Here is a 57671-nt window from a genome sequence, read left to right as displayed (position 1 = left end):
AGTTTTACTATGAGTTAGCTGCTTTTGTGTTGAGTTAAAATACTAGATCTTATCTACTCACTGAAAACTAATTATCTATTTTTTAGTAACGACCGCTGTGTTTTTTCTTCTATGCTTTGGTTCAATTCCTCATGATGCATTTGGTTAGCATGTTTGACATCAGCTTTATCAGCTTCATCACTTTCAATATTCGTCGCTAATACAATATATTTCGGACGTTGTTTAACTTCATAATAGATGCGCCCTATATACTCCCCAATAATGCCAATTGATATTAATTGGATACCTCCTAATAATAAGATGGCTGCAATCGTTGAGAAATAACCTGGTGTTTCGATACCATTTAAAACAATACCTGCGAAGACAAATAGAATATATAATACACTCACAAAAGAAATAAACAGCCCTAAATAAATCATGGCACGCAATGGCTTATTATTAAACGAAATCAAGCCATCAATTCCATAATTGAGTAACTTACTGAAAGACCACTTAGATTCACCGTCTTCACGCTCTACATTGTCATAAGTGAAGACTTTAGTATTATAACCAATCCATTCATATAAACCTTTAGAGAAACGGTTATATTCTTCCAATGAAGCCATGGAGTTAACTGCGCGTTGGCTTAACAAACGAAAATCGCCAATACCATCTTCTAATTTGATATCCTCAACAAAGTAGTTGATCATTTTATAATAACAGCGCGTGAGTAACTTACGTGATTCCTTTTCACCCTCTCTGTTACGCTTAGCAACTACTTGATCATAACCATCCATATAACCGTCAACCATTTGAGGGATAAGCTCTGGTGGATGTTGCAAATCTGCATCAATCATAATGACTGCATCACAAGATTTACTATGTTGAAAACCTGCTATCATCGCAGATTCTTTACCAAAATTTCTACTAAAAGAAATAAATTTTACATGATTATCTTTTTGTGCGGCATCTTGAATATAATTGATTGTTGCATCTTTACTTCCATCATCGACAAATAAAATATCATATTCATAATCATGACGTATACTGTCATTTAATAACACTTCAGTTAATCGTTGATATGTTTTTAGTATAACTTCACCTTCATTATAACAAGGTACTATAACTCTAATATTCATCTCATCAACACCTTCATTCCATTTACTTCTCTTCCACTTTATCAATAATAAATCGCATGATTCCATAACAAACAATTAAATTTACACAATCTTAATGCCTAGTTAATAAAGTGCTTATAAATTACTTGTTATTTAATTTAATTGCTAATAACGGGGATAATTAAGCAATTAGTATCTGCTTAAAATACTATTTTAAGTAGTGGGATATATACTTTTCTTTAAAATATAATTTGTAACTTTATATTACCAAGTATTCTTAAATAAATGAACTAAAAACCTTTATATCACACTTCCAAGTAATGTATGATGCGACATTAAGTTAACGTAATGTACCTATTTTAACTGAATCAGGATCATGACCTTGGCGATCATTGCGATTTAATGCGTCAATTTCCGCAATATCAGTAACTTCTAAATTAAAATCAAAAATATTGAAATTTTCTTCAATACGTTCAGGTGTTTTAGATTTTGGGATAATCAATCTATTGTGGGCTAAATGCCAACGCAAAACAACTTGTGCTGGGGTTTTATTATAACGTTTCGCTATCTCTACAATAACTGGATCATCCAATAACCCTCTATTACGCATTAGTGGCATCCATGCAGTAACAGCAATGTCGTTGTCATCACAAAAATCTTGTAATTGTTGTTGATTAAAATACGGGTGCACTTCTACTTGATTCACTGCTGGCACAATGTCAGTTGCATCCATTAATTTCTCCAAATGTTCTTTAGTAAAATTACAAACACCAATGGCACGTACCTTACCTTCTTCATATAATTGCTCTAAAGCTTTATAGCTCTCTATAAATAAATCATCTTCAGCACATGGCCAATGAATTAAATATAAGTCCAAATAATCTGTACCTAATCGTTCTAATGATTGATTAAATTGTTTTAACGTACTTTCAAAACCTTGATAATCATTCCATAGTTTCGATGTAATAAATAAGGAATCTCTTGCTATTTCTGACTGCTTTAATACGCGTCCTAACGCTACTTCATTGTCATACAGGTAAGCAGTGTCAAATGCACGATAACCAACTTCTAAGGCACTTTCAATTGCTGTTGCCATTTCATTGTCAGTAATTTTATATACACCTAGTCCAATTTTAGGCATTGGGTAACCATTGTTTAAATAATAAACATCATTCTCCATTGTATAACTCCTCTCATGGTTATGTTGCTATATTAATAGTGTTAATAATTCTCTATTGCCTTTTTTTTAAAATTTTAACCATCTTCTATAAATTACAAATAAAAAAACGTTTATTAAATCACTTAAATATGTGATTTAATAAACGTTAACTATTAATCGTCGGTTTCTTCTTCTAATTCTTCAGGTGTTTTTCGCTCTTGATTATATTCTATTTTTAAAATTACAGAAATAATTTGATGATTTTCAATTTCTGAGATAATCCATCGATCATATTCAGTATCGACATAATCATTTTGTTGCAAGTTAGTATTGTGTGCTTGTAGCCAACCGCCTATTGTATCTATATCTTCCGAATCTTCAAATTCAATATCGAACTGTTCGTTTAAATCATCTAGTAATACGCGGCCATTGATTTGGTAAGTTTCGTCATTTTTCTTCACAATATCGTTAACTTCATCATCATCAAATTCGTCGCGAATTTCACCCACAATTTCTTCCAAGATATCTTCCATTGTTAAAATACCAGCAGTTCCACCATATTCATCAATAATCAAACTAATATGCACATGTTCTCTTTGCATACGAACCAATGCATCACTAATGCGTGTTGTTTCCGAAATCATAGGCAGTTCATGTACAAAGTCACTTGCGTTTATTGCTTTTCCTGATGCGTATTCGGTTAATAACTCTTTAACATTAATAAAGCCTTTAACGTGGTCTTTATCACCATCTTCAGTTATTGGATAACGTGTAAATTGATGTTCTTTTAATGTTTCTAACAATTCATCCAAATTAAATGGTTCATTTAGCGTTACCATCTGTGTACGTGGAACCATAATATCTTTAGCGTGTCTTTCATCAAAAGAAAAAATATTTTGCATATATGCTAATTCAGTCTGGTTAATTTCACCACCATTATAAGAATTATTAATGATGATTTTAATTTCATCTTCTGACATAGCATCATTGTTCGCATCTGGATCTACACCAAACATACGAATAATGACACGAGCTGAACCATTCATTAACCAAATTAATGGTTTCATGATAACGCCAAAATAATATAATGGGCGTGCATAAATTAATGCAATTTTTTCAGTGTGTTGGATTGCTAATGTTTTTGGAGCTAACTCCCCTAATACTACGTGTAAATAAGTAACAATAATAAATGCTACGATAAATGAAATTGTCGTCGTCAATGCTTCCGGTAATTGCATTAGTTCGAATAACGGATGTAACAATTTATCAAAAGTAGGTTCACCTAACCAACCAAGTCCTAATGAAGTTACCGTGATACCAAGTTGACAAGCTGATAAATAATAATCTAGTTTTTCAATCATTTTTTTAACAACTTTAGCGCCACCATTACCTTTTGATGCAAGTTGTTCTATTCGAGTGGCTCTTACTTTCACCAATGCAAACTCCGAACCTACGAAGACTGTAGTTAATGCGATTAGTAGAAAGAATATAATTAAGTTCATTATGGGTACTGTTTCCAATTAATTCCCTATTTCTAGGGATTCACCTCCAAATTTTACGTGCCACAATAGGTGGCCGTGTATGTTAAATATAGTTGTAATGCATTCTTAGATAACTTTAGATCCTTCCCATTGTGACACCTCCCTAAAAATTGACGTATAGTCTACATTTTATCACAAGGTAAGTGTCAATTGTAATCATGAGCTTAGAATTCAATATATTTTCAATTTAAGTTTATTCATATTCAATCTAACATTGTAAGTTACTTATTAAATTCGTGGACGGTACCTTTTTTAATAGTTGTAAGCACTTCGATGTTAGAATTTACAATAACTAAATCTGCGTCCTTGCCATGTTGAATACTACCTTTACGGTGTGCAAGATTTAAAGCTAGCGCTTGATTTAAACTCGTAACACGCCATAATTCATTTAATGTACGCTGTGTGAATGACATTAAATTTTTGAGTCCTTCATTCATTTTTAAAATACTTCCTGCCAACGCTCCTGAAGCTAAACGTGCTTCTGAACCTCGGACGATGACATCTTGACCACCGAGATCATAAGTTCCGTCAGGCATTCCTTTAGCTCGCATCGCGTCAGTAATAAGATAAAAACGCTCTATTCCTTTTTGTCTAAGCGCAATATTCACAGCTGCAGGGTGTGCATGAATACCATCTACAATGAGTTCAGTACGCAACTGATCATTAGTCCAAGCAGCCCCAAACAGCCCCGGTTGACGATGTTCAAACGGCGTCCCTGCATTATAAAGATGTGTCACATGTCGTGCTCCTAGTTGTTGTGCCTCATTGACTTCATCAAATGTCGCAGTCGTATGTCCAATAGAGAAGATAATATCATCATGTAATGCACTAAGTGTGTCACTTGCACCTGCAACTTCTGGAGCAAAAGTAATAATCTTTATATTTTGTTGTGCTAGTTGTTGAAAATATTTAATTTTGTCGATTGATGGTCGTTGTACATATTTAGGATTTTGTGCTCCCACTTTATCTTCTGAAATAAATGGCCCTTCTAAATGGATACCTACAATCTCTGCAGCACTGTTATCGTCTTGATTATCGATATATTGTGCAATAACTTTCAAAGCCTGAGTCACGTTGTCATCAGACTGAGTCATAGTCGTAGCTAGAAAGCTTGTTGTGCCTTCTGCTAATAACGAAGTTGCTAAATGTGTTAAACCTTTTGCAGATGCATCCATTGCGTCTTCTCCATATCCACCATGAATATGAATATCAATAAAACCTGGTAATATATGATTAAATTGGGCATCAATAGTCGGTAGTTGTCCTTGATAGTCCCCTTTACTTACATGCTTAATTTTGCCGTGTGCTACTTCAATATGTCCGTGTTCAATAACACCAGTCTCTGTATAAATTGTCCCATTTGTAATAACGTAATTTTCCAACATTCAAACCTTCTTTATTTGTTTATTATTGTTTTTTCACTATCACTTATATTCTACATGAAATCGTTCACCGTGAATAATATATACATTTATTAAAGCATAAAAAAGAAGTAGGTTAAAAATCAAGAATAACTTACCTGATTTCCCTACTTCTTTAATTTCTTACTTAACTTATTTATATAACAGAGCTACTTCGAACAAAATAGTTTAATAGCTTACGTCTGCCAATTAGTCATTTGTCTCTTGTAAAGCATTTAATTCATTTTCAGTTGGTTTTGCTTTCAACAAGCCATACATTATTGCCCCTATAAGCGCACCTATAATTAGAGCTATTAATGATTGCACTACATGACCAAAGTCTGTAGCTAACATAACAATAATACCTCCATGAGGCGCTTGAATTGCTGATCCTAGACCAAGTGAAATGGCTCCTGCAACACCAGAACCTACCATCATTGAAGGTATTACACGTAGCGGATCTGCAGCTGCAAATGGGATTGCACCTTCAGTAATAAAAGATAAGCCCATAATATAGTTAGGCGCAATAGAAGCTTTTTGTTCTTTCGTAAATTTCTTTCTAAATAAGAGCATAGCTGTTGCGATAGCCATAGGAGGTACCATTCCACCAATCATAGCTGCAGTTATTGGAGCAGTATTACCTTCTGTTAATGCAGCAGTTGCAAATACATATGCTGCTTTATTGAATGGTCCACCCATATCAATGGCCATCATTGCACCAATAACTAAACCAAGTAATACAATATTCGCTCCTGAAAGACTGTTTAATCCATTTAACAATAAGTTATTCAATCCAGATGCAGGTGGATTAATAACATAAATCATTAGTAATCCTGTAGCTGTCACTGAAAGTAATGGATAAATTAATGTCGGTTTCAAACCTTCTAATGCTTGTGGTAAACCACTTACTAATTTTTTCACACCTTGTGTTAAATAACCTGCTAAGAAACCTGCTAAAATACCACCGATAAACCCTGAATCACCAGAAATAGCAAGCATACCACCTACTAAACCAGCCGCAAAACCAGGTTTATCAGCAATACTACGTGCAATATAACCAGATAAAATAGGGATAATTAAGGCAAAAGCACTGTTTTTACCTATATTCCATAATTGTTCTGCAAAAGCGTTATGATCTCCACTTTTCGGGTCAAATGAATTCGCACCAAATAGGAATACAATTGCCATCAAAATACCACCAGAAATAACTAATGGCAACATATTAGAAACACCATTCATTAAGTGTTTATAAATTGTTTTCCCAACGCCTTGCTTTTCAGTTGATTTCTCTGTTGATTGTTGACTGTTAGTATTTTTAGCCACAAATGGTTGGCGTGAATCATCTTGTGCCATATTAATCAATTCTTCTGGTCGTTTTATACCATCTGCTACAGGTACTTCAACTACATTTTTGCCTGCAAAACGATCTGTTTCAACATGAACATCGGCTGCTACAATAATACCAGTAGCTTTGTTAATATCTTCATCTGTTAAATGATTCTTGATACCTCCAGAACCATTCGTTTCTACTTTCATTTTCACACCCATTTGGTTCGCTTGCTTTTTCAGAGCATCGCGTGCCATATAAGTATGTGCTATACCTGTAGGACAAGCTGTTACTGCCAAAATATATGGAGTATCTTCAGCCACTTCCTCATCGGTAGTTGTTGCAGCACTATCATTCTCTTCTTCATCTTCTACAGCTTCATCATCAGCTTTATTAATAATTGCTTGTACTTCTTCGGGTGTTTCAGCAGCTAATAAATCTGCTCGAACTTGTTCATCCATTAAAATACCAGACAATTTAGCTAAAGCATCCAAATGTGTTTGCGCGCCACCTTCTGGTGCTGCAATCATAAAGAAGAGATGTGCCGGTTGCATATCTAAACTTTGGTAGTCTATACCTGCTTTAGATTTACCAAAAGCGATTGCTGGTGTCTCAACAGCCGCAACCTTTGCGTGCGGAATAGCTATCCCTTCACCAATTCCTGTTGTACTTTGACCTTCACGTTGATGAATAGCTTCTTTATATGCTTCGACATCATTCAATTTACCTGCTTGATTTAATTGGTTTACTAGTTCATCGATAACCCCATTTTTATTTGTTGCTTCGACATCCATCGCTATTGTATCTAATGTTAATAACTCGGTGATTCTCATAATTATTCACTCCCATCTATCTTACTAATGACGACTTGTTGCTTAATATCTAATATTGCTTGTTGTTGTGCTAAATCCTCAGTAAATGCTGTTGCAGTACCTGCTGAAACTGCTTGTTTAAATGCCGATTCAATAGCCAATCCTTGATTTAATCCTGCAACCATACCTGCTACTGTGCTGTCTCCCGAGCCAACAGTATTAATAACATTACCGTTTGGTACAGTTGCTTTTAAACTTTGTGACTTATCAATGTATATAGCTCCTGCACCACCAAGTGAAATGATTACTGATTGTGCCCCACGCGCTAAAATTTCTTTACCATATTTCACTACTTCTTCATCTGAATTAATCGTAGTATTAAACATCACTTCTAATTCATCTTTGTTCGGTTTAATGAATAATGGTTCATAAGATAACACTGACTCCACCAAATCTTTTTCAGCGTCCACCACTAATTGTGCTCCTGTTTTTCGTGTCAATGCAGCGATTTGTTGATATGCATCTGCAGGAACACTTTTAGGTATACTACCTGCTACTACAACTATATCTTGCGGTGTAGTTTGTCCTATTTTAGTCAGTAAATCTTGAAATTGTTGTTGCGTAATATTGGGACCAGGCGCATTAATTTCTGTCTCAGTACCTGTTTTTAATTTCACGTTAATACGTGTATCATCAGCAATTTCAACAAAGTCTGTAGCAATGTTTTGCTGATGTAAGGTATTTGTAATAAAGGCACCAGGAAACCCACCAACAAATCCTAGAGCTGTTGATTGCACATCTAGTGTTTTCAATACTCTAGATACATTAATACCTTTACCTCCCGCAAATTTATAAGTCGCTGATGTCCGATTCAATTGATTAAGATTAAAATCATCAGCAAACATTATGTAATCAATGGAAGGATTGAATGTCACTGTATAAATCATCTTGTGCCTCCTAAAATTCGGTAATGTTGTGAAAACATTTCGTATGTTTCTAATTGTAAAACTGCATGTGAGGTTAAAATTGTTGCCTCATTTACCATTGGAACATGTGCAAAGTACACTTTATGGAATTTCGAAGTATCGGCCACAATAAATGTATTCAAGGCATAATTCATAGCTTCTCGTTTGATCAAACCTTCTTGCTCATCTGGTGTTGTCAGTCCATACTTTAAATCAATACCATTCATGCCTATAAAAGCTTTGTCAAAACGGTAACGTTGTAAAGACGCTAACGCATTAGGACCTACTGTGGCAAAAGTGGTAGGTTTCACCTCACCACCTAGTGTCAATGTCTTAATTCCATGTTTTAATAATTCTTCTATATGTGTTAACCCATTAGTCACCACTGTTATATCAGACGCTTCAATGTAAGGAATCATTTCGAGCGTTGTCGATCCAGCATCTAAAAACACGCAATCGTTATCTTGAATGAAAGTAGCAGCAAATCTGCCAATTTCTTGTTTTTCTTCCAAATTTTGTCGTCTTTTGTCTGTTAAATTCGGCTCTAATACAACGGATTGATTCAGTTTTGCTCCTCCATGAACCCTTGTTAATTTACCAATAGCTTGGAGTTTTGATAAATCTCGGCGGATTGTAGATGTACTACAACCAATTCTTTCGACTAATTCTTGTAATGACAAAAACTCTCGTTTAGAAAGTTCACGTAAAATTAATTCATGACGCTTTTCTGTAATCATCGTTTCACCTCATCTTCGCTATATTATAATGTATACGGTTTCTTAAATCAATCATTTTTTATCATTTTCATTCAAAAACAATCAAATTTAACTTTAATTTTGAACGTTTTCAGTCATATGTGCCGTTTACGAATGTTATTAACTAAAAAAGAGGCGATACAATCAACCTATATCGTTGATTGTATCGTCTCTTTTGTAATTAAGTCTGACATTGTAAGTAATGTCACTTTTCTAGAATTACGATGTAGCACATTTTCAATTTTCAAGCTCTAAAGTTTTTAAAAATGCCTTTAAATCATCTTGCATTGATGCATCTTTTAACGCGAATTCGATTGTCGTTTTGACAAAACCTAGTTTTTCACCAACATCGTAACGATCACCCTCAAAATCATAAGCATAAACTTGTGTATCTTTGTTTAAACGCTCAATCGCATCCGTCAATTGTATTTCACCACCGGCACCTTCACCTTGAGTTTCTAAATAACTAAAGATATCAGCTGTTAAGACATAACGTCCCATTATAGCTAAATTGGAAGGTGCTGAGCCAGCTTTCGGCTTTTCAACGAATTGTTCAACTTCATATCTACGTTGTTGTTGCGCGCATGGTTTTACAATACCATAACGATGTGTTTCATCTTCTGGCACTTCTTGAACTCCAATAACAGAATTACCTGTAGCATCATAAATATCCATCAATTGTTTTATTGCTGGTGTATCAGATTCAACAATATCATCACCTAATAAGACTGCGAAGGGTTCATCACCAATAAATTGACGTGCGGAGTATATGGCATGACCAAGTCCTTTTTGTTCTTTTTGTCTTACATAGAAAATATTAGCAAGTTCAGTTGAATATTTAACTTTCTCTAACAATTCATTTTTTCCTTTTGATTCTAATATCATCTCTAGTTCTTTTTGATTATCAAAATGATCTTCTATTGCACGTTTATGTTTACCGGTAACAATAATAATATCTTCAATGCCGGCACGTGCCGCTTCTTCAACTATGTATTGGATTGTTGGTTTATCTAATATAGGTAACATTTCTTTAGGCATTGCTTTAGTTGCAGGCAAAAATCGAGTGCCTAGACCTGCTGCTGGTATAATTGCTTTCTTTATCTGTTTCACAACGTTCATCCTTTTCATCAAAGTACTCATTTACATCTATTATTATAATAATGATAACCTGCTTTAGTTATTTATAAACAAAACAAAAAAATTCACATAAGTCGTTAACACAACTTATGTGAATCATAACATTTTTATTTTGTTTATACTATTTTAGCGCTGGTTGTGTAATAATTTTTCCAGACTTAGTAATTACTAGTTTCAGCTCTTTTTTAGTTTGTACATCAACAAAAACATATAGCATTCCTTGTTTAGCTTCTTTAACTTTTTCTAATCGTGGTGTTTGGGTAAAATGATCTGTTGCATATTTTTGCGCGATGACCTCAGATTCTTGTGCTGACACATTTGGTTTTCGAGCTTCATCTTGTGGCACTGGTTTATATGCATCATCAAATATTACAGCATTTTCATGCTTATCAACTGTTACTCTATAAAAACTATGTGGTTTCTTAGCATTTTTGAATGTAAAAATATAATAATACGCCCCCTGACAAGTGTTGTCGATAGCGTAATCATTGTATTCGTTTTGTGAGTTATTATTATTATTCACTTTTTCTTGAGCAGCTTTTAATGCTACATTAAACGACGGCAAGTTAGCTTGTGCCACTTTTTTATTACTAGCATCATGAGAACTTTCTTCGGCAATAGGTACATAATCTTTAGCATTATAGGGTTTTTCTTCAGCTTTGTCACCTGTAATTGCAGCCTTCGCAGAATGGTTTTCATCTGTATTTATCAATGTTTTACCTTTCGCTACATTATCAAATGTTGAAAAGTTCGAAATCGTTTCGTGAACTTTTACTAACGCTTGTTGGTTAGTAGCTATAAAAAGAAGGAACGCTAGAAAACAGGCAAGCATAACAGCTACAATGCTTAATATTAAATTTTTCATAAACGCTCCTTTCTTTAGTATGTTTTATTTATATTTATATTAGCATAAAATGATATTTAAAAAGTTATATAGAATGCAACTTAAAATAAATGTAATCTCTGTAACAATATTAATAAATTCACTGGCTATGATTAACATCTTTGTCACATAGTAGTTATAATGGCCAATATTCTGATAATTCACAGCACAGCTATCTACATCAAAAAAACACTGTAGCGATTTGCTACAGTGTTTTTACTATATAATTTGCTAACAGTTAAGAATGCATCCCTTATCTGTTAGTTCCTTTTATAATATTACTTTTCTAACTAGCTTTCCTATTACGTCTAACTCTCAATACTCTTTCTATTCGAATTACAATAATGCCTATAATCATAACTAAAACAGCCATGTAAATTGGAAATTCAAAATTAATATCATACAAAGTTCCTGCAACTAATGGACCGATAAAGTTCCCCATACTAGTAAATGTGGAGTTCAATCCTCCAGCGAAACCTTGCCGATCACCTGCAATGTTTGAAAAATAATTAGTTATGGCAGGTCGTATCATATCAAAACCAATAAACACTACAAAGCTGACTACCATAATTGCCCAATAACTATTTGTTAGTGTTAGCGCAGCTAATATAATTGCTGAATAAATGAGTGCATATGTGATAAAAGTTAACTCACTAAAGTATTTCATAAATTTATCGAAGAAAAAGACTTGGAATACTGCACCAAATATCCCACCACCAGTAATAGCTATTGAAATATCTAAAGGCGAATAATGTGCTTTATCTGCAGTATATAATGGGAATAACGTTTCAAAAGATGAAAGCCCAAATGCCAATACTAGAGTAAGAATTATCGGTGTTAAGAACACTTTCCAATTAATTTTCGACAACAGCTCCGGCTGATATTTTGTAAAACCATCTGTGGTTGCTTTTTTCGGATTGTGAATAAATACTATAGAAAGTATTAAAGCTACTAAACCGCTCACACCTGCTACATAAAACGGTAAGCGATGTGAAAATTCTGCCAAAAATCCACCAATACCTGGACCTAAAATAAAACCTGAATTGATAATCGCAGACATGTAACCAAAGTTTTTCGCTTTATCTGAAGAAGGTGAGATATCCGCAATCATACCTGTAACACCTGGCATTACCATACCAGCACTAAATCCACCTAACACTCTTGAAATAATAAGCAACTCAAATGTATGACTTACTGCAAATAAAAACTCAGAAATTGCAAATAAGAATAACCCAATACAAATTATAAGTTTCTTTCCTAACTTATCTGCTAATGTACCACCAAAAGGTGAAATAATCATTTGTGCTAACGCGAATACAGCGACTAAAATACCTAAGTCACTACCTTTTAAACCTAGATCTTTTAAATATACAGGTAAAACAGGGACTACTAAACCTATACCTAAGAAAACTAAAAAGATATTAAAATATAAAACATAAAACTGTCTATTCATTATTCACCCTCCTTTTTTCATATGAAATGCAACTCACTTTTTATTGTATCCAAATTCAACTCAATATTACATAATATTACAATATTTTATTACATCTAACATAACTAATACAATAGTTAATTTAAACTTTAAAACATAAAATTACAATTGATAGTTATCTATATGTATAATAGTAATGAAATCATTTTTATGGAGGGTCAATATGGTATATCAAGTTGATGGAAATACAATCGTTTTAATTTTAGAACAAGGCGAAGATATCATCTCAGCCGTTACAGATGTTGCACGTGAACAAAATGGTAAATTTGGTACAGTTAGCGGTATTGGAGCTTGCGAAGGGGTCGAATTAAATTTTTACAATTTAGACACGAAAACATATGAAAAACAAACATTTAACGAACCATTAGAACTAATTAGTTTATTAGGTAATATTTCTCACATCGATGATACACCTTTTGCACATTTACATGCTACTTTTGGTACGAACCAATACCAAACTTTAAGTGGTCACCTGTCAAAAGCAATTGTATCTGCAACTGCTGAAATTGTGATCACGATGACTAATTTAGATATTAACCGTAAACATAATGATAACATTGGATTAAATCTATTAGATGCATAATAACTCAGTTAATTAGGTGACTTGATTTCCATACAGTTACAACCAACTACGTAGTGAAATCGGTCACCTTACTTATGCATTTTCATTAACACAAGTACTAATATATTATAATACTTCAAAATGTACCTCTTTGTTTTTTTATTGATTCCACGTCGTAAAACTAGTATTATTGAATCTCGTATTTATAAATTAGTTAATTACTTTAAATATATAATATAGAAATTTGAGTTCAGCTCAAATAAAAGAAAGGTGGTACTATGAAATCCCGCTATATTGCCCGCATTGCTTTTATTGCACTGTTGACGATTTCTTTGTTTAGTAATGATGTTTATAGTTTTATGACGTTAAATTTAATATTAGCTTATATTCCACTTGAATTATGCTATTTGCTGAACTTATTTAAACCTAAAAAAGTTTTCGAATGGCCATTATTCATTATATTTAGTCTAATCTTTATTTTTATGGTTCCTAATACCTTTTATATGGTCACTGACTTAATTCATTTAAATCAATTCCGCTTTAATTTTTACGCTGGTTTAACTATTATTGAATGGATTTATTTTACGTATTTGTTAGCTGGAGTTGCTTTAGCTACTTATTGTTTAACGCTCATCTATATCGAAATCAATCACTTCACTCAATATCGATGGTTAAATAACACAATCATTGTATTAATGATGTTTTTAAATGGTCTAGGTGTATATATGGGGCGCTTTTTAAGATTTCATTCTGTTTATTTAATTAACGAGCCTCTAAGTGTGTTACAAGATGTCGCACAAGCAATAAACCCAAGCACACTTGCTTTTATTGTACTCATGATGGTATTGCAATTACTTATCATTGTGTTTATGAAAGGAGTACGATTAGCGAAATGACATTGAATATAATTATCTTAATCGCTGTTATTGTGGTGCTACAATTAATTATTGGGCATTTACTACATGATGTTGGTTTTTCATTACTTCACAGCATTATTTTGATGTTAATTCCATTAGGTATCGGCTTGTTTGCCTTACAATTATGGTATTATGAACACCGTTATTCTAAATGGGCTGTACCATTTAACGTTAAATTAAGATTAAAATATATGTATATTCTAACTTTCTTTGAATATGTAGCTTTATACGTATGCATTGTTGTTATCACATAACTAAGATATTACATTATCTCGACTGTTATAATTTAATAAAAAATTCTGGTACATTTGAGTACTAAGTGTAAACACAAGTATATACAGTACAATATTAAACAAGGCTGGTGCATATCAATGCACCAGCCTCGTTTATGTCATATTTAAAATTGTTGTAATGCTGCTTTAACGTCTGTTACTGCTTTTGCAGACGTATCTAATTGAGCTTGTTCATCTGCTGACAGTGATAAAGTGACAATTTTTTCTATACCTTGTGCACCCAAAATTGTTGGTACACCTAAACATATATCATGATAGCCGTATTCACCTTTTAATAAAGCAATACTAGGCAACAATCTTTTTTGATCTTTAATAATAGCTTCTAACATACTATAAATTGCAGCTGCAGGTGCGTAATATGCTGAGCCAGTGCCCAATAATCCCACAATTTCTGCTCCGCCTTTACGCGTACGCTCAACAATCGCTTCGATCTTGTCTTGTGCCAGCAACTCAGCTAGTGGCACACCATTCACATTTGTCGAACGCACTAATGGCACCATGTCATCTCCATGTCCACCTAATACCAATCCTTTGACATCTTTTACGGAAACATTTAATGCATCAGCAATAAACGTTTGATAACGTGCAGTATCTAAAATACCTGATTGCCCTATCACATGACTTTTCGGTAGGCCTGATGCTTTATAAACTGTGTATGTCATAGCATCTACTGGATTAGTTAAGACAATAATTTTACATTGTGGTGAGTACTGGACGATTTGCTCTGTCACCTCACGCATAACCGCTTCATTTGTTTGAACAAGATCATCTCTGCTCATCCCCGGTTTCCTTGGAACACCTGCTGTAATAACTACGACATCTGAATCTTTCGTAGCTTGATAGTCAACTGCTCCCTCGACGTTACTATGAAAACCAAAAATAGGGCTACTTTCCAAAATATCTAATGCTTTTCCTTGTACCGGACCTTCTGATTTTGGTCGATCAATAAGTACTACGTCCGCTAGTCCTTGTTGTGCTGTAATAAATGCTAATGTTGCGCCTGTATTACCTGCACCTATAATCGAAACTTTCTGTTTTGTCATGCCATGCTCTCCTCCAGTGTATAACTCTGCTCTTCATTCACTTCATTATAACACTGGCGTCGTAACATTCAGAGGACAATTAGTAGTTGTATCTATTCAAATATATTAATTTAAATGATTACTTTTGCTTATTTTTACGAACACGTTTTAGCCATTTCCATATAAAGTAAATAACAATGAGTAGCAAAATAACATAGATAACTTTAGAGTAAATATCCATATAATAGACGATTTGATGCCAATTGCCACCTACTTTCATTCCTAAATAAATCAATACCATATTCCAAATAATTGTTCCGAGTGTACTAAAAATAACAAACACAGAAAAATTCATCTTGGTAATACCAGCAGGAATAGAAATTAAACTACGAATAAGTGGTACAAATCTACAGAAAAAGATTGTCCAGTATCCATATTTTTCAAACCAATCAAATGTCTTAGTTAAATCCGTTGATTTTACACGTAAAATTTTGCCATAGCGATTTACAAGTCGATATAACTTGTCTTCGCCAATCCATAAACCGATGCCGTATAGAACGATTGCACCGATGATTGATCCCAGTGTAGATGCCACTGTCACTCCTATAAAACCTAACGATGATTTAGTCGTCATAAAGCCACCAAATGTTAATATGATCTCAGATGGTATTGGTGGAAAAATATTCTCTAAAAATATCAGCAATGCTATTCCAAAATAGCCAAATTGTTCCATGAACTGTGTAATCCACTGTTCCATGTATTAACCTCACTTCTCCAATTTTGTTGTAATTCAAAAATACTGTGCTCTAAAGCATTTAGTAAAGCATTAGTTGCTCACATAAAAGGTTGCACAGCGATGTCTCAGCAATAATATGATATTTAACTAACCTAATAAATTATTAGTAGCTGCATATAAATACATAAGCAAACCAAATATACTACCAGCCATAATTGATAATATGAGTGTTAAAATCATAGTGCGCTTAAAATGACGAATAAATGAAACAAATAACAATCCAACATTATATATGAAAAACAAGCCAAAAAACGCCATCATAATATTAATATCGGGATAAACAATATTTAATAATAATATGACTACTGCAAACCCCAGAAATGGGAAATGAATAAAATTTCGTTCAAATTGCTTTTGCTTTTGCCAATGTTGTTCTTGATTATTAGCCATAATACTTACTCCTTTTTTACGGTATATCGTGACCTAACGATGCAGTATAAATATCAAACCATTCTTGATCTGACAGTTTAATATCAAAACCTGCCAAAGCCTCATCAACCCGAGAGATTTGATGTGTACCTATAACAGGTAAAATTGCTGCGGGATGTTTATTTAACCATGCCATTATGATACTTGAAGTAGATGTTTGATATTTTTGAGCTAACGGTCCAATAATTGCCATAATTCGTTTTACTTTGTCATCTGCTAAATCAAATAGCTTCCCACCCGCTAAAGGACTCCAAGCCATAACCTTAACATTATCTTGTTGCATATAATTTAATGTCCCGTCTGTCATAATGTCTAATGTATATGGTGAAACTTCTAATTGATTCACAGTTATATGCAATTTATCGCACACTAAACATTGATTTAATAAATCGTATTGTGATTTATTAAAGTTAGATACACCAAAAGATTTCACTTTACCCGCTTTTACCAAATCCATTAAAGCGTCAGTGATTTCATTCGGGTCCATTAATGGAGAAGGTCTGTGTATCAATAATGAATCCAAATAATCTACATTTAGTTCTTGCAATGAACGGTCAACAGACTGTTTTATATGTTGTCTACTGTGATCATATCGATGACCTGTCGTCCACGATAACCGTTCAGAAGGCAATACAATACCACATTTCGACACAATTTCAATTGAATCTCGTAATTCAGGTGACAACTTCAATGCTTCACCAAAAATACCTTCGCAACGATAATCTCCATAAATATCCGCATGGTCCATCGTCGTTATACCGCGTTCTACTAATTCGTGTAAATAACGATTTAGCTCTTGCGGCGTCCATTGCCAATCGTGCGCTCGCCAAAAACCTTGAATAACTTTAGAAAAAGAAACATATTGATTAATTTCGACTTTATCCATCGTTTGACACATCCTTATCTCACATTTTATATTTTACGTAAATTGTAGCATTTCCAAATCGTTCCTCAGCCTTACTTTATCCAACTGTTCTCCTATAAGGACTACATTTAACGGTTTATCTTCCTCAATAACAAAAAAATCAGGCAAACCATATGCATATTGAAATTCATAAGTAACTTCAGGCTCATCACGAAACTTCACGTATCCCTTTAATCTTAGAACATTATCGGGTAGCCGTAAAATATATTGATAAAACAATTGCCTATCTATAGGTGATGTAAACTTATAATGTAATCTTTCTATGCCATGATGATGACCATGATATGATGTGTGCATATTCGAGTGTTGTCCAACTGATTCAAACGTTAACTCCTCGATATTGGCATACTCTGTAAAATGTACACTTGCTGTAGCATTTATACTGCTTAATGCCGTTGTGAGCTGTGCTTTATCTTCATTGACCAAATCCATTTTATTCAATAATATGACATCACAAACAGATAACTGCGCCTCCATAAGTTCCATTGTTTCATTAGTATATTGTGCTCGTTGTATAAATCTAGGTGCATCAGCAACACCGATAACCATTGGTTGCTTAATATAATCTACAATGTCTGGATCTTGGCATGCTACTATAATGTCAATCGGATGGGCAATACCTGTTGCTTCAATAATAATATGTTGCGTATCATTTTGATTTATCAAATATTTTAGTTTCGCTAATAATTCCTGTTTTAAATCGCAACATACACAACCGTTCAAAATAGAATATATATTCACATTAGATTGCTCAAGCCGGCTATTAAAGTCAGTATCGCCATATTCATTAATAATAATTTTAACATTCTCATTACTATTTAATAATCTTTTTGTATAATTATAAAGTAATGTAGTTTTGCCACTTCCGAGAAATCCTGTTACAATCGATAATGATATTTTATGATTTATATTATTTTTCAAACTATCCACTCATTTCTTATACAAATGTTTGCACAAAAGTTAAATTAAACATATAATTGACCTTTTACTTGATAAAATATTAGATATCTTCTAAACTTTAATTATACTTTTTATTTTAGCATGGCACAGTACAAAAGTATGTTTGCAAATGAATTCTATACAACATAGACGGATCCAATCCGATACACAGAGAAAAATTACGGATAGAATGTCTGGAGGAGAACTTAATGTCTGAGCAACTTAATTTAAAGGAGCAACTTTGTTTTAGTTTATACAATGCACAAAGACAAGTAAATCGCTACTACTCAAATAATGTCTTTAAAAAATATAAACTAACATATCCACAATTTTTAGTTTTAACAATATTGTGGAATGAATCACCTGTAAATGTTAAGAAAGTCGTTACTGAATTAGCATTAGATACTGGCACAGTATCACCGTTACTAAAAAGAATGGAGCAAGTTGATCTAATCAAACGTGAGCGATCTGAAATTGATCAACGTGAAGTCTTTATTCATTTAACTGAAAAGAGTGAGTCCATTCGTCCTGAATTGGATACAGCTTGTCAAGATGTTGCAGTTGCGTCTTCATTAGACGAAACAGAATCTGCTGAACTCAACAGATTACTTGATAAAGTTATAACTGCATTTACTGACGTTAAAACAAAATAATTTTTGCCCATGTTAAATTTAAAAGTGGAAGATATGTAAATTAAATCATTAAATATAGTTATTTATATAGAGAGGTCAAACAATCTTGTTTGATCTCTCTATATATTTATACTGACTTATTTAAGGTCATTATTTGATACAAATAACCGCGTTGTGCTAGTAAATCTTCATAAGAACCTGCTTCTATAATCTCTCCATCAACTACGACTACAATTTTATCAAACTGTGGTAACAGTCTTAAATCATGAGTTGCTATTACTAGAGTTTGCGCATATTTATGAATTAAATCCATTACACGTTCTGTATGATAAATGTCTAAAGCTGTTGTTGGCTCATCTAATATCCAGATTGGTTTGTTGTTTAATAATAATCTAGCGATGCCGATACGTTGTAATTCTCCTCCTGAAACAGTATCACCAACTAAAGTTAGTGGTGTATTTAATGCAAAATGATCCAAGCCAAGTTTTACTAATGTTTCTTTTATTACACTATCAGGTTGAGACGTAAAGAGATTTTCTTTTAATGTACCATCAAACACTTGTTGCGTTTGTAACATACCGTTGAGCAGCTTATATTTGTCCTCATTTGTGATGTTATGCAACTGTTGATTATTAAGTTTAATTTCTCCTGCTTCGGCTTGATATAAGCCTAACATCAATTGTAATATTGTACTTTTCCCCGAACCAGAAGGACCAATGAGTGCTACATGTTCACCTTCAGCCACTTCTAAATTAATATTACGTAATACAGGTACGGATTGATTCCAATATTTAAAATCTACATTTTGTACAGATAGTTTTATAGGGTGAGAAGCATCATATGAAAAACGTTCTGTACCTTGTGTTATTGGATGCGCCATTACTTCATTGACTTTCGACAGTGCATCATCGGTATCTGCTTTATAATATGCTACATTGCTCATAGGTACTGCTTGTTCAAACAACGTTAGCATCATTAACACAATACTTGTTAAATAAACGACATCAAATTGTTGCTCTTGTACTTGCACCACTCCAAGATACAATGTGAAAAATAATGCAAGCATTGAAATAATATTTAAGATAAAGTCGTATAGTGTTAAAAAACGTTGTTCTTTCAATTGCGCCTTACTATATGCTGTTAGCGAGTTATCTAACATCATTTTATAATTATGCTGTTGTTCAAAACGTTGTAATTCAGCACATCCTGCCTTATAGTCATAAAAGTGATTTAAAAATTCATTTTGCTTTTTATTTTTATACGCTTTAATCTTGGTTGCGCGTTTAGCACTTAACCATGGCACGATGCCTAACGTAATAAACATACTCACAAAAATAATCAATGCATGTGTATATGAAAATGCAAACATAACAATTATAGATATAATCGTCGTTATCCCAATCACTACAGGAGGATAATATACACGTAGATAAATATTTTGTAGGGCTTCAATTCTACTCACCATATTAGATAAAAGTTCAGTCGATTTAAATCTTCTATAAACATCTGGTATCACAGGAATTAAACCTTTAAAAAACTGCACGCGCACATCTCGTAACATGGTAAATGTTGTACGATGTGACAACAGTCTCTCAGCATACCTAAAAATCGCTCTTAGAAAACCAAATAATTTCACTGATACAATCAATATCATTAATGCAAATAATGGTGCTCCTAAAGCACTTTGTGTCACCATGTATCCACTTAAAAAGAACATAGCTAATGCAACGACACTACCTAACACGCCTACTGCTATTGCACTTATTAAATCTTTATCTGCTTTAAAATGAATTCGTGGCTTCACTCTGGTTCACCACCCTTTTTATTTTCTACTGACATGACCTGATCTATAAATTTCACACTACCATTTTCAATATAAACACGTCTGTCTGCATATTGAATTGTGCTATCACGGTGGGCAATATAAATTATCGTTGCTGCTTGAAATTGTCGATGAATAACATCCTGTATAATTGTTTCAGTCTGTAAGTCCAACCCTGTTGTTGGTTCATCAAACAAGACAATATCAGGCTGTAACAATAAAACTCGTGATAGTTCAATACGTCTCATTTCTCCACCTGAGAGCATTTCTCCACCTTCACCGATATGTGTATCAATACCATCTTTAAAAGCAGCAACTTTCTCTTTCAAGCCTACTAAATTCAACATTTTATAAACCTGTGCCTCAGTAATTTCATCATTAAACATTGTTATATTATTTTTAATTGAAGTATTAAAAATATAAGGTGCTTGACTCAATATGCCGAAACGCAATTGTCTAGAAGCCACAGTTAGCTCGCCATTAGTAACTGGTAATTGCTGAGTAATAATCTGCGCGAGTGTTGATTTTCCAGCGCCACTAGGACCAACTAACGCGATTTTTTCACCTTTTGTTATCTCCAAATTAATATGCTGTAATGCATACGATTGCGCATCTTCATACTTAAAACTTACATCATTCAGTTTAACAACCGATGATGTTGACATGTCATGTTGTTGTGGTCTTGCAACTGGATTTATCGTCGGCTCTTCTAAAAAATCGAATACTACATCACTTGAGCCCTCACTTTGTTTTCCGCTGTGGAACGATTGTCCTAAATCCTTAATTGCATTGTAAAATTCTGGAGCTAAAATAATAGCTATTGCTGCAGTTTTAAAATCGATATTATTAAATAATATAAGTCCTAATCCTGCTTCTAAAGCTACTAAACCTATGCCTAGCATCGTAATAAACTCCAGCATAAGGCCTGATAAGAATGCACTTTTTAAAATACGCATTGTCAAAGTTCTAAAATGTGTACTTTCTTCATACAATTCTTGCTCAGTTCTAGCTGTTTGATTAAAGAGTTTTAATGTAATTAACCCTTTAACTTTGTTTAGAAACTGTTGGCTAAATTGATTTAAGTAAGTCATTTTATCTTTAGATTCATCGCGTGTTTCCAACCCAAAAATGATATAAAACAATGGGATAAAAGGTGCAGTCACTAACATTATAAGTGCTGTGTTAAGATGTATATAAAACATAGCACCAATAATAAAAACTGGAATCATCATTGATTTAAATACTTGCGGAAAAAAATTACTAAAAAACGGAGCTATGCCATCAATGCCTTCCGTAACCACATTTATTTGCTTGCCTATAGGCGATTTAGACGCTTTTTCAATAACTTGTTGCCTTAAATTATTTTTAATTCGATTAGCCATCGTATCTCCAATTGCTAAATTCAACATATTAAACACTGCTCGAGCAATTAATACAAAAAAGATAGTTATCAATAATGATGTCAATTGAAACTGTTGTTGAATCAGCACTTTATCCAAAATTACGCCTATCGTTATATTTTGAAATACTACAGTCAATGCGAGTAAAATACTGACTAAAAACATCAAAATCGGAAAAATTTTATATTCTAACGCTAATTTTGTTAATCTTTTCACAAATATCACCTTTAATATATTATAAATGGTTTTAGCGATTTTTAAATTAATTCGTTTTATATTTACACAAAAAAAGTAACTGCTATACATATTTTTGTCACAATACAAAGCACATGTTATGATAACAACGTCAATACAAAGTTGAGCTGTACTTAGTTTATCTATCACGGAACTTTGATACATGATAAAGTATACTGCTCATACTTTGGTCCCAAATTGCGTAATTCTAATACATTTTTAAAATTCATTATGCTATTATGAAAAAGGAAAATGTATATAAAATTTAATAAGTACGATGAAAGTAGGTAAATTATGGTAATACTTGAATTGATTAAAGGTATCATTCTAGGTATTGTTGAAGGTTTAACAGAGTTTGCGCCTGTATCTTCTACAGGTCACATGATTTTAATTGACGATATGTGGTTGAAATCCACAGAATTTTTAGGTTCTGAATCTGCTTTCACCTTCAAAGTGGTCATTCAACTTGGTTCCGTTTTTGCCGCGGCTTGGGTTTTCCGTGAGCGCTATTTTGAAATGTTACATATTGGTAAATACAAAGCCGAACCATTGGACGGCGTTGACCAAAAGCCTAAACGACTAAATTTAATTCATATTGTCGTAGGTATGATACCTGCTGGTATCTTAGGTCTTCTATTTGATGATGTCATTGAAAAATACTTATTTAGCGTACCTACAGTTATGATTGGCCTTTTCGTTGGTGCAATTTATATGATTGTAGCAGACATGTATAGTAAAAAAGTCAAAAATCCGAAAACAGTAGATCAAATCTCTTATGTTCAAGCATTTATTATTGGTTTGTCCCAAGCTATTGCTATGTGGCCAGGATTTAGTAGATCTGGTTCTACAATTTCTACAGGTGTGCTAATGAAAATGAACCATAAAGCAGCTTCAGACTTTACATTTATGATGGCTGTACCTGTCATGCTTGGTGCTAGTGGTCTATCGCTAGTTAAAAATATAGAATTTATTCATGCAAATCAAATTCCATTCTATATTTTAGGATTTTTAGCAGCATTTATTTTTGGTTTAATTTCAATCAAATTATTCCTACACTTAATTAGTAAAGTTAAGTTATTACCTTTTGCAATTTATAGAATCATCTTAGTAATTATTATTGCTATCTTGTATTTTGGTTTTGGTATTGGTCATAACATTACTGGTGCATAACTATTTTACAAAATTATACCTTTAATTAAAAATTGTGTGACAGAGGCTGGGACAATCAATATTGTCCCAGCCTCTTTTCATATTGGCAATAGACCACCTTATTTTACGTTATGTCCCCTCTCCTATATACATGCATTACACAACACTCTCGTCCTGTCCCTCTTGCAGTTAACCTTAAATTTCTTCTATTTATATTTTAGATAGCTTTCAATACAAATGTCGTTTAATTTACGGTATCATAGGGTAATAATAACTTAGTATATTTATATGGAGGCAACGTGTATGGACAAAAAGCAATTAGTGAAAACACTAATCAATGTAGTACCAATTATAATAGTTCCGCTAATTTTAGAGCGTAAGCGTATTAAATCACATCCAGATGTGAAAAAGGCTTCTGAAGCAACAGCTAAAGCTTCAAAAAATGTCGCAACAAAATCAATTCAATTTAAAGATGTTGTTGTTGATAAATCTGGTAACGCTAAAGACTACGTGGTTACCAAAAAACATAATATGGATGAAAAGCGTCAGTTAAGACAAATCGCAAAAGAACATGATCCTGCTTATATCCAAAAACAAGAAGCTAAAGCTGTTAAATCAGATTATAAAGAAGCAGAAAAGCTAGATAAGATCTTACAAAAACAAATAGACAAACGTCATAAAGAAGAAGCCAAAGCACGTGAAGATAATAAGAAAGAACGTATTAAAAATATGAAAAAATCCAATAAGCATATGGAAAAAGTTGGGTTAACACCTGGAAAACTTGATGATAAAACAGAGAAAAAAGGTGAAAAACTAGCAAAAGACAACAGCAAAGATATTTCAAAATTGGATAAACGTTTGCAAAAGAATATCGATAAACGTCATAAAGCCGAAGCAAAAGCGCTGGATAACAACAAAAAAGATCGTTTAGCAGAGTTCGAAAAGTATAAAAATTACGATGCTAAAAGCGTTATTAAACAACGCAACGATAGCGAGAAACAATAACGCATGATACAAATCATTATCGACGGAGATGCTTGTCCTGTTACCGATTCAGTAATTGAATTGACTAAGGGGACAGGCATTTTTGTTACAATTGTCCGCAGCTTTAGTCATTATTCTACAGTTATCCAGCCACAACATGTAAAAATAGTTTATGTTGATGATGGACCTGAAGCAGTGGATTATAAAATTGTGCAGTTAGCTAACTCGGATGCTATTGTTATAACTCAAGATTATGGTCTTGCTAGTTTATTGCTCGATAAAGTCGCCGTCGTCTTACATCATAGTGGAAAACAATTTACTTATGACAACATCGATGGATTATTAGCTACGCGTCATGCACATGCTCAATATCGCCGCAGTGGTGGTAGAACTAAAGGGCCATCTAAGTTCACAGCGCAAGATAAAGCTGATTTTAATGCAGCCTTCCAAGCTGTGTTAACTCAATTTGATTAGCAGGAGGTAAATGCATGAAAAGAATTGCAGTATATTGTGGGGCCAGTAAAGGTAATGACGATATTTATGTTAAAGAAGCCTATGCCCTAGGAAAATATATGGCTAAACAAGGTTACGAACTAATTTTTGGTGCTGGTTCAGTAGGTATTATGGGTGCTATTGAACAAGGTGTTTTAGATCAAGGCGGTAAAGCCATTGGTGTTATGCCTAAATCGTTAGATGAGAAAGAAATTACTAGTCAAAAAGTAAGCCAACTCATTTTAGTAGATTCTTTACATGAACGTAAGGCTAAAATGTCAGAGTTAGCCGATGCTTTTATTATGGCTCCAGGTGGTGCTGGTTCATTGGAAGAGTTCTTTGAAACATATAGTTGGTCTCAAATAGGCATCCATCAAAAACCAATAGCAATTTTTAACATCAATGGTTTTTTCAATCCATTACAACAGTTAATTCAACACATGATTGATGAAGGTTTTATCGATCAAAAATATCAATCATTGGCACCACTTTGTGCTACAAAAGAAGAATTATTAACATGTCTCAATCAATATCAAGCTCTTGGTGTACGTACGTATGATTAATCAATGCGCACAAAACAAGGTACAAGCGCGCGCTATGTGTGCATGTACCTTGTTTTATTTAGTTATATCTTTAAGTTGAATATGATATCTCACATGTCTCTTTAACGGATGATAATTACTTAAGTCGGGATACTCAAAGAAATCGAATTGCTCCATACCAATTTTTTTCATCACTCGAATAGAAGCCTCGTTTTGCTCAGCTGCCAACGCATATATATGCTCAAATCCTCGCTCCTTGGCATAACTTAATACTGCTTGTGCACCCTCTGTCGCAATACCATTATCCCAAACTTCCGGAATTAATCGCCATCCTATTTCATAAAATGGTAGCTCAATAAACTTGTATTTACTATTTTTAGGAACATAGTTTAATCCTATAAATCCTAGCCATCCATTTGTTTCTTTTAACTCAACCGCAAACAACCCTACACCAGTTTCTTTAATGATATCATCCATTTTCTTTAGATCTAGTTCTGAACGTCGATAACTCAATAGGCTAGGGAAAAATCTTCTAACTTGTTGATTGGCATTCATTTGTTGAAATGGTAAAACATCTGCCTCACGCCAGTCTCTTAAAATTAATCGTTCTGTCTCAATATAAACTGTCATCATTCACACCTCGAAACTTGTCTAAATTATTCCTGTTTATATAAAAGTAACGCGTTATGATTTATTCATATCGCGCTACTAATGTTGTGAAATTGTCCTCATTTATTTTAAGCTTTTGTAATATAGCTAATTAATTCTACATTAACTGCAATCTCTTTCAAACGATTTCTATCTGATTTTGGTGCTGTAAACGTAGCATCAATAAAATCATTTTGGTGATTTAACTGATAAGTCGCTACAAAAGTATCCGTATCTGACTCAAAATTAGGTAAATGCGCGATTACACGTTTAATTTCTCCAGTCGAATCTTTAATTTGTCGTCCAGTAATATTTTCTAATTCTCTACCCAATTCAGGTAAAGTAATCGCACGACCTTCTAACAAATCAAAATCTTGTTCATGCATGATTTTCCCTTCTTTCTATAGCATTTCAATTGTGTTTTCATTATATTTGATTCATTATTAATAGATTTGAAAAATTTAGAGTATAAATTTCCAAATAATCGTTATTATTAACTGTCTTGTGTCATAAATATTTTAATATATGCTCTTGAATACCCTTTATTATCTTCATTAAACGTGGTGTATTCATAATATGAAAATATTGTAACACAATTTGTTATCATTATTAAATAACTTTTCTATTAATTACGCATATGTATCATACAAAAATGATATTTACGTTCGCTCACTTAGGATGCAATATCTTCATGATTTCTGTGTTAGCCGTTTAATCTTCACTATCACTGTCAGCTTTTGCATCTATTTCTTTTTCAATATCAGCAGCTTCTTTTTTCAATTTATCACGCTCTTTAGTTACTTCTTCTTTTTGTTTTTTAAGCTTTTTTTGTTCTTTTTCAAGTTTATCAATATCTTTTTCTAAAGATACTTTTTCGTCACTTTTGCCACATGCTGATAAAGTAATTGTAGCAGCAAGTATTAGCGCTAACCATTTTTTCATCATATTGCTCCTTCGTTCTTATTGTCTTAAGGTTATTTTATCATTATTCTTTCTTGTCTTCATGTTTGGATTGTAAAGATTTGGTCATGATAACTTTTTGTGTATGATATCCCAAATGTTCGTTAAGCTTTTGCATCGCTTCATTTGTTATATCTACTGTTCCTTGAATGCTAAGTGCCCCCATTGAGATGGCCCATTGTTCAATTTGTTGTTTTAATTTAGTGGCAATGCCTTGGTGTCTATATGTTTCGACAACGTATATCATTTCTATCGTCACGCTCGTTGTTGCTTCATCAAAATGCCCCCATATAAATGCAGCCATTTGTTCTTCATGTGCTATACATAAAATCATATCTCGAGAATATTTTAATCTATGTATAATCATTTCTTCTCGGAGTGCAATTTTAAAAGCTGATGGACTTGGTTGTTTCGCAGCTTGTGCAAGTTCACTTTCTTGAATTTTGGCCATTTGATTAATCAAACTTTTATCTTTAGTAGTAAGTTGTTTCATGTCATTCCTTTCTTTACGCTTCATATTGATTTATTGTTCAATATTAGTCATAATGTGTTTACTATAATATTTTATAAAAAGGATAGTTAAAATCAAATGAAATCTACTGAAAAATTGATGCGTGAAAATAATGTTAAGGCACTGCGTTTAAATAATACTGACAGAGATATTTTCGACAATTATACCACTTTTGTTCGAGCTGATTTGAGCGTTAATCCTCATGATTCTGAAAAAATGCTTAATCGCATTTTAAAAGAGTTGCTGAAGGCTGAAGATAACGGTGAACATGCATTGGATTTCTTTGATCACGACCCGAAAGCACATGCTAAAAAAGAGCTAAAAAAGCTGCCAAATGAAACAGTTAAAAATATTTTCAAATATATCGTTGAACATTTCTTCTTATTTTTTGGTTTGTTTTGCTTTTTAAAAGGGTTTATTGGGTTTTTTATCGGCGCTAAAAAATTTTATTTGTATTCATTTCCAATTACATTAATTATTGGTTTTATTATTATCTTTTTATTTATATGGATGGTTTTTAAAACTGTACAAATCCAATGTTTTACCAAATCAAATTGGATTTGGTTAGCAAACTACAGTGGTATTATTGTATTAATCTGTGCAATTTTTTATGTATTTTTTCTGCCACAATCTTATATGACATTTGGCCCATATTTATTAATTAGTAATTGGACATTTATTATTATTTCACTCGTTATCACACCAATAGCTGCCTATTTCGATTATCGACGAGTGAACAAAGACTCAAATACTTCCCTATAAAAATAGCCTGAGTTAAGTATTAGCATAGTCGTTAAAAAGACTATAACTTTCTTAACTCAGGCTGTTTTCAATTAAACAAGTGTCCCCTCTTTTTTCTCTACACGAATACTAATAACTAAGAAAATTAGACCAATCAATGTTAATATTGGTGCTATTAAACTCAATGATGCTATTGGTAGATTCGTTACTACCACACCACCAAGAAATGCGCCTAAAGCATTTCCTAAATTAAATGCGGATTGGTTTAATGTACTTGCCAAGGTCGGTGCTTCTTGTGAAATTAATGTACTCTTGTATTGTAATGAAGGACTCATACTAAATCCTATTAATCCAAAGAAGAACACACCTGCAACCATTAAAATTCCATTCATTTGAATGAAGTATAATAAAATGAAGTATAAAATAAACATAATAAAAATAATTTTTAATGCTTTATTTAAATTCCAATCAGCAAGTTTACCACCTACAATATTACCTAACGTAACGCCCACACCAAAAATGATTAATAAATATGAAATTAAATTTTCTTGAATATGAGACACTTCGATAAGAACCGAGGAAATGTAAGTAAAGTATGCAAAAACACTACTGAAACCAAATAACGTTACTGCTAACGTTAACCACAGACGTTTTTCTTTTAAGATTTTCAATTCTGTTTTAACAGAAGTTGCCTCTTGTTTTTTAGTCATTGGCACAAAGAAAATAATACCGATCAACGCCATTGCACCAATTATGGATATGATAATAAACGTCATCGGCCATCCAAAGTTTTGACCAATTAATGTACCAAATGGTACTCCTAAAATATTACTAAGGCTTAGTCCCATAAACATTAACGCCATAGCACTAGCTTTATATGCTGGTTTTACCATACTAGCTGCTAATATTGAGCCAATACCAAAAAATGAACCGTGCGCTAATGAAGTAATAATACGACTTGTCATCATAAATCCATAAGTCGGACTCAATGAGGCTGCAATATTACCTAAAATAAAAATGCCCATCAGCACAAGTAATAAATATTTTCTGTTCCATTTTATAGTTAACATCACAAGAATTGGGCCACCAATTGCTACGCCTAATGCATAACCTGTAATAAGTTGTCCCGCTTGGCTCACTGTTACATCAAAATCTCTAGCTATATTTGGTAACAAACCCATAATAACAAATTCGGTCATGCCAATTGCGAAAGCACCTATCGCCAGCATCCATATCGCTACAGGATATTTCATCTATAATCCCTCCAATTTCTTTTTTTACACATGAGTGCGATTATACTAAATCAACGAAAGTCATACAAGAGGCGTGCTCACATCTTTTCATATTCTTTTCATTGCAAAAATATCATAATTGTAACGCCCTGTTAGTCGTTAGCGTTTACATAATAATAAAAAAAAGAACAAATTAGATTCACCCTAAAAGGGTAATCTAATTTGTTCACTTATGTGCTAATTCTCTACATGCAACAGTAAACTGTTTGCTTGAAATTCTTTATGCGCTTATCTACTTTAATTGATAAGTAAAGCATCTACAAAGAACCAAATAACCATCAATAACATAATTAACGCTTGAGCAAGTGAGCTCGCTAAAAATGCCACGATAGAACCATAGCTTGCACGTAGCGCTTTCTTAAAGTTAGGTTCTTGAATAAGTTCTACAATAAGAACTGCTAAAAAAGGAATAATTAAAATACCAAATGGTGGAAAGACAAAACAACCAATAATCACACCAATAAATGCTGCATACTCACTTAATTTGGATCCACCAAACTTATTCACAAAATATTGATTCATTATAAAATCTGCTAATAAAATAAATATAGTTAGCAATACCATTGAGACATAAAATACCCATGATAAATTGCCATTATGAAATCCAAACTGATAAATTAAAAATCCTACCCACAATACAAGTACCGATGGGATAATTGGTTTAATCAATCCTATAAATGCTAATACAAATGACGCAATTATTAGTAACCATAAAATTAAAGTCATGTTATCTACTCCAGTACTTCGTCCGTATATTTATGTTCTTTCGTTATTGCAATCAGCAACATACCGAGAAAAATCGCTATTGCCGATACAAAAAACACATTCCCTAATCCTACAACATTACTCATCCAGCCTCCAAGTAAGTTACCACAAAGTTGTCCAATAACCATAGCGTTAGCAAACAATGTCGATGCATATCCTGGATAGTCAGGTAAAATATCTTGGAAATAGCTAATACCTAAACCGAGTAAAATAGCTAGGAAGATAGCCAAAAATACTTGTCCTATAAGCATCATAATAACATTATCAAAAACGCCAATACTAAAGTAAAACAGGCCACCAAATAGTCCACCTAAAATCAGTAACGTGCGTGTTTGCATTTTAGCAGAAAGCATTCCTAATATAACCATAAATGGAACCTCTAAGCCAGCACACAAACTCGCTAAATAGCCCACATATTTTTCATCTTCTTGTAAGTAATTAGTAACAAATAGAGGCATATTCAATGTGTACATCCATTGCCCGATATGTAATAAAATAAATGCAATAAACGGAATAAATAACGTTAAATCTTTTAACATATTAGGTGCCGATTTTTCGACATGGGTAACATCTGACGCTTTAGGAGCAGTCTTAATATCTTTGAAGAATACGAGCTGTAACGTTAGAGTAAATAAAATAACTGCTATCGTTCCTCCAAATAACCCAGCATATCCGTTTAGCGCTAACAATCCTGTACCTATTAATGGGCCGAATAAAAAACCAAAAGAAAACATCGACCTTAACACTGCATTGGCAAATTTAGCTCTATCACGTGACGTGGAAGCATTGATTGATTCTCTAGCTGAAGCATACATTTGAGGCATTGCCGGAGCAAATAAACCTTGGAATATGGCATACATAGCCATAAAGATCCATATTTCCTTAACAAAAAAATAAATAGAAAAACTAATAGCACCCATGAATAAGGCGGTGATAATTAGAAATTTTCTATTTATATTACGTGTGTCTGAAAACCTCGCCACAATTGTATTAACTGTAAATTGACTAATAGCTGCTAGTGCTAACAAAAGGCCAAATTGCACAGTTGACATTCCTAATTCATTTGTAGCAAATAGCACTAAAAACGGTACTGTGATAGATATACCCATACCAAGTAGCATCATATTAGTGACAAATAATTTATAATTTTTAATATGCAACAATTCTGCAAACATGAAAATCCCTCTATCCTATTTAAAATCTATTTTACATATTCCATCACTAATTGTATAAATGACTCTACTTGAGGTAGTTGTACCATACTTGAATCGTAACTCAAATAAGTAGACCTAATTAAAGGTTGGTCTTCAATATTCACTCGTGTAAAGTCAAACTGATCTCGATCAATGTGTCTCATCATTATCTCAGGTAAAATAGTTACACCAACACCGTTCATCAACATTTCTTTACACGTCGCTACTTGATCGACGGTAATCATTGCATGATAATCTTCACCGAGTTGATTACTGTACCATTCTTTAATTTGATTAATATAAATTGGGTCTGCTTGAAATTCGATAAAAGGTAATTTACTAGATTCCTCACGTCGATTTTGAGGCTGAATAAAATAATGTTCATCGTTGAATAAATGAGTATTGCTTAAATTCATAATTTTATTGCCACGAATAATCATGACATGATAGTCTCTATGATTTGCTTTAATTTGTTCACTTGATCCTACTTGAACTTGTATTTCAACATTAGGAAATTGTCTAGTATATAAATTCAACACTTCCGGTAATAATGTTTGACCAATGAGTGAAGAACATCCGATTGAAATTGTACCGTTTACTTCGCCAATGTGCGCTTGCATTTTATCTAAAAACAATCGTTCCCTATTTAACATGTCTTTGGCATGTTCGATAATCATTGATCCTTCAGTTGTCGTAATAAGTTGCTTTTTTGTCCGTATAAAAATATCTACACCAAAAGCATTTTCTATCGCTTTTAGTCGTTGTGTCACTGCTGGTTGTGAAATGTATAACATTTCTGCAGCTTTGCGTAACGTTTTGGTTTCGTCTAACGTTGTTATTAAGCGATAATCTTCGATCTTCATTTTATCCCCCTATTGATATATGCAATTACTTTTAACTACAGGTGTAATTGTACGCCATTACTACTTATCATGCATTAGTTTACACGCAATTTATTATATTCGAACTGGATATTATTGAATCATTTTTTTAAGTCGTGATTAGATTCAGACTTTTGCTGTGATACACGCTGCACTTTTTGCTTAGTATGTTGCTGTTTAACATGATGCTTCCCTTGCTTATGCCCTTTATTATATTTAGGCTTATTTTTGATTTTGTGGTAACAATACATAATTTTTTCCTGCATTTTGGGAAAATCTGCATCAATTTTCAACATAAGTTGATGTGCAATAACATATGCCTCATGATATTGTTTACGAGAAATCTGCTTTTGATCTAATGCACGCTTTAAATCATCTTCATCTACCAATTCATATTCACCATTTGGCAATACTAGAACATCCAAACACAAATCTAGCGTGCGTGCATTACCTTTTTGTGTAATGTTTTTAATATTGACGTCAAAATAATATTCCAATGGATTACCTTTATCATCTATCATAACCGTAATACTATAGCGTTTCTTTTCAGGTAATATTTGTAGCCATTGGTAATTATCGTCTGCAACTATTATATTTTTGCCAACTACCGTAACTTCTAATGGCTCTTTTACTTTTTTCATAGTAACTAAGCCAATTATGCCTTTAAATTTGTTATTGTTTACTTTTACTTCAGCATATTCTCTTTCTACGATTCGACGCCAGTGACGTTTATCGATATATTTTACTTTCACTGTCACCAACTCCTTGCTTTTTATTATATAAAAATGGTGGCTTAATGTCATCTATCCAATTTGTAATAATTCCAGTTTAATTTATTCCCATTGTACTATATTTTTTACTTTTAAGCCTTTTTTGACAATTCCGACTAAATTTGTTACATTTAGATATATTTTCTGAAAATTCTAAACATAACGGAGGTAGCAAAATGGCAAAATTAACAAGACCATTTAGAGCAGATCATGTAGGGAGTTTATTACGCCCTCAAAAGCTAAAAGAAGCCAGAGCTGCTTTTGAACAAAATGAAATTGATGCAGATGAACTTAAAAAAGTAGAAGATGCAGAGATTGAACGTATTATCGAAAAGCAACTTGAATTAGGCTTACATAGTATTACAGATGGCGAATTCCGCAGAAGTTGGTGGCATTTTGATTTCTTAGAAAATTTAGAAGGTGTTGAAGGCTATACGCCAGAGCATGGCTTAACTTTTGAAGGCGTTGAAACACGTAGTCACAATGTACGGATAAGTGATAAGGTAGCATTTAATCCTAACCACCCACATTTTGATCATTTCAAATTCTTAGTCGATAAAGTAGACGATAGAGCAATTGCTAAAGTGTCAATTCCAAGTCCAAACCAATTGTTCCATCCTAATATTTTAAACGAAACACTTTATCCAGATATTAATGACTTTGCAAAAGATGTATCCAAAGCATATCATGACACGTTACAACATTTTTATGACTTAGGAGCACGCTACATCCAATTGGATGATGTGTATTGGGCTAACTTAACTTCCGGAACGCAAAAAACACGTGGTCGTGATCGTTCCGAAGAGGAAAAAGAACGTGCTCGTCAATTAGCATATGTTGTTGTGAATGAAGCTATACAAGGCTTACCAGATGATTTACTAATTACAACGCACATTTGCCGTGGTAATTATCAATCAACATGGGCAATTTCTGGTGGCTATGAACCAATCGCTCCTTATTTATTCAAAGAAAACCTAGGCGGCTTTTTCTTAGAATATGACGATCATCGTTCAGGTGATTTCGAGCCTTTACGTTATTTCCCAGAAAATAGTTCAGCAGTACTTGGTATTTTCACTTCTAAAACTGGTGAACTTGAAGATAAAGCTTCTATTAAACAACGTATTGAAGAAGCAAAGCAATATATTAATGAAGACCAAATTTGTTTGAGTCCTCAATGTGGTTTTGCATCAACAGAAGAAGGCAACAAATTAACTGAAGAAGAACAATGGCAAAAACTGGCATTTGTCGTTGAAGTTGCAAATGAAGTTTTCGACACTGCAAAATAATAAATAAAACATAAATTAATTACTAATACACTCCATTTAGCAGTATGCACTTTAATAATGTACATATTGCTAGCGGGGTGTATTTTTAGTTCGCAACATAAACAACCGCTTCATTTTCCACATTAATATAGCTACGTAAAAAATCAGCTACAATGACATAGTGATATGTCTACTGTAGCTGATTTTCTACTCTTCAATTATAAAAGTGATAGGTATATCATATTATCAAACTTTTCACCTTATGTTGGCACTTGTAATTAGTTTTTGTCGTTTACTGATAAAGCATAACGTTCATTTATTTGTTGTAAGTGCGGATATAATTGATTTAATTGTTGTGTTGAAAACAACTCGAAATGATTAAAATCAAATCCTGGCTGACACATACAACCTACTAATGCATAACCTGTATCTTCTGCTAACGATGAAGCAAATATTGTCCCTTTGGGTACTACATATTGTAATACTTCTCCCTTTGCAACATCTTTGCCTAATCGTATGCACTCGTATGTACCACTAGGATAAATCATATGAATTAACAATGTTTGTCCAGCATGGTGATACCATATTTCGTCAGCATCAATACGATGAAAATGTGAAATATTGTCATGTGTTAATAAGAAATAGATACTGGAGTAAGCATTTCGTGAATCTGCTGACTCTTGCTGACCTGTAATAATTTCCTTATAAAATCCACCTTCAGGATGTGATTGCAACTGTAATTGTTCAATCCATTGTTTAATAATATTGTTCATTTATTACAAATCCACATTGTGAAACACATTCTGAACATCTTCTAAATCTTCAAGTGCTTCTACTAATTTTTCAAACTCAACTTGATCATCTGAAGATAACGCAATATCACTTTGTGGTAACATTTCAAACTCAGCAATAGTAAAAGTTGTTACACCTAAAGCCTTTAATGCATCTTGCACTTGTGCAAATTGATCTGGTTCTGCATAGACGATAACCATGTCGCCTTCTTCTTGTACATCACGTACGTCAATATCTTGTTCCATCAAACCTTCTAAAATGTCATCAGCTGTATGTCCTTCAAATCCAAAAACAGCTGTGTGTTCGAACATATAAGCTACTGAACCTGAAACACCCATGTTACCACCGTTTTTACCGAAGGCAGCACGTACATCTGATGCAGTACGATTAACATTATTTGTTAATGCATCGACAATTAGCATTGAACCATTAGGTCCGAAGCCTTCATATCTCAAATGATCATAGTTTTCTTCTCCAGCACCTTTAGCTTTTTCTATGGCTTTTTCAATAATGTGGTTAGGTACAGAGTAAGTCTTAGCACGTTCTAACGTTAAACGTAAATTTTGGTTAGATTCTGGATCTGGTTCACCCGACTTCGCTGCTACATAAATTTCTTTACCGAATTTTGCATATATTCGACTAGTATTTTTATCTTTTTGGGCTTTCTTTTCTTTAATATTATTCCATTTACGACCCATAATTTCATCTCACTTTCTCATATCACTTAATAACCAGTTAATATTATAGCGCAAATTATTAATTTTATATAGTTGGACATACGTATCCGACTTAAAAAATTGACAGTTGCCCGTTTAATTATATTATTCTATTAAAAAACGTTGTAACTACCAGTACTGGCAATTACAACGTCTACTCTATTTTCTAGCTTTGTTAGCAAGGCGTAAAACATATTTGATAATATGCAACAGATTAAGGAACAATTTGAAGCCCATTTCTCTTGGTGAAAATCGTCCTCTTTTCATCCTATTAAAATCGTACAATGTATAAAGTAAAAATAATAATAGCCCTACTATAGTAATAATTGTATGAAAGATTGGGTTTTGAATAAACATCCCAATAAGACTAGCCACTACAAGTGCAATCAGCGTAACAAATAAGTATTTGCCCATGCTAGACGCATCTTTAATCATAAAGAAGCCAATAAGTCCAAAAACGATAAAAGCAGCAATGGCTAAAATAACGTTCTTGTAAAACACTTCTGCTCCTAAGTTTTGTAAATAAATTGTGAATGTAGCGTATGATAGTAGTCCTATAGCTAAAGTGTATATATGAGAGATGATTAAACCAGACTTCCGCGCTCTCCCTGACACTAAAGTGAATAATACTAATACTAGCAAGACGATAGATAACGGTTTACGCCAAGACATTGGTAAAAATTGACCAAAATAACATCCTACACCAAATAGCAACCAATAATACATAAAGAACAACCATACTTTACCGTATGCTGTCGCTTGTGTTTTCTTTGATTGTTGTGACTTATGCGGTGTTGATTTTGTTGCTGCTTCAGCCATAGCAATATACCTCCATCTAATTATTATATTAATATAATCTAACATAAATACTACTGTTCTCATAATAAATTTTCTAATTTTTGTTGAATCAAGTTTCTATCTAATATTACTAAATATTACAGTTTTTATAAATCTTTATATGTATATCACTTTTAATTCCCTTTAAATTCGCTTTCAGCAAGCTATACCCTTCACATAATACTCTTTCATCTATGTTACAACTCTATAACAACTACCAAAAAAATAAATAATTTTGTTAGTATGGGGTATGAAATATTTAAATGTGAATCTTGTGTTTACACATGAACACAATTAACTGTCGACATTAAACGACATAAAAGGAGGAGTACTTTTGAAAAAATTAGCATTTGCAGTTACAGCTGCATCAGGGACTGCCGCAGTTTTAGCAAATCATGATGCAGAAGCATCTACGCAGCATACTGTTAAATCTGGTGAGTCTCTTTGGACAATCGCTCAACAATACAATACTTCTGTAGACGAAATCAAACAAAATAATAATATTAGTAATAATATGGTATTTCCAGGACAAGTTATTGAAATTGGTGGAAGTGGCAGCAGTGATAGTAGCCAAAGTTCAAATACTTCTTCGGAAGCTTCTGGTGGCTCAAGCCATACTGTACAATCTGGAGAAACGTTAGCAATCATTGCGAATAAGTACGGCGTTTCTGTTGATGAAATTGTTTCTGCTAATAATTTAAATGGTTATATTATTTATCCAAATCAAACATTACAAATTCCAGGTGGTTCAGACGGCACTGGTGGCGGTGGCGGAAGCACATCTACACCAACTAATACTTCACAAGCTTCAAGCGATCAAAATTTATACGACTGGGGACAATGTACATGGCATGTCTTTAATCGTCGTGCCGAAACTGGACAACCAATTAGTACATATTGGTGGAACGCTAATAATTGGGCATCTGCAGCATCTGCTGACGGATACACTGTAAACAACACTGCAGCTGTTGGTTCAATTATGCAAAACTATGAAGGTCCTATGGGACATGTGGCTTATGTTGAACGCATTAATCCTGATGGCAGTTTGTTAATTTCAGAAATGAATTATAATACACCACCAGGCACAGTGGATTATCGTACAATTCCAGCTTCACAAGTTTCAAGTTACAATTATATTCATTAAGAATAAGCTCAACATACAATAACTAAATAAGTCTGAGACATAACTATCTCTGACAAAAAACAAACGTCAATTTCTATTGAGAAGATATAGAATTTGACGTTTTATTAGTTTTTTGAAATATTTCTATTTATAATTCTTGATTACTATTTGTTTTCAAAGAGCCTTATTTTGAATAACAAAATATAATTTGTACCGGTTTTGTAACGTGCTGACGCCCGGGGTAATAGTATGGTTGAGAGACTACAGGCTCGAACCATCCCCCAGACAAGCATGCACGGTCAAAATCATATAATTTAAATTTATATATTATACTATTGGCAGTGGTTTATTTCGATTCCTGTGGGAAAAGCATTAGCTAAAGACTGCTAGCTGAGGCAGTACTCGCGAAAAGCGTGCACAAAAAAACTGCCAACAAAATCAGAGACTTTATCGACAGTCTAAGAGGACCAATCCATATCAATGATTGGTCCTCTTATTTTGAATTTGGAAATTTATGTCCAACCTTATTTTTATCTAAAAAAGCTGGGGAATAAATTCCTCAGCTCATAATAACTAAATTACAATATTTAATACAAAATATACTAATGCTGCTAGTAATGCAGAAATCGGTAATGTAATTACCCATGTAACAATCATACGTTGTGCTGTATTCCACTTCACACCTTTAATACGATTTGAAGAACCGACACCTAAAATAGATGAAGACACAACATGTGTTGTAGATAGTGGGAAATGTAATGATGATGCTACGAAAATTGTAAGTGCTGAAGACAAGTCAGCCGCTGCCCCATTCGCTGGGCGAATTTTCATAATGTTACCACCAACAGTTTTTATAATTTTCCAACCACCTACTGCTGTACCAAGTCCCATTGCAGCCGCACAAGAAACTTTTACCCATAACTGTGGTTCTACACCACTTGTTTGAACGTTAGCTACAATCAGCGCCAATGTAATAATACCCATAGATTTTTGCGCATCATTCGTACCATGTGAGAATGATTGTAATGATGCCGTGAAAATTTGGAAAAATCTAAAATTACGGTTAGTTTTTGTTAAATTGGCATTCTTGAAAACAACTTTAACTATCGAATAAATGATAAAACCTACCATAAATGCGATAACTGGTGAAACTAATAATACAATTATAATTTTAATAAATCCTTCATAATGCAACACTGCAAATGATCCTTGAGATGCAATTGCTGCACCTGCAATAGAACCAATTAACGCATGTGATGATGAACTAGGTATACCGTAATACCATGTAACCAAATTCCATACTATAGCCGCTAAAATAGCAGCTAACACTACAACTAGCCCATTTTGTAACTTAAACGGATCTACGATATCTTTAGTAATCGTACCTGCAACCCCAGTAAACGTTAACGCACCAATAAAGTTCATAATAGCCGCTAGAAAAATTGCTGTTTTAGGCGTTAATGCACGTGTCGAAACTGCAGTAGCAACAGCATTGGCTGTATCATGGAAGCCATTGATAAAGTCAAATATTAGTGAAAAAATTACGATAGCTACTGTGATGATTAAAATATATTCCATAAGTTAGGACTCCTTAGCTATTTTTCATAATTATTGTTTCAAAATTATTTGCCACAACTTGACATTTATCTGCAATTTCTTCCATACTTTCATATATTTCTTTAATTTTAATAAGTGTGATCGGGTCAGTTTCACTATTAAAAATATGTTTAATAGATTGTCTTAAAATACCGTCACAATTAGTTTCGAATTCTTTGATATTAATTGAATGAATACGCATATGTGAAAGTTTCTTTTCTACTAATAAGCCTACTGCTAGTTTCATTTCTGCAATGGCTTTTTGTATATTATCTGCAAATTCCGCCATATATTCGTCGGTATATTCGATTGAATACATTTCAAACATACCTGATGTTTCTTCTATAGCATCTAACACATCGTCAATCGCATTACATAAAGAAAGAATGTCTTCACGTTCAATTGGCGTAATGAATGTTTGGTTTAAATCCGAGATCACTTGATGCATTAATTCATCACCATGTGACTCATAAGTTTTAATATTGTCTGAGTATGCCTTAAGATCCAAATGCGTGTTAAAATCCATTTTACCAAATTCAATCGCTGCTCTATCTAGATTAAATACCATTTCTTCTAGTTGAACCATGAATTTATCTTTTTTCTTATTAAACATTCAAAAAATCCTCCGTATACGATGATTATTTATTATCATCAAAAAATTTTAAAAGTTAAAACTTAGTAGCCAAATAGAAATTTGTAAGATTAACCCCATGTGTTATATTTACGTGCCGTTACCAAAGTATGTAAATTTTTTGTAAATATTTTTAAGTGTTCAAGCTTAAAAAAGCTCACAAATGTCAATTTGCCTTATTTGAAAATAGCACAAAATTTACAATTCCACAATTGAATTTACAAATTCTTAACATTCTAAATAAATATTATATTCCCAACTCATTGATTTATAAGAATTATCATAACGTTCTCGCAAATTATTCAAAAATCAAGTTAAATATATTTTACATTTAATTTTTAACTTATCATTTCATTCATTTAAAAATATATCATAACTATTTTAAATTTTCTGTTCACTCATGCGTTTAATAACAGTATTTTGTTCTGGAAAGATAATCGTTACTGTAGTACCTTGATCAACTACAGAGTCAATTTCTACGTGTAAATTCAATGTATCTTTAATTTGATTGACTAAATACAATCCGAGACCAGTTGCATTTGTAGCATTTTGACGTTGTGTAGACGTAAATCCACGGTCGAAAACACGTTTAATATCTCTCTGGCTAATACCTATGCCTCGATCTGCAATTTGTAACTGTATTTGGTTAGCTTCTACAGTTGCTGTAATTGAAATTGTACTCTGTTCACTATATTTAATAGCATTAGATAATACTTGTCTAATTAGCATTTTGCACCACTTTGTATCTGTATATACTTTGATCTCTGAATCAACTGTTAGCTCAAAATCAATACCACGTGTTTGACTAATATAGCGTGTTAACTGAATTTCATCAATGATGAGTGGCTTCAATGCGGCATATTCAAAAAATATATCTTTTTGTCTTGAATCTAAGCGTGTTAAATAGAGTTGCATATCTAACATCTCATTAATTCTAGTCCATTCCCGCATTAAAGCAAATTTTTGTGTTGGGTCATCCACTTTATTAATTATTAAATCTAAAGTAGTAACAGGTGTTTTAATGTCGTGAATAAACGTCGTTAAAGATTGTTCGTAGTCTTTAATTTGTTTAGTCTGTTGTGTGACCAACGCCTTCTGATTCGCAATTTTAGTTTGAAAATAATTCACTACTTCTTGTTGAAATGGTGTACTTGCCAAATTTTTATGTACAAGTTCTTCAATTTCTTTATTATTCCTAAGATGCTTAATAAATTTTGCTTCTTTAAAAAAGGAAAATATTATGAATAATGCTGTCAAACCTAAATTTACCCACACAATAAATAAGACACTCGCTACATCTATATTATAATCCAAATAAGCTAATCCTATTAAAATTACATGCAGTAGTATAATCCACAATATCCAACGAACGCGACTTTTTACAAATAGCCCAAATAAAATGATATTATCCATGTGCTAAATAACCTCTGCCAACTTTAGTTTCTATTTGCTCATTCATATCAATATCAGCTAATTTTTTTCGCAATCGATTAACATTCACTGTTAAAGTATTATCACTGACGAATGCCTCATCATCCCATAATGCAGTTATAAGTGTATCGCGTGTCACAATTTGATTTTGTTTACGCACTAACATAGACAATATAATCATTTCTGTTTTAGACAGATAAATCTCAGTATCATGCTGACTAATGCTATCTTTTGTTAAATCAAGCTTGGCTTGTTGCCACATTAAAATACTTTTCTCTGAAATATCAAATTCATAGACTCTTCTATAAATTGCTTGTATTTTAGCGATTAAGACGTTCGTATTAAACGGCTTTTGAATAAAATCATCGGCTCCAAGCTCCATACTCATAACTTGGTCCATTGGGCTATCCTTAGAAGATAAAAATACTATAGGTACATTAGAGTTTTGTCGAATCTTTCTCGTCCAATGAAATCCATCAAATTTTGGTAATTTAATATCCATAATAATAATTTCTGGTTGTACCGCTTCTACAGTAGTCATAACATCGTCAAAATCAGCAATACCTTCTACTTCAAAATCCCATTGTTGGAGCGTTTGACTTAAAGACTCAAACAACGTCTCATCGTCCTCTACTAATAAAATCTTCAACGTCTAATACTCCTTTCTTTATTTAGTGTATTTGATATCTTCACCAGCTTGTATGCGACCTTGGAAATTTTTAATACGACAATCAATTTCAAATCCACGCATCATCAAACTTTGAATAGGTGCTTGGCACAAGTAATAGACTGGCCATACTAATCTAGGTATATAATCAAACAAATGTACCATTACTTCTGTAGTACCTCTAAGTTTACGAAACTCTAATTTCCCTTGCTTTTTGGCATTAGGCTTTACTAAAGTACCACCTACTAAGTGTAACGTAATAATATCATCAGAGGTTTGATGTTTATGAAGCACTAATAGCGGCTTCTGTTTATTTTTCCGATAAATAATATAGTCATCTTTAACTTGATAACTATACATAAACGTACCTCGTGTCTGATTTATCCATGAAATATAATATTGAACCAACTGTTCTAATGTCCAATGCATAGGTAATTGAATACTCATCGCTGACCTAACATCATCATATTTAGAAACTTGTAATTCTACTGCTACTGTTGGCCTTTTAACTCTATGTTCTGTAGTTTCAACTGTTACACCATATGCTGATAACCTCGCTATCGTTTCGTTATCAAATATACTACCTGGAATGTAAATAATTTTTTGTACTTTGTTAGCTGCTGCAGCTCTTCCAAAGTTATCAGAGGCGAGTCTATTCATATCTTTAGCGCTCGCTTGTGTGAGTTTAGCAGAATGTTTTGTAGGGTCAAGATAAAATATTGCTATATCTATGTTCTGCATTGCTGCAACGACATCATGATAATTATAAATATCTTTTTTCAACCACGTTACCTCTTGTATATCTTGCTCTTTCGGGTATTTTGACAGCGTGAATAATTGGGCATCATTTTTTATTGCAGGTATTAGATTTTTCCCAATATAGCCTGTCACACCAGCAAGTAAAACATTTGGTTTCATTAAAACACTCCTTAATACTTGTAATTATTTTGTATATTTTTTGAAAAACTAAAGATTATAATTCTAATTTATATTATAATGAATCTAAACTAAAGAGAAATGAGGTACGTGTAAACATGGCTCATCAAATAAGAGAAATTGGCATTAACGATGTTCAACCGTTTGTCACTTTACTTAAAACTATTTATGATGAATCTGATTATATGCTTTATAATCCAGGTGAATATGCACCATCTACGACAGATGCATTAAGCAAACTAGAGCATTTTATCACGTCACCGACTAATACCATTTTTGTAGCCGAGAATAATGACGAACTTGTTGGCTTCGCTACCGTTACGACAGAGAACTTAGCACGCGCACGTCACGAAGCTCAATTTTCCATGGGTGTCGTTAAATATTATCGCGCCAAGGGACTTGGACAGGCGTTAATAAATGCTGTAGAAGCTTGGTGTCTTAATCATGATATCCGTCGTATTGAAGTGGCAGTTGTCACTGAAAATACTACTGCTTTAGAAATGTTTAAGTCTACTGGTTATCAAATAGAAGGTGAACTAAAAGATAAACTCTTTATAGATGATCGTTATTACAACCAGTATATTTTAGCAAAACTTCTACTCTAAGGGAGATTAGTCAGTGATGCTTACCTATGTGTAGTATACACTAACAAAAGACCAGCTAACACTGATTTAGTTAGCTGGTCTTTTTCTGTCTTAATATGGATTTAAGTCTACACCATTGGGATTACTATCTTCGCTATTCACTTCAGTTTCAACCCCTGATGCGCTCGTATTTCTACTTAGAAATGACAATACCGATTTCATATTTTGTTTAGATTCTGGTAAATCTAAATGGAATTGATATTGATGTCTCAACTTATGGCTACCATCATAAAACAGTTTATCAACAGGAATGTCTTCCTGTTTTAATTTTTTATAGAATTCAATGTTTTGACTGTAAAATGGATCTGCATCACCTACAGATAAAAAAGTCGGTGGATAATCTTCAGTTAATTGGTTAATTGTAGACATTTGAGATAAGTTCTTAAATTGTTGCTCCCACTTACGCTCGCCTGTGTAACTTTCCATAAATAACTGTATCCTTGGGAATTCAGTAGCTTTGACTGTCTTCATATCATAAAAACCACCAAAAAATATAGCTGCTTTTAACTGGTCTGCCTCAAACTGTTGTTTAAATTTCATTTCATCACGTAAACTTTCATTAGTTTGTATTGCTGTATATTGACTAGACATTTGTGCCCCAGCTGAGTCACCACCAAATATGACTTGATCAAAATCGATTGGCAATTCATGTTTATTTCTTTTTATAAATTGAATAGCTTGATCAATTTGATGAAGTTGATTTGGATATTTGTAGTCTGGTGCCAATGCATAATTAATATTAACAACAATATATCCTTGTTCAGCTATTTTTGATAATAAAGGATTTTTATACTGCTTATCACCTGCAATAAAGCCACCACCGTGCATCCAAAATACGATTGGTAATTTATTATCATGATCTAAATCTGTCGGTGTGAGTATATCAAGCCTACTATTAGGCCATCCTTTACTATACGTAATATTAGTAAACGCATTTACATTTTTATTATTAATTTGTACCTTTTCTTTAACTTCTTGTGAATGTTGCTGTTCGAAATGTTTTTTCAACAGCAGGCCAATTACACAGGCCACTATTATAATTACAAGTGTAGTTAAAATCACCCATTTGTGTTTATTTTTCATGTTTGACCTTCCCTTTCGGGTGAATTGTATCACATTTAGTATTTTAGATGTAGTAAAATCAACAATGATTTACAGCCTGCTTTTCACTTCAGTTAACTGTTTTTTGTACTAATAAGCCTGTGCTAAACGCACACTTTATATGCTTTTTACGCAATATATTTTTTGTTTTGTTTTTTACGTATAACGTATTTAATTAACACAGATATTACAACAATTAATCCAATAGCTCCCATAAGTGGATATAAGAAATTAATTAAACCAGCAAAGCCAACAAAGCTTAATCCATATGCTACGAGTACCATAACGATAATGAAAATATGGTATTTTTTACTGTATGGTTCTGTAAAACGTGCAGCAAATGAATACATCAAACCTAAAATAGTATTATACATAACGGCTAACATAATGACAGATAATACAATACCTATCAACGGATGAATTTCACTTGCCAATGTTAATGTAGGAATTGATGCATCTTTAATCATAGGGTACTCTGACTGCAATGCAAAGTTAATCAATGCTAACAGTACAGTGTATACAATACCACCAAATAATGCTCCTCTACCTGAGACACTTCGTTTAGATGCATCTCCGCCAATCGCAACAATTGTACTAAAACCAACTGCAAACGCTAAGCCACCATAATTAATACCATAGAGAATACCTTTCCACAGACTAGCATTTGGTACTGTTTCATTCACTTTATTTAACGGAATGGAACCATTAAATAAATAGAATATCGCGATAATAACTACTAAAATAATTAAAAATGGCGTTACGAAACCAAGTGCACGTACAATCTTGTTAAAGTCCATTAATAAAGTCACATAAATTGCAATGATCATGATTAATGCACCTAACCACGTTGGTATCCCATAGCTTTCTTCAAATGTTGATCCTGCACCTGCAATCATTGTTACAGAAATACCAAACAAGAAAAATATAAGTACATAATCAATAAATTTGTTTAGTCCCTTGCCAAATAAATACTCTAACGTAGATTCATGATTTTGAGCGTCAAATGCAGTACCTATCTTGGCAACTTGGCGCCCAATAAATCCTAATATTAATCCTGATAAAATAACACCTATGTAGGACCATAATCCAAATCCCGTGAAGAATTGCATTACCTCTTGTCCTGTTGAAAATCCAGCGCCTACGACTATACCTACGTAGGCAAATCCTATTTTAATGGCTTCTTTGTTAAGCCCCATTAAAAAAATACCTCCTTAAATGTCATATAGTGATATATTATAACGCACTATATTTTTTTTGCAACGCACACAATATTACTTCCCTAAAGTTTTAAACACTAACATTTAATATTGGACGGCTTTAATACACCTGCTATAAATCGCTACAAACGTTACTGTAATCTGCCTTATCAGACATTTAAACTTGTAATACTCGAAGACACATTGCACAATTACTTTACTAACAAAATAAAAATATACGCATGTACCTACTGAAATCGATACGTGCGTATATTTTTATCATCACTATAATATTACTTATTGATCTGCCACTCTCGAACGATTTAGTTCATTAAAATCAACAACAACGTTATCCATTCTTTTCGCTGTTTCTTTTAAGACATTACGCGCTACACTATTATTGGGATCAAGCTTTAAAATTTTTCTTGAGATATCGAATGCTTCTTTATCAGATATGACTGGTTCAGGTACTGCATGTAATAACAACATTTGTAATAAACTCTTTACTTCTTTACCGTCGGAAAGATTTATGGATGATTCTGCATGATAATACGCTGAATCTAATGCACCTTCTAGGTCACTCAAGGGGTAAACTAAAAGTAAAAACGCTAAATCGTGCATTTCTGGTGTTTCTTCATGTTTCATCATATCTAAAATACAAGTATAAAACATGATACTTTCTACCTCATGAGCACTTGAAATATACGCTTCTTCAAACTCCATAAAATCTGTCTCGGACATTAATCTTCTAACTGACTCGAATTGGCCGCTTAAGACATGTTTCTTTATTAAATCTTGCATGGCAATGTCCTCCTATACCCAGATTCTTTTTACAATTGATTTTTATTTTATCATATTCCGCGTACATATTCATTTAAGAAACTACTTTTTTAACAATTTTAATTTCACAAGTTATATTAAAGACTTTTTCTACTAGCAATAGACAAAAATCTTTAACTGAAATGATTTTTTACTTCTTCAATTGTGTCTTCCAACGTGCCTCCAACAGATAATTTGACTGCAGCCGTAAAACTTCCTTCAACAATCGGGGCATCTACTTTTATCATCTGGTTCTTGCCATTATACATTTCAATAGCCATATCTAAATTCATTTCAGCTGAACCAATGTCATAAAAACATATCGCATCATCGTTTAAGCCATTTAAAAGTTGGTGAATATCATCAAAAGATGTCCCTATTTCACCATTAATACCACCTTGAGCTACTACATTAACACCTGAGGCCATTTGACTTAATAGATCTTTAGTCCCTTTTGCAATCTTTTCACTATGACTCACAAGAATAATTGATGTCATATTATTCATCTCCAATCAATGCATTTAAAACATATACACTACTTTGAGCGCCCGGATCCACATGTCCTTTAGAAGCCTCTTTAAAGTATGCTGCTCGCCCTTTGGTAGCAATCATTTCTTTAGTATCGTCAGCAAAAGCTTGTAGTTTTTCAAATGTTATGGACTCATTATTGGCCACTGCCAGTCTGGCACGTTCAATTACGTCAAACATTGTTTTCTCATTGAGTTCTACTTTACCTCTTTGTGCTATTGCATCTGAGAATGCTTGTAGAACCTCGCTTAAATTATCCGGAGTAATTTCATCACCTGCTACCTGTGCCATTTTGACAAAACTAAAACCATATAAAGGCCCAGAAGCTCCTCCGATATGAGACATTAGCGTCATACCTGTCGATTTCAAGATAGTGGAAACTGATGAATCATCTAAATTATCAGGTAATGCTCGAAAACCACGAAGCATATTTACACCATGATCTCCATCGCCAATTGCTCTATCTAATTGTGTTAAGCTTTCTTCTTGAGTTTCAAATGTATCAACTAATGCTAATAAATTCATTTTTAACGTTTCAGCATTCATTGGGTTGCCTCCTTAATTAAAGTAACGACTTGCTGTTGTTTGCGTTAACGCGGTTAAAACTGTTTCTGAATATGGTGCCAATGTAATTGAAAAACCTTGCATATCAAGTGACGTCATATAATCTCCAACAAGCCAATGTTTCACAGCTAGATTTTTGGCTTCACAGTATTCAGCGACATATTTTGTGACAATGTTTAATTCAGAAATAGGTGTACCACCCATACCATTGACCATGACGATGACATCATCCGTCTCTATTTCAGTTAACAACGGTTGTAATAAATGGCTTACTATAGTATCAACTGGTTGAACAGGCTCTTTAGACAAACCTTTTTCACCATGAATACCAATACCAAGTTCTATTTCATCTGCATCAATATCAAATCCATATTGACCTGTAGTTGGTACCATAGGTGGTGTTAGCGCCATGCCTATACTTTTAACACTATCTACAAAGGTCTGTACTCGAGATTGTAACGAGTGTAAATCGGTGCCTTGTTCAGCTAAATATCCTGCATATTTATGTGCCAATACAGTACCAGCTACACCTCTGCGTTGTGACGGTTCCTCAACAGCTACATCATCTTTAACTATAACAGTGGCAACCTCAATGTCTTCCATCGCAGCCATATCTTGTGCCATTTCAAAGTTCATAACATCACCAGCATAATTTTTAACAATCAACAATACTCCTTGACCAGTGTCGACTGCTTTTATTGCACTTAATATTTTATCTGGTGTCGGTGAAGTAAATATCTCTCCACATACTGCAGCATCTAACATACCGTCTGCAACGTAACCTGCATGTGCTGGTTCATGTCCACTACCACCGCCTGAAACAATAGCAACTCCTTCAGTTTTTTTATTTTTTCTTACTACGACCGTATCTGCAATAATATCTATATCATCATTTGCTATCTTCATACCAGCAAGCATATCAGCTAAGTAGTCAGTTTTCTCTTTGATTAGCTTTTTCATTTAAAGCTCCCCCTTTAGATTAAACACTATTTACACTTAGTATACCCTACATTTTTCAGCAAACGCTAATAATTAAAATTAAAAAAAGACTAAACGTATATAATTTTGATATCTTATAAAACTAGATTTCTATCACATACACTTAGTCTTTTTATTTTAAACCATTTTAGATTTGTACATTAAATATAAGAAGTATGGTGCTCCAATAATAGCTACGACGATACCAGCTGGTATGCCAGAAGGTTGTAAGATAACCTGACCAATAGTATCAGAAACAAGTAATAAAAATGCACCGATAACAATTGAGATTGGTAAAAATAATTGATGTCTTGGACCAACGATAGATTTAGCAATGTGTGGTCCCATTAAACCAATAAAACCAATTGCGCCTGCCACTGCTACTGCTGCAGAGGACAGCACGACCGCTAACATAAGTAATATGAAGCGTTCCTTATCTACTCTAACACCCACACCTTGTGCTATATGTTGACTGGTATTTAATAAATTTAACGCGTTCGATTTTAGCAGTAATATAGGTATGATAATGACTAACCACGGTACAAAAGCTAGCACAAAGGACCATTCATCTCCCCATATATTACCAGCAAACCAAGAAGCCATAAATTCAGATTGATCTTTATCAAATTTAGACATTAACGTCAATGAACCACCACTAAGAGCTGTAGCTAGACCAACACCTACTAACACCATACTAGCTGGCGTTATCCCTTCTCCTTTGTTGTAGCTGAAGCTAAATATAATAAGTGCTGTTAAAATACCACCAATCATACTAATAATCGGCAATACATAAATAAAGTTATCAGCATTGACTTGGCCAACAACAATAAACAGTGCAATAACAAAACCACTACCTGCATTAATCCCTAAAATACCAGGCTCCGCAAGTGGATTACGTGTCACACTTTGAATGATCGCACCACTCATCGCCAAAGCAGCACCAGCTAAAATAGTAATGATCATTCTAGGCAAACGAAATTCTAGTAATATTAATGTATCTGTATAAGCACCTTGTCCAAATAATGTTGTAAAAAATGTTCCGAATGACATTTTATATTCACCAGAAGTCATACTCCATGCACAAGTTATTATTAATAATACAGTGAATACTATTAAAGTAATCCATTGTCTATATTTTAACTTTGGATCAATCATGTAAAGCGACCTCCCTTTTTAACTAAATATAAAAAGTAAGGTACACCAATAAACGATATAATTGCTCCTACAGGTGCTTCACCCATCATACGTGCTAATGTATCAGCAACTAACACAAGTAAACCACCTAACACTGCAGTTAAAGGAATAACACGTGCATAATCTGTGCCGACTAAAAACCTTACTATATGTGGCACCATTAAACCGACAAAGGCTATTTGACCAACCATAGCAACTGCAACGCCTGCTAATACCATGGCTAATATTAAAGTAATACCTCGTATAAAAGCCACATTTTGGCCTAGCCCTCGTGCTAAAGTTTCACCTAAATTTAATATAGTCAACTGTTTACTTATCGTAATTAAAATGAGTAACGCGATAACAATGACAGGGATGGCCCAAATTAATTGATGCCATGTTGTACCTGACACACCACCGGCACTCCAAAATGTTAAATCTTGATTCAACCTAAAAAACAGTGCGACACCTTGGCTCAATGCTGTTAAAAACGCACTAACTGCTGCACCCGCTAAAATAATACGCATAGGATTAAAACCATCACTACGCGAACGTCCAATCATCAATACGATAAAACCGCCAAGAATAGCACCTACAAAGCCGGCAAACATGAGCATTAAAAAAGGTGCTTTAGGATACAATGCAAATGTCAGCGCCAAAGTAAATGATGCGCCTGCATTTAATCCGATTAAACTTGGATCGGCTAATCCGTTTTTCGTAACCCCTTGCACTACTGCTCCCGATGTTGCCAAAGCAGCACCAACTAAAATAGCGCCTATATCGCGCGGGATACGGATTTCACTAATAATGTTATGTTGTTGATTCGTTACATCATAGCTAAATATAGCTTCAAATATCGTTGTCACATTAACTTTCGCTTCTCCCAGCAAGATAGATACAAAGAGTGCGACAACTAACAATACGATAGCTATAGCCATCGTAATTGCAAAATTATAAACTTTCTTTTTTTGCGTTGTCATCGTTATGCTCCTATACCTGGGAATAGCTACGTTTACATAAATCATATGTGACTAACATAGGCTTACCTGTTCGTGGATCTCTACTTATCTCAACATCAATATTAAACACCTTTTCTAGAATATCTTTAGTCAATACTTCCTCGGTGTCACCATTAGCAATGATATCGCCATCTTTCATCGTTATTAAATAGTCAGAAAAACGCACTGCTTGGTTAATGTCATGTAATACCATGACGATAGTACATCCTTGTTCTTGATTTAACTGGGTAATTAATTCTAAAATTTCTAATTGATGTGATATGTCCAAATATGTTGTTGGTTCATCTAAGAAAATAATATCTGTACGTTGTGCAAGCGCCATAGCTATCCACACACGTTGTCTTTGACCACCACTTAAGTCGTTAATAGCACGGTATTGAAAGTCAGCAGTGCCTGTTACTTTCATGGCCCAATCGATTTCTTTTTTATCTTCTGCAGATAATCGGCCAAAACCTTTTTGATGTGGAAAACGACCATAAGAAACAAGTTCTCCAACTGTTAACCCATCAGCTACTTCAGGAGACTGTGGCAATATCGCAATTTTCTTAGCCAATTCTTTAGTAGCTTGTGTGTGTATACTTTCTCCATCTAACACAATTTCCCCATTTGAAATCGTTAATAACCGTGATAATGCTTTTAACAATGTAGATTTACCGCAACCATTCGGTCCAATAATAGAAGTAATTCGACCATCTGGTACTGTAATATCTAAATTGTTGACTATAACATTATCTCCATAACTAATCGTAATTTGATTCCCATTTAAACGTGTCATACTTACCCTTCTTCCTGATTAATAAGCATCTATCTTAACCTATAATTGATTGTCTTAATTTCTATATATAAGTTATCTGTTATTGTCATTTATTGCGTTAATTGCTACATCCCGTAAATGATAATCATTATCACGGGTGTTATTATACCATTTTTTACTGAAATTGACTATAAAATCACAATAAAATTCTATGCTTAATATCTGTAAGTCTACCAATTATAAACACTAGAAAAAGCGAAAATATGAAACCAAACGTCCACATTTGATTTCGTATTTTCGCTTCAAAACTTACTTTTTGATTCTACTGGCAAAAGTTAGGACGTAATCAACGGTCACTAACTTTAGTGCTCATCTATCAAGAAACCATTACCATAAACGTCACGCACATCATGAACGACTAAAAATGCGTCTTCATCTGTCTGTTTAATTAAGCGCTTGGCTTTAGTCACTTGTGTTTTTGTTATTACAACGTACAGAATATCCTTATCTTCTTTAGTAAAGTAACCACGACCATTTAAAATTGTTAAGCCTCGACCGACTTTTTCATCTATGACTTTAGCTACTTCATCTGGCTTTTGTGAAATAATAGTCATTGCCTTTTTCGTATTTAAACCTTCGATAACGAATTCCATAACTTTAGTGCCGATGTATAATGATATAACCGTGACTAATGCACTAGGTAACGGAATAACAGTTAATGAAATAAGCACAACTATTAAGTCGAAAAACAACAGTGCATATGGTGTACTAACATCTAGATACTTATTAGCTATTCTTGCAAGTATAGTCGTACCTGCAGTCGTTCCACCTGCTAAAACAATGACACCAATACCTAGACCTACACACGTTCCACCAAAAATCGCATTAACTAAAATATTATTAGAATCTACTTGCCAACTTTCAGTCAATCCTAAAAATACAGAAATTAACACTGTCGCCAAAATAGTTAACAGCATACTACGTCTACTTAAAAACTTATACCCCACAGCAATAAGTAACGCGTTTAAAACAAAGTTCGTAAGCCCTGGAGAAATATGGTATGCATAGTAAAGTACAATGGCAAGTCCTGTAACGCCACCTTCACCTAAATCAGCTGTAATAATAAATGTATTGACACCCGCAGAAAAAATAAATGATCCTATAATCACCAATATAATATCACGTAGTGTTTTATTCACGCCCACCAACCTCCTATTCAATTTTCAATCACTTGAATAGTAGCAAAATAATGCCAACATCACAACACTCTACCTCATTTAACTGGAATACAAATTAATTTGAGATACATAATTTTAAAAATTCTGAATTTTCGGTTTACTTATATTTATTCCTTTGCTATAATGTTATTTATCTTCTTATTGAAGAACAATAAGAAGCCATCTCCTTTGTGTTGTTTATAGTAACAAACAAAAACAAATTTTTGCTCGAAGTATGTTATAAGTACCTAGTCCTTGCTTATATCATACATTTAATTCATTTCCCGTAAAAGCCAAGTACACCGCGTACTTGGCTTTTATAATGCAAAAAAACAGAACAGCTAAACGCTGCTCTGTTTAAATTTAAGTATTAAAGTGTTTATGCAGTTATTAAAATTGACTATCACACCAACTTTTATCTTACCAAGCAAACAAGCCGACAAATCCTGCTGTCATTAACGATACTAAAATACCGGCTAATAACATCATTGGTACATATTTAGAGACAAAGTCAGAAGTCTTCGTATCAACTATTCCTTTTAATGTACCTACAATCATACCGATTGTAGAGAAGTTTGCAAATGAAATTAAGAATGTTGTAAGCACTGCACGTCTGTGCGGTGAATATGAATCCAATACATCTTTAATTTCTCCCATAACAACAAATTCATTGGTCACAATTTTTTTAGCCATTTGTTGCGCAACAATCCATGCTTCTCCCCACGGTAAACCAAGTAATAATGCAAAAGGATACATAAATACACCTAAAATTTGATCTAAACCAAAACTACCTTTTAAACCGATCCAAGTTGCAATAATACCTGTTGCAGCATTAATTAGACGGTCGATTAAATCTGATAAAGCAACAAAACTAATGACAAATGCAATAATAATTAAAATCAATTTCCCTGCATTTAAGACAGAGTCTCCTAAGAAAGAAAAGAAAGGTTGTTTTTCTATCTCACTATTTTGAATACTATATATAATGTCCTCTTTATCTTCGAGAGTAACTGGATTAAGAATTGCAGAAATTATAATCGCATTAATGATATTCAATGGTATAGCAGTTAACACTAAATCACCAGGTACCATCGACACGTATGCACCTACGATAGCCCCAGATACTGAACTCATAGACATCATTGCGATAGTTAGTACACGTGTTTCATTCATACGCTTTAATTGTTCACTAGAAACTGCTAACGCTTCAGTGTTTCCTAAAAACATCATTTCAATACCAAAGAATGACTCGAACTTTGGTTGTCTCGTAATTTTAGCTAACACCCAACCAATCATTCCAATTAACTTAGGTAAAATATTTAAATACATCAGAATATCAAATAATGGTACAACTAATAAAATTGGGAATAAGGCACTAACTGCCATATCCATTGCACCAGGTTCGACCCAACTTGCAAAAGCAAATCCTGTACCTGCATGTGCAGAATCAATCATCCAGGCAATTCCGTTTGCTAATCCTTGTACTACTGCTTTCCCCCATGGGAAATAAATAAAGAACCATGCTAATACAATATTAAGGATTACTAAAATACCGATAGAAGTCCACTGTATGTCTTTGCGATTTCTTGAAAATAATACTGCAATCGCTAAGAAAACAATTAAACCTAAAATATTAATTAGTAAAAACATTTTACACCCACCATTCCAATATATATGAACTCAAGCAAACTCAAATTAAAAAACCATCTTACTTTATAATTATTGACTTGTCCCTAAAAAGTTAATAATGATTAATCACTAAAATATAAATAGTGTATTCGTTTTCATTTATTGTATTTCTGTGTTTTTCAATTTTCTACCTTGCTAGTTAATTCTAACTTATTATAGCATGTAAGGATTTTTGATAAAATAACTTTTTTAATGTTCGAGTATATGCTATTTATTTCTTTTGGCATTTACAAAATGTCTGTGTTTTATTCAGTTAAGTTTTGAGTAGCAACAAACTGCTGATATTTCTCATGTGTTTGCATTAATTCTTGATGCGTCCCACTTCCTGTGATAACACCTTGATCTAAAAAGATAATTTGGTCTGCTTTACGAATCGTTGACAAACGGTGAGCAATCACTATCGTAGTCCGCTTCTCCATTAATTCTTCTAATGCGGTTTGGATTTTCCGCTCGCTTTCACTATCTAAATTTGCAGTAGCTTCATCTAACAATAAGATTTCCGGGTTTTTTACAAAGCTACGTGCAATATCAATACGTTGACGTTGACCGCCGGATAATTTAATACCGCGTTCACCCACTAACGTATCATAACCTTGCTCAAGATTTTGAATAAAATCATGACAATTAGCTATCTTAGCATACGCTTCCAATTCTTCATCAGAAACAGCATGATTAATACCATAGAGTATATTGTCCCGTATCGTACCGCTCATCATGGCATTCGTTTGCATAACATAACCTATTTTATGTCGCCAAGTAGCTAAAGGGATATTATATATAGATTGATCACCGTATGTAATCATGCCTTGCTCAATATCATACATACGTTCGATAATATTAAAAATTGTACTTTTTCCTGATCCTGATGGCCCTACAAAAGCTGTGACTTTACCTGCTAAAATTTCAAAATTCACCGCTTGCAATACAGTTGTCGTATCATATTTAAAAGTTACATCTTTGAATATTAAAGATGGATGTTGGGATTCTTCAACTACTTCAGGCAAAGTAAAATCTTCTATAGGTTCTTGCATAATCTCATATATACGCTGACTCGCTCCCACAGCTTTTTTATAATCAGTTACTAATGTAGATAAATTGACTAACGGACTTGATAACTGCACTACATAGAAAATCATAGCAATTAATGTTCCTGCAGTAATGGCACCGCTTGTAACCCTTAATGCGCCGAAACCTAAAATCACTGTAATCGTTAACAGCATGACCAGTCCAGATATTGGTTGGATAATTGCTGTGATTTTTGCTTGCTTTAACCCTAAATCATAAATGCGTTGTAAATTATTGTCTGCTTTTTCTAATTCTAAACGCTCTGTATTTGCTACCTTAACTAAACGCATTTCGGTTAACACTCGTCCAAGCAAACCGCTAAAATCGGCAATTTCGGCTTGTGTCTTTTTGGATATACGTTGCATTATTTTCCCAAGTGGAATCATAATCCCAATAAATATCGGTATCGTTATAAAGGTTACTAACGTTATTTGCCAATCCATTACAAAAAGCATAATAAAAGAACCTAAAACAGTTAATACTGATGGCAACAACTCTGGTAGTTTTTGCGAAATAAAAGCATTGATTACTTTCGTATCATCAGTTAACCTACTCATTAACTGACCACTTTCATTTTTGTCAAAAAATGGCATTGTTAAATGCGTAATATGTTGCCATAACATTGAACGTATGGCGTAAATAATTTTTTCTCCAATTTTACTTAATAAATATAAGCCCAAGCCGCTCAGTAAAGTGTTCATAATAAAAATCCCTAAAAAGATAGCGATAAAATTCCAGTTAATACTTTCTAGGGTAAATTTGTCGACTAATTTACCTGTTACTAAAGGAACAAGTAATCCTGTTAAACTACCTAAAGAAGATATACACACCGCAATGGCAATTAGTTTTTTTGGCCAAGTTAATTTTTTGAATAAATAAAATAACGGGTTCGTTTGATTCATTACATTTACCTCTATTTTTGACTTATGTGGTTACATCGCCAAGCAACGAAAACTTTATGTAACTCTATGCTTTATTGCTTGCTTTTTTAATTCACAAAATTATTGTTGTGACGGTTTATATATATTCATTTATTAATTCAACCCAATATGCTAAAATATTTCTATTATCAAAAAGAGAATATATTAAGAAGGTTTGTTTTTATGAAAAAGTTAATTTCCATTATGGTAACTGTTATGTTTATTGTTTCAATTATAACACCTTTTGCTAATGCTGAGACAGCTACACCTACAAGCATTGCAAATCAATACGGTTATAACGTATCTGATAAATATCAACCTGAGGGTGCAGCAAACATTGCACAAACAGGCCAAATTCTATATGACTATAATATCGACAAAAAGTGGTACCCTGCATCCATGTCTAAACTTATGACCATGTATTTAACATTGGAAGCAGTGAAAAAGGGAGATTTATCTTTAGACGATAAAGTTAAAATTACAGAAGACCACTATCGTATGTCTACTTTACCAAAATTAAGTAATACTAAACTTTACCCTGGC

59 protein-coding genes (1 of these 59 cut by a window edge) are annotated in these 57671 nt (G+C 33.3%); 13 read left to right on the top strand and 46 right to left on the bottom strand.

The genetic code is table 11. The features are described 5' to 3' along the window. Nucleotides 1-71: 71 nt before the first annotated feature. From JVU85_RS04910 to norA, 10 genes are all read right to left on the bottom strand, one after another. Nucleotides 72-1118 (bottom strand): glycosyltransferase family 2 protein, encoded by a 1047-nt coding sequence (locus tag JVU85_RS04910; protein ID WP_021459152.1) that lies wholly within the window; start codon nucleotides 1116-1118, stop codon nucleotides 72-74. A gap of 319 nt (nucleotides 1119-1437) precedes the next feature. Further along, on the bottom strand, nucleotides 1438-2277 hold the full coding sequence (locus JVU85_RS04905) for an aldo/keto reductase (RefSeq protein ID WP_002508911.1): 840 nt from the start codon (nucleotides 2275-2277) through the stop codon (nucleotides 1438-1440). Nucleotides 2278-2429: 152 nt separating this feature from the next. Next, entirely contained in the window at nucleotides 2430-3776 is a 1347-nt protein-coding gene (locus JVU85_RS04900) for a hemolysin family protein (RefSeq protein ID WP_193325096.1), read from the bottom strand. Between the two features lie 242 nt (nucleotides 3777-4018). After that, nucleotides 4019-5179 carry an N-acetylglucosamine-6-phosphate deacetylase gene (gene nagA / locus JVU85_RS04895; RefSeq protein WP_002508913.1) on the bottom strand — a complete coding sequence of 387 codons (1161 nt, stop codon included), beginning with the start codon at nucleotides 5177-5179 and terminating at the stop codon, nucleotides 4019-4021. Between the two features lie 228 nt (nucleotides 5180-5407). Continuing rightward, nucleotides 5408-7357, bottom strand: coding sequence for a PTS fructose transporter subunit IIABC (locus tag JVU85_RS04890; protein WP_002508914.1), 1950 nt, complete (start codon nucleotides 7355-7357; stop codon nucleotides 5408-5410). Between the two features lie 2 nt (nucleotides 7358-7359). Next, nucleotides 7360-8283 (bottom strand): 1-phosphofructokinase, encoded by a 924-nt coding sequence (pfkB, locus tag JVU85_RS04885; protein ID WP_002508915.1) that lies wholly within the window; start codon nucleotides 8281-8283, stop codon nucleotides 7360-7362. Further along, entirely contained in the window at nucleotides 8280-9038 is a 759-nt protein-coding gene (locus JVU85_RS04880; protein WP_002508916.1) for a DeoR/GlpR family DNA-binding transcription regulator, read from the bottom strand. Before JVU85_RS04880 ends, pfkB begins: the two co-directional genes overlap by 4 nt. Before the next feature lie 255 nt (nucleotides 9039-9293). Then, nucleotides 9294-10166: a UTP--glucose-1-phosphate uridylyltransferase GalU gene (gene galU / locus JVU85_RS04875; RefSeq protein WP_002508917.1), complete on the bottom strand. Its 873-nt coding sequence runs from the start codon at nucleotides 10164-10166 to the stop codon at nucleotides 9294-9296. A 148-nt stretch (nucleotides 10167-10314) separates the two neighbouring features. Continuing rightward, nucleotides 10315-11058, bottom strand: coding sequence for a hypothetical protein (locus JVU85_RS04870; protein WP_002508918.1), 744 nt, complete (start codon nucleotides 11056-11058; stop codon nucleotides 10315-10317). Nucleotides 11059-11362: 304 nt separating this feature from the next. Further along, nucleotides 11363-12529 carry a multidrug efflux MFS transporter NorA gene (gene norA / locus JVU85_RS04865; RefSeq protein ID WP_002508919.1) on the bottom strand — a complete coding sequence of 389 codons (1167 nt, stop codon included), beginning with the start codon at nucleotides 12527-12529 and terminating at the stop codon, nucleotides 11363-11365. A gap of 202 nt (nucleotides 12530-12731) precedes the next feature. Here norA and JVU85_RS04860 point away from each other — a divergent pair, with 202 nt between their 5' ends. The 3 genes from JVU85_RS04860 (at nucleotide 12732) to JVU85_RS04850 (ending at nucleotide 14301) form a co-directional block, all read left to right on the top strand. Next, entirely contained in the window at nucleotides 12732-13151 is a 420-nt protein-coding gene (locus tag JVU85_RS04860) for a PPC domain-containing DNA-binding protein (protein WP_002508920.1), read from the top strand. A gap of 257 nt (nucleotides 13152-13408) precedes the next feature. Continuing rightward, nucleotides 13409-14026: a DUF1361 domain-containing protein gene (locus tag JVU85_RS04855; protein ID WP_002508921.1), complete on the top strand. Its 618-nt coding sequence runs from the start codon at nucleotides 13409-13411 to the stop codon at nucleotides 14024-14026. Next, nucleotides 14023-14301 (top strand): hypothetical protein, encoded by a 279-nt coding sequence (locus tag JVU85_RS04850; protein WP_021459156.1) that lies wholly within the window; start codon nucleotides 14023-14025, stop codon nucleotides 14299-14301. Before JVU85_RS04855 ends, JVU85_RS04850 begins: the two co-directional genes overlap by 4 nt. A gap of 143 nt (nucleotides 14302-14444) precedes the next feature. Here JVU85_RS04850 and mdh read toward each other — a convergent pair whose 3' ends face one another. From mdh to JVU85_RS04825, 5 genes are all read right to left on the bottom strand, one after another. Next, the gene (gene mdh / locus JVU85_RS04845; protein ID WP_021459157.1) at nucleotides 14445-15383 is read right to left on the bottom strand and encodes a malate dehydrogenase; all 939 of its coding nucleotides are present in this window, start codon (nucleotides 15381-15383) and stop codon (nucleotides 14445-14447) included. 118 nt (nucleotides 15384-15501) lie between these two features. Next, nucleotides 15502-16119, bottom strand: coding sequence for a DedA family protein (locus JVU85_RS04840; RefSeq protein ID WP_021459158.1), 618 nt, complete (start codon nucleotides 16117-16119; stop codon nucleotides 15502-15504). A 126-nt stretch (nucleotides 16120-16245) separates the two neighbouring features. Next, nucleotides 16246-16548, bottom strand: coding sequence for a hypothetical protein (locus tag JVU85_RS04835; protein ID WP_021459159.1), 303 nt, complete (start codon nucleotides 16546-16548; stop codon nucleotides 16246-16248). A 16-nt stretch (nucleotides 16549-16564) separates the two neighbouring features. Then, nucleotides 16565-17473: an aldo/keto reductase gene (locus tag JVU85_RS04830; protein ID WP_204172104.1), complete on the bottom strand. Its 909-nt coding sequence runs from the start codon at nucleotides 17471-17473 to the stop codon at nucleotides 16565-16567. A gap of 33 nt (nucleotides 17474-17506) precedes the next feature. Continuing rightward, a complete protein-coding gene (locus JVU85_RS04825; RefSeq protein ID WP_021459160.1) occupies nucleotides 17507-18433 on the bottom strand; it encodes a CobW family GTP-binding protein in 927 nt (308 codons plus the stop codon). Between the two features lie 227 nt (nucleotides 18434-18660). Between JVU85_RS04825 and mgrA the strand changes: the two genes are divergently transcribed. Further along, a complete protein-coding gene (gene mgrA, locus JVU85_RS04820; protein ID WP_002508928.1) occupies nucleotides 18661-19104 on the top strand; it encodes a global transcriptional regulator MgrA in 444 nt (147 codons plus the stop codon). 106 nt (nucleotides 19105-19210) lie between these two features. On the opposite strand, the gene JVU85_RS04815 is transcribed toward mgrA, so the two are convergent. Then, a complete protein-coding gene (locus tag JVU85_RS04815) occupies nucleotides 19211-20887 on the bottom strand; it encodes an amino acid ABC transporter ATP-binding/permease protein (RefSeq protein ID WP_021459161.1) in 1677 nt (558 codons plus the stop codon). Further along, nucleotides 20884-22521 carry an ABC transporter ATP-binding protein/permease gene (locus tag JVU85_RS04810; protein ID WP_021459162.1) on the bottom strand — a complete coding sequence of 546 codons (1638 nt, stop codon included), beginning with the start codon at nucleotides 22519-22521 and terminating at the stop codon, nucleotides 20884-20886. Before JVU85_RS04810 ends, JVU85_RS04815 begins: the two co-directional genes overlap by 4 nt. A 312-nt stretch (nucleotides 22522-22833) precedes the next feature. Between JVU85_RS04810 and JVU85_RS04805 the strand changes: the two genes are divergently transcribed. From JVU85_RS04805 to JVU85_RS04790, 4 genes are all read left to right on the top strand, one after another. Next, complete coding sequence (locus JVU85_RS04805; RefSeq protein WP_021459163.1) at nucleotides 22834-23709, top strand: undecaprenyl-diphosphate phosphatase; 876 nt, start codon at nucleotides 22834-22836, stop codon at nucleotides 23707-23709. Nucleotides 23710-23991: 282 nt separating this feature from the next. Then, complete coding sequence (locus tag JVU85_RS04800) at nucleotides 23992-24693, top strand: hypothetical protein (RefSeq protein WP_002508932.1); 702 nt, start codon at nucleotides 23992-23994, stop codon at nucleotides 24691-24693. Between the two features lie 3 nt (nucleotides 24694-24696). After that, complete coding sequence (locus tag JVU85_RS04795; protein ID WP_021459164.1) at nucleotides 24697-25146, top strand: YaiI/YqxD family protein; 450 nt, start codon at nucleotides 24697-24699, stop codon at nucleotides 25144-25146. 14 nt (nucleotides 25147-25160) lie between these two features. Next, entirely contained in the window at nucleotides 25161-25727 is a 567-nt protein-coding gene (locus JVU85_RS04790) for an LOG family protein (protein WP_002508934.1), read from the top strand. A gap of 54 nt (nucleotides 25728-25781) precedes the next feature. Here the strand turns inward: JVU85_RS04790 and JVU85_RS04785 are convergent, their stop codons facing one another. The 4 genes from JVU85_RS04785 to JVU85_RS04770 form a co-directional block, all read right to left on the bottom strand. Next, on the bottom strand, nucleotides 25782-26336 hold the full coding sequence (locus JVU85_RS04785) for a GNAT family N-acetyltransferase (RefSeq protein WP_021459165.1): 555 nt from the start codon (nucleotides 26334-26336) through the stop codon (nucleotides 25782-25784). 107 nt (nucleotides 26337-26443) lie between these two features. After that, the gene (locus JVU85_RS04780; RefSeq protein ID WP_002508936.1) at nucleotides 26444-26740 is read right to left on the bottom strand and encodes a hypothetical protein; all 297 of its coding nucleotides are present in this window, start codon (nucleotides 26738-26740) and stop codon (nucleotides 26444-26446) included. A gap of 325 nt (nucleotides 26741-27065) precedes the next feature. Continuing rightward, nucleotides 27066-27299 (bottom strand): SA0632 family lipoprotein, encoded by a 234-nt coding sequence (locus JVU85_RS04775; protein WP_225975808.1) that lies wholly within the window; start codon nucleotides 27297-27299, stop codon nucleotides 27066-27068. Nucleotides 27300-27339: 40 nt separating this feature from the next. Further along, nucleotides 27340-27807 carry a GNAT family N-acetyltransferase gene (locus tag JVU85_RS04770; RefSeq protein WP_002508938.1) on the bottom strand — a complete coding sequence of 156 codons (468 nt, stop codon included), beginning with the start codon at nucleotides 27805-27807 and terminating at the stop codon, nucleotides 27340-27342. A gap of 96 nt (nucleotides 27808-27903) precedes the next feature. Between JVU85_RS04770 and JVU85_RS04765 the strand changes: the two genes are divergently transcribed. After that, nucleotides 27904-28587, top strand: coding sequence for a DUF1129 family protein (locus tag JVU85_RS04765; RefSeq protein WP_002508939.1), 684 nt, complete (start codon nucleotides 27904-27906; stop codon nucleotides 28585-28587). 71 nt (nucleotides 28588-28658) lie between these two features. Here JVU85_RS04765 and JVU85_RS04760 read toward each other — a convergent pair whose 3' ends face one another. From JVU85_RS04760 to JVU85_RS04740, 5 genes are all read right to left on the bottom strand, one after another. Beyond that, nucleotides 28659-29819 (bottom strand): MFS transporter, encoded by a 1161-nt coding sequence (locus tag JVU85_RS04760; protein ID WP_021459166.1) that lies wholly within the window; start codon nucleotides 29817-29819, stop codon nucleotides 28659-28661. 276 nt (nucleotides 29820-30095) lie between these two features. Further along, nucleotides 30096-30584: a DUF456 domain-containing protein gene (locus JVU85_RS04755; protein WP_002508940.1), complete on the bottom strand. Its 489-nt coding sequence runs from the start codon at nucleotides 30582-30584 to the stop codon at nucleotides 30096-30098. A gap of 5 nt (nucleotides 30585-30589) precedes the next feature. Further along, nucleotides 30590-31798 carry a sugar efflux transporter gene (locus JVU85_RS04750; RefSeq protein ID WP_002508941.1) on the bottom strand — a complete coding sequence of 403 codons (1209 nt, stop codon included), beginning with the start codon at nucleotides 31796-31798 and terminating at the stop codon, nucleotides 30590-30592. A gap of 26 nt (nucleotides 31799-31824) precedes the next feature. After that, nucleotides 31825-32679: a LysR family transcriptional regulator gene (locus JVU85_RS04745; protein ID WP_002508942.1), complete on the bottom strand. Its 855-nt coding sequence runs from the start codon at nucleotides 32677-32679 to the stop codon at nucleotides 31825-31827. A 119-nt stretch (nucleotides 32680-32798) separates the two neighbouring features. After that, on the bottom strand, nucleotides 32799-33449 hold the full coding sequence (locus JVU85_RS04740) for a ribonuclease FAU-1 family protein (RefSeq protein WP_021459167.1): 651 nt from the start codon (nucleotides 33447-33449) through the stop codon (nucleotides 32799-32801). A gap of 194 nt (nucleotides 33450-33643) precedes the next feature. Here JVU85_RS04740 and JVU85_RS04735 point away from each other — a divergent pair, with 194 nt between their 5' ends. Next, entirely contained in the window at nucleotides 33644-34753 is a 1110-nt protein-coding gene (locus tag JVU85_RS04735; RefSeq protein WP_107380524.1) for a 5-methyltetrahydropteroyltriglutamate--homocysteine S-methyltransferase, read from the top strand. A 257-nt stretch (nucleotides 34754-35010) separates the two neighbouring features. Here JVU85_RS04735 and JVU85_RS04730 read toward each other — a convergent pair whose 3' ends face one another. The 3 genes from JVU85_RS04730 to JVU85_RS04720 form a co-directional block, all read right to left on the bottom strand. Then, nucleotides 35011-35505, bottom strand: a complete 495-nt coding sequence (locus JVU85_RS04730; protein WP_021459168.1) for a cupin domain-containing protein — start codon at nucleotides 35503-35505, stop codon at nucleotides 35011-35013. Between the two features lie 3 nt (nucleotides 35506-35508). Then, a complete protein-coding gene (locus JVU85_RS04725) occupies nucleotides 35509-36222 on the bottom strand; it encodes a YebC/PmpR family DNA-binding transcriptional regulator (protein ID WP_002508947.1) in 714 nt (237 codons plus the stop codon). A gap of 177 nt (nucleotides 36223-36399) precedes the next feature. Next, nucleotides 36400-37059 carry a Bax inhibitor-1/YccA family protein gene (locus JVU85_RS04720; protein WP_002508948.1) on the bottom strand — a complete coding sequence of 220 codons (660 nt, stop codon included), beginning with the start codon at nucleotides 37057-37059 and terminating at the stop codon, nucleotides 36400-36402. Nucleotides 37060-37411: 352 nt separating this feature from the next. Here JVU85_RS04720 and JVU85_RS04715 point away from each other — a divergent pair, with 352 nt between their 5' ends. Next, nucleotides 37412-38221, top strand: coding sequence for a LysM peptidoglycan-binding domain-containing protein (locus JVU85_RS04715; protein ID WP_002508949.1), 810 nt, complete (start codon nucleotides 37412-37414; stop codon nucleotides 38219-38221). A 552-nt stretch (nucleotides 38222-38773) separates the two neighbouring features. Here the strand turns inward: JVU85_RS04715 and JVU85_RS04710 are convergent. The 5 genes from JVU85_RS04710 to JVU85_RS04690 all read right to left on the bottom strand — a co-directional run bounded on the left by JVU85_RS04710 (nucleotide 38774) and on the right by JVU85_RS04690 (nucleotide 43443). Then, nucleotides 38774-39778, bottom strand: coding sequence for an inorganic phosphate transporter (locus JVU85_RS04710; RefSeq protein WP_002508950.1), 1005 nt, complete (start codon nucleotides 39776-39778; stop codon nucleotides 38774-38776). A gap of 13 nt (nucleotides 39779-39791) precedes the next feature. Then, a complete protein-coding gene (locus tag JVU85_RS04705) occupies nucleotides 39792-40409 on the bottom strand; it encodes a DUF47 domain-containing protein (RefSeq protein WP_002508951.1) in 618 nt (205 codons plus the stop codon). Nucleotides 40410-40808: 399 nt separating this feature from the next. Further along, complete coding sequence (locus tag JVU85_RS04700; protein WP_002508952.1) at nucleotides 40809-41840, bottom strand: sensor histidine kinase; 1032 nt, start codon at nucleotides 41838-41840, stop codon at nucleotides 40809-40811. Then, complete coding sequence (locus JVU85_RS04695; protein WP_002508953.1) at nucleotides 41833-42507, bottom strand: response regulator transcription factor; 675 nt, start codon at nucleotides 42505-42507, stop codon at nucleotides 41833-41835. The genes JVU85_RS04700 and JVU85_RS04695 overlap by 8 nt, the downstream gene beginning before the upstream one ends. A gap of 18 nt (nucleotides 42508-42525) precedes the next feature. Continuing rightward, the gene (locus JVU85_RS04690) at nucleotides 42526-43443 is read right to left on the bottom strand and encodes a Rossmann-fold NAD(P)-binding domain-containing protein (protein WP_002508954.1); all 918 of its coding nucleotides are present in this window, start codon (nucleotides 43441-43443) and stop codon (nucleotides 42526-42528) included. A gap of 116 nt (nucleotides 43444-43559) precedes the next feature. Between JVU85_RS04690 and JVU85_RS04685 the strand changes: the two genes are divergently transcribed. Further along, complete coding sequence (locus tag JVU85_RS04685; RefSeq protein ID WP_002508955.1) at nucleotides 43560-44066, top strand: GNAT family N-acetyltransferase; 507 nt, start codon at nucleotides 43560-43562, stop codon at nucleotides 44064-44066. A 90-nt stretch (nucleotides 44067-44156) separates the two neighbouring features. On the opposite strand, the gene JVU85_RS04680 is transcribed toward JVU85_RS04685, so the two are convergent. From JVU85_RS04680 to JVU85_RS04625, 12 genes are all read right to left on the bottom strand, one after another. After that, complete coding sequence (locus JVU85_RS04680; protein WP_002508956.1) at nucleotides 44157-45188, bottom strand: alpha/beta hydrolase; 1032 nt, start codon at nucleotides 45186-45188, stop codon at nucleotides 44157-44159. A gap of 146 nt (nucleotides 45189-45334) precedes the next feature. After that, nucleotides 45335-46402, bottom strand: coding sequence for a YkvI family membrane protein (locus JVU85_RS04675; RefSeq protein WP_002508957.1), 1068 nt, complete (start codon nucleotides 46400-46402; stop codon nucleotides 45335-45337). Nucleotides 46403-46699: 297 nt separating this feature from the next. Beyond that, a complete protein-coding gene (locus tag JVU85_RS04670; RefSeq protein WP_021459169.1) occupies nucleotides 46700-47203 on the bottom strand; it encodes a hypothetical protein in 504 nt (167 codons plus the stop codon). 152 nt (nucleotides 47204-47355) lie between these two features. Then, nucleotides 47356-47718, bottom strand: a complete 363-nt coding sequence (gene dhaM / locus JVU85_RS04665; RefSeq protein WP_002508959.1) for a dihydroxyacetone kinase phosphoryl donor subunit DhaM — start codon at nucleotides 47716-47718, stop codon at nucleotides 47356-47358. Nucleotide 47719: 1 nt separating this feature from the next. After that, nucleotides 47720-48295: a dihydroxyacetone kinase subunit DhaL gene (dhaL, locus tag JVU85_RS04660; RefSeq protein WP_021459170.1), complete on the bottom strand. Its 576-nt coding sequence runs from the start codon at nucleotides 48293-48295 to the stop codon at nucleotides 47720-47722. 12 nt (nucleotides 48296-48307) lie between these two features. Then, nucleotides 48308-49273: a dihydroxyacetone kinase subunit DhaK gene (gene dhaK / locus JVU85_RS04655; protein WP_021459171.1), complete on the bottom strand. Its 966-nt coding sequence runs from the start codon at nucleotides 49271-49273 to the stop codon at nucleotides 48308-48310. Nucleotides 49274-49429: 156 nt separating this feature from the next. Then, the gene (locus JVU85_RS04650; RefSeq protein ID WP_002508962.1) at nucleotides 49430-50446 is read right to left on the bottom strand and encodes a FecCD family ABC transporter permease; all 1017 of its coding nucleotides are present in this window, start codon (nucleotides 50444-50446) and stop codon (nucleotides 49430-49432) included. Continuing rightward, nucleotides 50443-51402, bottom strand: a complete 960-nt coding sequence (locus tag JVU85_RS04645; protein WP_421574266.1) for a FecCD family ABC transporter permease — start codon at nucleotides 51400-51402, stop codon at nucleotides 50443-50445. Before JVU85_RS04645 ends, JVU85_RS04650 begins: the two co-directional genes overlap by 4 nt. 52 nt (nucleotides 51403-51454) lie before the next feature. After that, nucleotides 51455-52258 carry an ABC transporter ATP-binding protein gene (locus tag JVU85_RS04640; protein ID WP_021459173.1) on the bottom strand — a complete coding sequence of 268 codons (804 nt, stop codon included), beginning with the start codon at nucleotides 52256-52258 and terminating at the stop codon, nucleotides 51455-51457. Nucleotides 52259-52599: 341 nt separating this feature from the next. Further along, nucleotides 52600-53436 (bottom strand): YitT family protein, encoded by an 837-nt coding sequence (locus tag JVU85_RS04635; RefSeq protein ID WP_002508964.1) that lies wholly within the window; start codon nucleotides 53434-53436, stop codon nucleotides 52600-52602. Between the two features lie 438 nt (nucleotides 53437-53874). Beyond that, nucleotides 53875-55104 (bottom strand): NupC/NupG family nucleoside CNT transporter, encoded by a 1230-nt coding sequence (locus JVU85_RS04630; RefSeq protein WP_002508965.1) that lies wholly within the window; start codon nucleotides 55102-55104, stop codon nucleotides 53875-53877. A gap of 284 nt (nucleotides 55105-55388) precedes the next feature. Continuing rightward, complete coding sequence (locus JVU85_RS04625; RefSeq protein WP_021459174.1) at nucleotides 55389-57110, bottom strand: ABC transporter ATP-binding protein; 1722 nt, start codon at nucleotides 57108-57110, stop codon at nucleotides 55389-55391. A 201-nt stretch (nucleotides 57111-57311) separates the two neighbouring features. Between JVU85_RS04625 and pbp4 the strand changes: the two genes are divergently transcribed. Next, on the top strand, nucleotides 57312-57671 hold the 5' end (the start) of the coding sequence (gene pbp4 / locus JVU85_RS04620; protein WP_107373894.1) for a penicillin-binding protein PBP4. The gene runs 936 nt beyond the window's last position; only the first 360 of its 1296 coding nucleotides appear in the window; the start codon lies at nucleotides 57312-57314; the stop codon falls past the right edge of the window.

The sequence above is a fragment of the Staphylococcus sp. GDY8P72P genome, assembly GCF_016890655.1.
GTDB classification, from domain to species: domain Bacteria; phylum Bacillota; class Bacilli; order Staphylococcales; family Staphylococcaceae; genus Staphylococcus; species Staphylococcus arlettae.
This window is presented reverse-complemented; position numbering and strand designations above follow the sequence as displayed.

Coding starts and splice junctions, on each gene's coding strand:
- JVU85_RS04910 (WP_021459152.1), bottom strand. CDS start 1,118: ATGAATATTAGAGTTATAGTACCTTGTTATAATGAAGGTGAAGTTATA.
- JVU85_RS04905 (WP_002508911.1), bottom strand. CDS start 2,277: ATGGAGAATGATGTTTATTATTTAAACAATGGTTACCCAATGCCTAAA.
- JVU85_RS04890 (WP_002508914.1), bottom strand. CDS start 7,357: ATGAGAATCACCGAGTTATTAACATTAGATACAATAGCGATGGATGTC.
- pfkB (WP_002508915.1), bottom strand. CDS start 8,283: ATGATTTATACAGTGACATTCAATCCTTCCATTGATTACATAATGTTT.
- JVU85_RS04880 (WP_002508916.1), bottom strand. CDS start 9,038: ATGATTACAGAAAAGCGTCATGAATTAATTTTACGTGAACTTTCTAAA.
- JVU85_RS04870 (WP_002508918.1), bottom strand. CDS start 11,058: ATGAAAAATTTAATATTAAGCATTGTAGCTGTTATGCTTGCCTGTTTT.
- norA (WP_002508919.1), bottom strand. CDS start 12,529: ATGAATAGACAGTTTTATGTTTTATATTTTAATATCTTTTTAGTTTTC.
- JVU85_RS04860 (WP_002508920.1), top strand. CDS start 12,732: ATGGTATATCAAGTTGATGGAAATACAATCGTTTTAATTTTAGAACAA.
- JVU85_RS04855 (WP_002508921.1), top strand. CDS start 13,409: ATGAAATCCCGCTATATTGCCCGCATTGCTTTTATTGCACTGTTGACG.
- JVU85_RS04850 (WP_021459156.1), top strand. CDS start 14,023: ATGACATTGAATATAATTATCTTAATCGCTGTTATTGTGGTGCTACAA.
- mdh (WP_021459157.1), bottom strand. CDS start 15,383: ATGACAAAACAGAAAGTTTCGATTATAGGTGCAGGTAATACAGGCGCA.
- JVU85_RS04840 (WP_021459158.1), bottom strand. CDS start 16,119: ATGGAACAGTGGATTACACAGTTCATGGAACAATTTGGCTATTTTGGA.
- JVU85_RS04835 (WP_021459159.1), bottom strand. CDS start 16,548: ATGGCTAATAATCAAGAACAACATTGGCAAAAGCAAAAGCAATTTGAA.
- JVU85_RS04830 (WP_204172104.1), bottom strand. CDS start 17,473: ATGGATAAAGTCGAAATTAATCAATATGTTTCTTTTTCTAAAGTTATT.
- mgrA (WP_002508928.1), top strand. CDS start 18,661: ATGTCTGAGCAACTTAATTTAAAGGAGCAACTTTGTTTTAGTTTATAC.
- JVU85_RS04805 (WP_021459163.1), top strand. CDS start 22,834: ATGGTAATACTTGAATTGATTAAAGGTATCATTCTAGGTATTGTTGAA.
- JVU85_RS04800 (WP_002508932.1), top strand. CDS start 23,992: ATGGACAAAAAGCAATTAGTGAAAACACTAATCAATGTAGTACCAATT.
- JVU85_RS04795 (WP_021459164.1), top strand. CDS start 24,697: ATGATACAAATCATTATCGACGGAGATGCTTGTCCTGTTACCGATTCA.
- JVU85_RS04790 (WP_002508934.1), top strand. CDS start 25,161: ATGAAAAGAATTGCAGTATATTGTGGGGCCAGTAAAGGTAATGACGAT.
- JVU85_RS04785 (WP_021459165.1), bottom strand. CDS start 26,336: ATGACAGTTTATATTGAGACAGAACGATTAATTTTAAGAGACTGGCGT.
- JVU85_RS04780 (WP_002508936.1), bottom strand. CDS start 26,740: ATGCATGAACAAGATTTTGATTTGTTAGAAGGTCGTGCGATTACTTTA.
- JVU85_RS04775 (WP_225975808.1), bottom strand. CDS start 27,299: ATGATGAAAAAATGGTTAGCGCTAATACTTGCTGCTACAATTACTTTA.
- JVU85_RS04770 (WP_002508938.1), bottom strand. CDS start 27,807: ATGAAACAACTTACTACTAAAGATAAAAGTTTGATTAATCAAATGGCC.
- JVU85_RS04765 (WP_002508939.1), top strand. CDS start 27,904: ATGAAATCTACTGAAAAATTGATGCGTGAAAATAATGTTAAGGCACTG.
- JVU85_RS04760 (WP_021459166.1), bottom strand. CDS start 29,819: ATGAAATATCCTGTAGCGATATGGATGCTGGCGATAGGTGCTTTCGCA.
- JVU85_RS04755 (WP_002508940.1), bottom strand. CDS start 30,584: ATGACTTTAATTTTATGGTTACTAATAATTGCGTCATTTGTATTAGCA.
- JVU85_RS04750 (WP_002508941.1), bottom strand. CDS start 31,798: ATGTTTGCAGAATTGTTGCATATTAAAAATTATAAATTATTTGTCACT.
- JVU85_RS04745 (WP_002508942.1), bottom strand. CDS start 32,679: ATGAAGATCGAAGATTATCGCTTAATAACAACGTTAGACGAAACCAAA.
- JVU85_RS04735 (WP_107380524.1), top strand. CDS start 33,644: ATGGCAAAATTAACAAGACCATTTAGAGCAGATCATGTAGGGAGTTTA.
- JVU85_RS04730 (WP_021459168.1), bottom strand. CDS start 35,505: ATGAACAATATTATTAAACAATGGATTGAACAATTACAGTTGCAATCA.
- JVU85_RS04725 (WP_002508947.1), bottom strand. CDS start 36,222: ATGGGTCGTAAATGGAATAATATTAAAGAAAAGAAAGCCCAAAAAGAT.
- JVU85_RS04720 (WP_002508948.1), bottom strand. CDS start 37,059: ATGGCTGAAGCAGCAACAAAATCAACACCGCATAAGTCACAACAATCA.
- JVU85_RS04710 (WP_002508950.1), bottom strand. CDS start 39,778: ATGGAATATATTTTAATCATCACAGTAGCTATCGTAATTTTTTCACTA.
- JVU85_RS04705 (WP_002508951.1), bottom strand. CDS start 40,409: ATGTTTAATAAGAAAAAAGATAAATTCATGGTTCAACTAGAAGAAATG.
- JVU85_RS04700 (WP_002508952.1), bottom strand. CDS start 41,840: ATGGATAATATCATTTTATTTGGGCTATTTGTAAAAAGTCGCGTTCGT.
- JVU85_RS04690 (WP_002508954.1), bottom strand. CDS start 43,443: ATGAAACCAAATGTTTTACTTGCTGGTGTGACAGGCTATATTGGGAAA.
- JVU85_RS04685 (WP_002508955.1), top strand. CDS start 43,560: ATGGCTCATCAAATAAGAGAAATTGGCATTAACGATGTTCAACCGTTT.
- JVU85_RS04680 (WP_002508956.1), bottom strand. CDS start 45,188: ATGAAAAATAAACACAAATGGGTGATTTTAACTACACTTGTAATTATA.
- JVU85_RS04675 (WP_002508957.1), bottom strand. CDS start 46,402: ATGGGGCTTAACAAAGAAGCCATTAAAATAGGATTTGCCTACGTAGGT.
- JVU85_RS04670 (WP_021459169.1), bottom strand. CDS start 47,203: ATGCAAGATTTAATAAAGAAACATGTCTTAAGCGGCCAATTCGAGTCA.
- dhaM (WP_002508959.1), bottom strand. CDS start 47,718: ATGACATCAATTATTCTTGTGAGTCATAGTGAAAAGATTGCAAAAGGG.
- dhaL (WP_021459170.1), bottom strand. CDS start 48,295: ATGAATGCTGAAACGTTAAAAATGAATTTATTAGCATTAGTTGATACA.
- dhaK (WP_021459171.1), bottom strand. CDS start 49,273: ATGAAAAAGCTAATCAAAGAGAAAACTGACTACTTAGCTGATATGCTT.
- JVU85_RS04650 (WP_002508962.1), bottom strand. CDS start 50,446: ATGATTGATCCAAAGTTAAAATATAGACAATGGATTACTTTAATAGTA.
- JVU85_RS04645 (WP_421574266.1), bottom strand. CDS start 51,402: ATGGCTATAGCTATCGTATTGTTAGTTGTCGCACTCTTTGTATCTATC.
- JVU85_RS04640 (WP_021459173.1), bottom strand. CDS start 52,258: ATGACACGTTTAAATGGGAATCAAATTACGATTAGTTATGGAGATAAT.
- JVU85_RS04630 (WP_002508965.1), bottom strand. CDS start 55,104: ATGTTTTTACTAATTAATATTTTAGGTTTAATTGTTTTCTTAGCGATT.
- JVU85_RS04625 (WP_021459174.1), bottom strand. CDS start 57,110: ATGAATCAAACGAACCCGTTATTTTATTTATTCAAAAAATTAACTTGG.